51 protein-coding genes, 3 tRNA genes, 2 rRNA genes and 3 pseudogenes (2 of these 59 running past the window's edge) are annotated in these 57,671 nt (G+C 46.9%); 30 read left to right on the top strand and 29 right to left on the bottom strand.

Features of this window, described 5'->3' with window-relative positions; genetic code table 11:
• The 7 genes from NQ565_RS15680 to NQ565_RS15650 form a co-directional block, all read right to left on the bottom strand.
• Nucleotides 1-631, bottom strand: the 5' portion of a protein-coding gene (locus NQ565_RS15680; protein WP_005656890.1) for a hypothetical protein. Its footprint begins 524 nt before the window's first position; only the first 631 of its 1,155 coding nucleotides appear in the window; its start codon is at nucleotides 629-631; the stop codon falls past the left edge of the window.
• Between the two features lie 28 nt (nucleotides 632-659).
• A complete protein-coding gene (locus tag NQ565_RS15675; protein WP_005636596.1) occupies nucleotides 660-1,541 on the bottom strand; it encodes a hypothetical protein in 882 nt (293 codons plus the stop codon).
• 12 nt (nucleotides 1,542-1,553) lie between these two features.
• Complete coding sequence (locus NQ565_RS15670) at nucleotides 1,554-2,789, bottom strand: hypothetical protein (RefSeq protein ID WP_005656889.1); 1,236 nt, start codon at nucleotides 2,787-2,789, stop codon at nucleotides 1,554-1,556.
• 32 nt (nucleotides 2,790-2,821) lie between these two features.
• Nucleotides 2,822-3,562 carry an N-6 DNA methylase gene (locus NQ565_RS15665; RefSeq protein WP_005656887.1) on the bottom strand — a complete coding sequence of 247 codons (741 nt, stop codon included), beginning with the start codon at nucleotides 3,560-3,562 and terminating at the stop codon, nucleotides 2,822-2,824.
• Nucleotides 3,549-4,370 (bottom strand): DUF4121 family protein, encoded by an 822-nt coding sequence (locus tag NQ565_RS15660; protein ID WP_005656885.1) that lies wholly within the window; start codon nucleotides 4,368-4,370, stop codon nucleotides 3,549-3,551. The genes NQ565_RS15665 and NQ565_RS15660 overlap by 14 nt, the downstream gene beginning before the upstream one ends.
• Complete coding sequence (locus NQ565_RS15655) at nucleotides 4,357-4,635, bottom strand: hypothetical protein (protein WP_005636603.1); 279 nt, start codon at nucleotides 4,633-4,635, stop codon at nucleotides 4,357-4,359. The genes NQ565_RS15660 and NQ565_RS15655 overlap by 14 nt, the downstream gene beginning before the upstream one ends.
• 281 nt (nucleotides 4,636-4,916) lie before the next feature.
• Nucleotides 4,917-5,207, bottom strand: coding sequence for a DUF4120 family protein (locus NQ565_RS15650; RefSeq protein ID WP_005942846.1), 291 nt, complete (start codon nucleotides 5,205-5,207; stop codon nucleotides 4,917-4,919).
• Nucleotides 5,208-5,537: 330 nt separating this feature from the next.
• On the opposite strand from NQ565_RS15650, the gene NQ565_RS15645 reads away from it, so the two are divergent.
• Nucleotides 5,538-5,882, top strand: a complete 345-nt coding sequence (locus NQ565_RS15645; RefSeq protein WP_005636608.1) for a hypothetical protein — start codon at nucleotides 5,538-5,540, stop codon at nucleotides 5,880-5,882.
• Between the two features lie 58 nt (nucleotides 5,883-5,940).
• On the opposite strand, the gene NQ565_RS15640 is transcribed toward NQ565_RS15645, so the two are convergent.
• From NQ565_RS15640 to NQ565_RS15590, 11 genes and pseudogenes are all read right to left on the bottom strand, one after another.
• A complete protein-coding gene (locus NQ565_RS15640; RefSeq protein ID WP_005840921.1) occupies nucleotides 5,941-6,651 on the bottom strand; it encodes a hypothetical protein in 711 nt (236 codons plus the stop codon).
• Nucleotide 6,652: 1 nt separating this feature from the next.
• Nucleotides 6,653-7,354 carry a hypothetical protein gene (locus tag NQ565_RS15635; protein WP_005656877.1) on the bottom strand — a complete coding sequence of 234 codons (702 nt, stop codon included), beginning with the start codon at nucleotides 7,352-7,354 and terminating at the stop codon, nucleotides 6,653-6,655.
• Between the two features lie 10 nt (nucleotides 7,355-7,364).
• On the bottom strand, nucleotides 7,365-8,384 hold the full coding sequence (locus tag NQ565_RS15630) for an LPD29 domain-containing protein (protein WP_008778735.1): 1,020 nt from the start codon (nucleotides 8,382-8,384) through the stop codon (nucleotides 7,365-7,367).
• A gap of 13 nt (nucleotides 8,385-8,397) precedes the next feature.
• A complete protein-coding gene (locus NQ565_RS15625; protein ID WP_005802673.1) occupies nucleotides 8,398-8,607 on the bottom strand; it encodes a hypothetical protein in 210 nt (69 codons plus the stop codon).
• Complete coding sequence (locus NQ565_RS15620; RefSeq protein WP_005637786.1) at nucleotides 8,583-8,882, bottom strand: hypothetical protein; 300 nt, start codon at nucleotides 8,880-8,882, stop codon at nucleotides 8,583-8,585. Before NQ565_RS15620 ends, NQ565_RS15625 begins: the two co-directional genes overlap by 25 nt.
• Nucleotides 8,879-9,478: a hypothetical protein gene (locus NQ565_RS15615; protein ID WP_040316230.1), complete on the bottom strand. Its 600-nt coding sequence runs from the start codon at nucleotides 9,476-9,478 to the stop codon at nucleotides 8,879-8,881. Before NQ565_RS15615 ends, NQ565_RS15620 begins: the two co-directional genes overlap by 4 nt.
• A 47-nt stretch (nucleotides 9,479-9,525) precedes the next feature.
• A pseudogene (locus tag NQ565_RS15610) lies at nucleotides 9,526-10,023 on the bottom strand (DUF4313 domain-containing protein).
• A 50-nt stretch (nucleotides 10,024-10,073) separates the two neighbouring features.
• Nucleotides 10,074-10,325, bottom strand: a complete 252-nt coding sequence (locus tag NQ565_RS15605) for a hypothetical protein (protein ID WP_005634966.1) — start codon at nucleotides 10,323-10,325, stop codon at nucleotides 10,074-10,076.
• Nucleotides 10,326-10,394: 69 nt separating this feature from the next.
• Nucleotides 10,395-11,282 carry a hypothetical protein gene (locus tag NQ565_RS15600; RefSeq protein ID WP_005656871.1) on the bottom strand — a complete coding sequence of 296 codons (888 nt, stop codon included), beginning with the start codon at nucleotides 11,280-11,282 and terminating at the stop codon, nucleotides 10,395-10,397.
• Nucleotides 11,283-11,285: 3 nt separating this feature from the next.
• Nucleotides 11,286-12,428, bottom strand: coding sequence for a hypothetical protein (locus NQ565_RS15595; RefSeq protein ID WP_040316148.1), 1,143 nt, complete (start codon nucleotides 12,426-12,428; stop codon nucleotides 11,286-11,288).
• Nucleotides 12,413-12,709: a hypothetical protein gene (locus NQ565_RS15590; RefSeq protein WP_005864593.1), complete on the bottom strand. Its 297-nt coding sequence runs from the start codon at nucleotides 12,707-12,709 to the stop codon at nucleotides 12,413-12,415. Before NQ565_RS15590 ends, NQ565_RS15595 begins: the two co-directional genes overlap by 16 nt.
• Before the next feature lie 27 nt (nucleotides 12,710-12,736).
• Between NQ565_RS15590 and NQ565_RS17050 the strand changes: the two genes are divergently transcribed.
• Nucleotides 12,737-12,931: a hypothetical protein gene (locus tag NQ565_RS17050; RefSeq protein WP_005634939.1), complete on the top strand. Its 195-nt coding sequence runs from the start codon at nucleotides 12,737-12,739 to the stop codon at nucleotides 12,929-12,931.
• An 80-nt stretch (nucleotides 12,932-13,011) separates the two neighbouring features.
• Here NQ565_RS17050 and NQ565_RS15585 read toward each other — a convergent pair.
• The 10 genes and pseudogenes from NQ565_RS15585 to NQ565_RS15540 form a co-directional block, all read right to left on the bottom strand.
• Nucleotides 13,012-13,242: pseudogene (locus tag NQ565_RS15585) on the bottom strand (tyrosine-type recombinase/integrase); the annotation flags it as partial.
• A gap of 109 nt (nucleotides 13,243-13,351) precedes the next feature.
• A complete protein-coding gene (locus tag NQ565_RS15580) occupies nucleotides 13,352-15,169 on the bottom strand; it encodes a reverse transcriptase/maturase family protein (RefSeq protein WP_005656863.1) in 1,818 nt (605 codons plus the stop codon).
• A 565-nt stretch (nucleotides 15,170-15,734) separates the two neighbouring features.
• Nucleotides 15,735-16,745, bottom strand: a pseudogene (locus tag NQ565_RS15575) (phage integrase SAM-like domain-containing protein); the annotation flags it as partial.
• A gap of 460 nt (nucleotides 16,746-17,205) precedes the next feature.
• A tRNA-Phe gene (locus tag NQ565_RS15570) sits at nucleotides 17,206-17,281 on the bottom strand.
• Between the two features lie 235 nt (nucleotides 17,282-17,516).
• A complete protein-coding gene (gene thiL / locus NQ565_RS15565) occupies nucleotides 17,517-18,578 on the bottom strand; it encodes a thiamine-phosphate kinase (protein ID WP_005656857.1) in 1,062 nt (353 codons plus the stop codon).
• 111 nt (nucleotides 18,579-18,689) lie between these two features.
• Nucleotides 18,690-19,499 carry a purine-nucleoside phosphorylase gene (locus tag NQ565_RS15560; protein ID WP_005656855.1) on the bottom strand — a complete coding sequence of 270 codons (810 nt, stop codon included), beginning with the start codon at nucleotides 19,497-19,499 and terminating at the stop codon, nucleotides 18,690-18,692.
• Nucleotides 19,456-20,559, bottom strand: a complete 1,104-nt coding sequence (gene lpxK, locus NQ565_RS15555; protein ID WP_005656854.1) for a tetraacyldisaccharide 4'-kinase — start codon at nucleotides 20,557-20,559, stop codon at nucleotides 19,456-19,458. The genes NQ565_RS15560 and lpxK overlap by 44 nt, the downstream gene beginning before the upstream one ends.
• 6 nt (nucleotides 20,560-20,565) lie before the next feature.
• The gene (sppA, locus tag NQ565_RS15550; RefSeq protein ID WP_022103675.1) at nucleotides 20,566-22,332 is read right to left on the bottom strand and encodes a signal peptide peptidase SppA; all 1,767 of its coding nucleotides are present in this window, start codon (nucleotides 22,330-22,332) and stop codon (nucleotides 20,566-20,568) included.
• Between the two features lie 220 nt (nucleotides 22,333-22,552).
• On the bottom strand, nucleotides 22,553-23,800 hold the full coding sequence (locus tag NQ565_RS15545) for a DUF6575 domain-containing protein (protein ID WP_005656847.1): 1,248 nt from the start codon (nucleotides 23,798-23,800) through the stop codon (nucleotides 22,553-22,555).
• Nucleotides 23,797-24,237, bottom strand: a complete 441-nt coding sequence (locus tag NQ565_RS15540; RefSeq protein WP_005656845.1) for a hypothetical protein — start codon at nucleotides 24,235-24,237, stop codon at nucleotides 23,797-23,799. The genes NQ565_RS15545 and NQ565_RS15540 overlap by 4 nt, the downstream gene beginning before the upstream one ends.
• Before the next feature lie 273 nt (nucleotides 24,238-24,510).
• Here NQ565_RS15540 and NQ565_RS15535 point away from each other — a divergent pair, with 273 nt between their 5' ends.
• Nucleotides 24,511-25,806: a tyrosine-type recombinase/integrase gene (locus tag NQ565_RS15535; RefSeq protein WP_040316146.1), complete on the top strand. Its 1,296-nt coding sequence runs from the start codon at nucleotides 24,511-24,513 to the stop codon at nucleotides 25,804-25,806.
• A gap of 172 nt (nucleotides 25,807-25,978) precedes the next feature.
• Here NQ565_RS15535 and NQ565_RS15530 read toward each other — a convergent pair whose 3' ends face one another.
• Nucleotides 25,979-26,854 (bottom strand): AraC family transcriptional regulator, encoded by an 876-nt coding sequence (locus NQ565_RS15530; protein WP_040316143.1) that lies wholly within the window; start codon nucleotides 26,852-26,854, stop codon nucleotides 25,979-25,981.
• A gap of 416 nt (nucleotides 26,855-27,270) precedes the next feature.
• On the opposite strand from NQ565_RS15530, the gene NQ565_RS15525 reads away from it, so the two are divergent.
• The 27 genes from NQ565_RS15525 to NQ565_RS15395 all read left to right on the top strand — a co-directional run.
• Nucleotides 27,271-27,855, top strand: coding sequence for a DUF3575 domain-containing protein (locus tag NQ565_RS15525; protein WP_005656831.1), 585 nt, complete (start codon nucleotides 27,271-27,273; stop codon nucleotides 27,853-27,855).
• Between the two features lie 20 nt (nucleotides 27,856-27,875).
• The gene (locus NQ565_RS15520) at nucleotides 27,876-29,222 is read left to right on the top strand and encodes an OmpA family protein (RefSeq protein ID WP_081448474.1); all 1,347 of its coding nucleotides are present in this window, start codon (nucleotides 27,876-27,878) and stop codon (nucleotides 29,220-29,222) included.
• A 62-nt stretch (nucleotides 29,223-29,284) separates the two neighbouring features.
• Nucleotides 29,285-30,376 (top strand): fimbrial protein, encoded by a 1,092-nt coding sequence (locus NQ565_RS15515; RefSeq protein ID WP_005656828.1) that lies wholly within the window; start codon nucleotides 29,285-29,287, stop codon nucleotides 30,374-30,376.
• Between the two features lie 141 nt (nucleotides 30,377-30,517).
• Nucleotides 30,518-31,414, top strand: coding sequence for a FimB/Mfa2 family fimbrial subunit (locus NQ565_RS15510; RefSeq protein WP_005656826.1), 897 nt, complete (start codon nucleotides 30,518-30,520; stop codon nucleotides 31,412-31,414).
• A gap of 34 nt (nucleotides 31,415-31,448) precedes the next feature.
• Nucleotides 31,449-33,857 (top strand): DUF4906 domain-containing protein, encoded by a 2,409-nt coding sequence (locus tag NQ565_RS15505; RefSeq protein WP_005656824.1) that lies wholly within the window; start codon nucleotides 31,449-31,451, stop codon nucleotides 33,855-33,857.
• A gap of 47 nt (nucleotides 33,858-33,904) precedes the next feature.
• The gene (locus tag NQ565_RS15500) at nucleotides 33,905-34,456 is read left to right on the top strand and encodes a DUF1566 domain-containing protein (RefSeq protein WP_231292992.1); all 552 of its coding nucleotides are present in this window, start codon (nucleotides 33,905-33,907) and stop codon (nucleotides 34,454-34,456) included.
• Between the two features lie 65 nt (nucleotides 34,457-34,521).
• Nucleotides 34,522-36,966 (top strand): DUF4906 domain-containing protein, encoded by a 2,445-nt coding sequence (locus NQ565_RS15495; protein WP_005656821.1) that lies wholly within the window; start codon nucleotides 34,522-34,524, stop codon nucleotides 36,964-36,966.
• 65 nt (nucleotides 36,967-37,031) lie between these two features.
• Nucleotides 37,032-37,556 carry a hypothetical protein gene (locus NQ565_RS15490; RefSeq protein ID WP_229087196.1) on the top strand — a complete coding sequence of 175 codons (525 nt, stop codon included), beginning with the start codon at nucleotides 37,032-37,034 and terminating at the stop codon, nucleotides 37,554-37,556.
• Between the two features lie 445 nt (nucleotides 37,557-38,001).
• Nucleotides 38,002-38,352 carry a hypothetical protein gene (locus NQ565_RS15485; protein WP_005656814.1) on the top strand — a complete coding sequence of 117 codons (351 nt, stop codon included), beginning with the start codon at nucleotides 38,002-38,004 and terminating at the stop codon, nucleotides 38,350-38,352.
• Nucleotides 38,353-38,421: 69 nt separating this feature from the next.
• Nucleotides 38,422-40,230 (top strand): hypothetical protein, encoded by a 1,809-nt coding sequence (locus NQ565_RS15480; RefSeq protein ID WP_005656812.1) that lies wholly within the window; start codon nucleotides 38,422-38,424, stop codon nucleotides 40,228-40,230.
• A gap of 5 nt (nucleotides 40,231-40,235) precedes the next feature.
• Nucleotides 40,236-42,470, top strand: a complete 2,235-nt coding sequence (locus tag NQ565_RS15475; protein ID WP_005656810.1) for a hypothetical protein — start codon at nucleotides 40,236-40,238, stop codon at nucleotides 42,468-42,470.
• A gap of 521 nt (nucleotides 42,471-42,991) precedes the next feature.
• Nucleotides 42,992-43,279, top strand: a complete 288-nt coding sequence (locus tag NQ565_RS15470; protein WP_005656806.1) for a helix-turn-helix domain-containing protein — start codon at nucleotides 42,992-42,994, stop codon at nucleotides 43,277-43,279.
• A gap of 1 nt (nucleotide 43,280) precedes the next feature.
• On the top strand, nucleotides 43,281-45,851 hold the full coding sequence (dcm, locus tag NQ565_RS15465) for a DNA (cytosine-5-)-methyltransferase (RefSeq protein WP_005656804.1): 2,571 nt from the start codon (nucleotides 43,281-43,283) through the stop codon (nucleotides 45,849-45,851).
• A complete protein-coding gene (locus NQ565_RS15460; protein ID WP_005656802.1) occupies nucleotides 45,848-47,020 on the top strand; it encodes a protein kinase family protein in 1,173 nt (390 codons plus the stop codon). Before dcm ends, NQ565_RS15460 begins: the two co-directional genes overlap by 4 nt.
• Nucleotides 47,021-47,025: 5 nt before the next feature.
• Nucleotides 47,026-47,397, top strand: coding sequence for a hypothetical protein (locus tag NQ565_RS15455; RefSeq protein WP_005656800.1), 372 nt, complete (start codon nucleotides 47,026-47,028; stop codon nucleotides 47,395-47,397).
• A 271-nt stretch (nucleotides 47,398-47,668) separates the two neighbouring features.
• Entirely contained in the window at nucleotides 47,669-47,803 is a 135-nt protein-coding gene (locus tag NQ565_RS15450) for a hypothetical protein (protein WP_259830367.1), read from the top strand.
• A 170-nt stretch (nucleotides 47,804-47,973) separates the two neighbouring features.
• Nucleotides 47,974-48,642 carry a hypothetical protein gene (locus tag NQ565_RS15445; protein WP_005656796.1) on the top strand — a complete coding sequence of 223 codons (669 nt, stop codon included), beginning with the start codon at nucleotides 47,974-47,976 and terminating at the stop codon, nucleotides 48,640-48,642.
• A 16-nt stretch (nucleotides 48,643-48,658) separates the two neighbouring features.
• Nucleotides 48,659-50,044: a replicative DNA helicase gene (dnaB, locus tag NQ565_RS15440; RefSeq protein WP_005656794.1), complete on the top strand. Its 1,386-nt coding sequence runs from the start codon at nucleotides 48,659-48,661 to the stop codon at nucleotides 50,042-50,044.
• 202 nt (nucleotides 50,045-50,246) lie between these two features.
• Entirely contained in the window at nucleotides 50,247-50,732 is a 486-nt protein-coding gene (locus NQ565_RS15435; RefSeq protein ID WP_016661692.1) for an HU family DNA-binding protein, read from the top strand.
• Between the two features lie 115 nt (nucleotides 50,733-50,847).
• Nucleotides 50,848-50,949 carry a smalltalk protein gene (locus NQ565_RS15430; RefSeq protein WP_016661691.1) on the top strand — a complete coding sequence of 34 codons (102 nt, stop codon included), beginning with the start codon at nucleotides 50,848-50,850 and terminating at the stop codon, nucleotides 50,947-50,949.
• A 63-nt stretch (nucleotides 50,950-51,012) separates the two neighbouring features.
• Nucleotides 51,013-51,489: an N-acetylmuramoyl-L-alanine amidase gene (locus NQ565_RS15425; protein WP_040316137.1), complete on the top strand. Its 477-nt coding sequence runs from the start codon at nucleotides 51,013-51,015 to the stop codon at nucleotides 51,487-51,489.
• Nucleotides 51,490-51,627: 138 nt separating this feature from the next.
• Nucleotides 51,628-52,905: a PepSY-like domain-containing protein gene (locus tag NQ565_RS15420; protein ID WP_050759565.1), complete on the top strand. Its 1,278-nt coding sequence runs from the start codon at nucleotides 51,628-51,630 to the stop codon at nucleotides 52,903-52,905.
• A 532-nt stretch (nucleotides 52,906-53,437) separates the two neighbouring features.
• On the top strand, nucleotides 53,438-53,641 hold the full coding sequence (locus NQ565_RS15415) for a hypothetical protein (RefSeq protein WP_005656778.1): 204 nt from the start codon (nucleotides 53,438-53,440) through the stop codon (nucleotides 53,639-53,641).
• An 82-nt stretch (nucleotides 53,642-53,723) separates the two neighbouring features.
• Nucleotides 53,724-55,250 (top strand): 16S ribosomal RNA (locus NQ565_RS15410).
• 141 nt (nucleotides 55,251-55,391) lie between these two features.
• Nucleotides 55,392-55,465, top strand: a tRNA-Ile gene (locus tag NQ565_RS15405).
• 94 nt (nucleotides 55,466-55,559) lie between these two features.
• Nucleotides 55,560-55,633, top strand: a tRNA-Ala gene (locus NQ565_RS15400).
• A gap of 112 nt (nucleotides 55,634-55,745) precedes the next feature.
• Nucleotides 55,746-57,671, top strand: a 23S ribosomal RNA gene (locus NQ565_RS15395); it runs 955 nt beyond the window's last position.
• Together the 16S and 23S rRNA genes with 2 tRNA genes alongside form the textbook arrangement of a ribosomal RNA operon.

Here is a 57,671-nt window from a genome sequence, read left to right as displayed (position 1 = left end):
AGATGATGACCGTCCCGTTCTTACGGGTGGGTATCTCTATCGGAGTGGGCAGGATCGTTTCGCACCATACTTTCGTGTCGTTCATATAGGCGTCGGACACGACCGCCCCCTGTCCTCCCGCCTCACGGATGAAAGCGGTCAGGATGTCCACTGAGTTGAGCCGGCGGTAGGAGTCCGACAACACGCCCCGGACCTCCATGCCCACCGCACGTATCAGTACCTGTGTGCGCTCGGTCCATCCCGAATGTTCGTTCAGGATGGTGGCACACAACTGTTTCTGCCAGGCATCTCCGGCGGAAAGCTCGCGCAGGTATTTGGCGGGAATGCCCATCTTCTCCGAAATCTGGCTTATGGCGTTGCCGTGCAGGTTGAAGTTCCCTTCGGGCATTGCCATCTGTACCCTTCCTTCCGCTTTGAAAGAGATAACGGGGCGTTCCTTGCTACGTTGGCTTACCCCGATGGGAGCGATGAAATCCTGCGCGATCCGTCCCTCACTGAGCAGACGGTTGATGGTGTCCATGACATCCCCCTGCCTGCCTTCTATCATTCGCCGTACCTTGTTGATGACTACCTGGTTGAGTCCCTGCTGTTTCTGTACCGGTGCAGTGGCCGGCATGACTGTTGCTTCCATATTTCTTGTTTTTAAAGTCGTTGATAAATTACAATCTGTTCTTATGGCTTGTCCTGCTTGTTTTAGTAAATTCAGATCTGTACTCTTCTGACAGACGGATATAATCCTTTTCGCTATATCCGGCCGTTCCGAACAGTTCATAATATCCGGGGAAGGGTTTTCTTTCCGTTTCCGGTATATGCGTGCTGGTTTCCTTATGGCAACAGATGATGTGCCGGACAAACCGGTAGCACTTGCAAAGATCCGCCAGGATGGTGTACTCGTTGTCCGTATGAGGTTCATAATATCCGCAGGAGAGATTGACGCAGGATACTTCCAGCCCGTTCCTTTTCAATGCCGCCACATCCGTAGCCAGCCCCTGTGCAGGCTTGTAACCGTACCTCCGGGGATCTACCGCTGAAATGAACTCATTGGAGCAGAGCCTCATTCCGTTGATTTGTGTCACCATGTCCCCATTCCCTTTCCGGTCGCACTGGATGACGAAACGGCAGTCGGAAAAGAAGGACATGTCGGCATGGCCGCTGCCTATGCATCCTATCTCCTCCTGTACGAAGAAGGCGCATTTCACCGCCTTGAAATCCTCCAGGCATTTCAGGCAGATCCAGATGCCGTTCTTGTCATCCGCGCCGATTCCGGCCATCCGTTTACGCTTGCGGTCATAGCCGACAATCATCGAGTCCGCCACAAGATGGGCCGCATAGGTGCCTGTCTTGCGCCGGTGTACCTCGTCCATGTGCGCCACGACACAGGGGTAGCTTTTCCGGTTGCCTTTGACCGCATAGATGTTTCCGTGCCTGTCTTGCCGGAAAGGAATACCCATCCGCCTGAGTTCCCCGATGATGAACCCGGCCATCTTCCCCTCCTTGCCGGAGGGGGAGGAGATGTTGTAAAGAGCCATTAATTTTTCCATGATGCTGACTTTTTAGGAGATGAACAACTTTTCGATTTGCAGGTACCGTCTGAACTCCGGTACGGGACGTCCCTTCTTGAAGAGGAAGGACGGATATTTCTTTCCCTTGTATTCCGCCGACGTGCCTTTCAGTACTTGTCCGAATACGGTGGATATATAGAACATGTCCTGACAATTCTTGCAGAATGCCGTATCCGGAAAGGAATGTATCTTTCCGCATTTGGGACATACATATTTTCTCCTGTTTGCGCGCCCTTCCGTGCTCCGGCAGGTGGCTATGCTCGTGTCGCCCTCCGTATTTCTCAGTTCCAGGTTACCGTCCGTCAGATGGAGGCTGTAGAACGTGTCGAGGTAAGGCACCCCTTTCTTGTGCCACCTGCAGGCGGGCACTTTCACCGTCAATGAAACCTGTATATTGTCTCCGGCCGCCCATTCCTGCCCCTCAATGGGATTCAGTACGGTGAAATCCGTTGTATGTGTATAATCGTTGTATCTGCGTCGCAACAGGATGCCCGCCTCCTGCGCCTGCTTGCGGATCAGTTCGGCGACGAATGCGTGTGAGGAATAGATGCGGTCCAGCAGGGAGGCGGCAATCGGTGTGTTTATTGATTTCCACAATGTTACCTCGTTCCATACGACAGCCCGTCCGAGTATGTTGTTGCTCTCGTCCCTTGCCACAAGGATTTTAGCGCCGGCGAAGTTGGTATAGAAGTCAGCGGCGTTGCGTGCCTTGTCCTCATACCGCATACAGGAACTGTGCAGGCTGGATGTGTCACTGTCGGAGATGGGGCTGTAGTTGCTTTCCAGATAGGCTTCCATGAAGTCGTTCATGCTTTCATGCAGCCTGACCGTGACTTTGCTGTCCAATGAGAGGGCGCTACAGAAATAATTGATTTCGTCGGGTGAGTACTTGGGCAGGTTCTTGAACAGTTCCACAAACGTGGAGGGTTCCAGGTCTGTCCGGTTCTCCGGGAACCAGGGTGCCTGCGGGTTGTTCCGGTCCGGGAAACTGGGATGGGCCAGATCCTTGCTGCAGGCCGTGAACACGATCCGGATTTTCTTGAACGTGCCCGCTTCCGTCCGCTTGCGCTTGGTGGAGAAGCAGTTGTAGGTACCGCGTATGATCTCTTCCACCGGTACGTTCTTTTTTACTTCCGAAAGGATGCCTTTGGCTATCACACTTCCGTTTTCCGCCGCATGCACCAGGCGGGATTTCAATTCATTGCTAACATTCAGTTTCATAATCATTCGTTTTATTGTTTATAAATTCTGCCATGTTTTTATGGCAATTGTTTCTTGTCCGGCTGCATTTGGCGCAATTTCTCTTTCCGCTTTCTGAGCAGGTCAACGGACATGTTCCTGCTTGTCCGATATTCCTCCTCGCTCATCCGGCGAATGGAAGGAATGCCCGTCTGGGTCAGTGTATGGTTTACCATCCAGCCGTCCATGAAGTTTTCGGGGCAGAGGCTGTCATGGTGGATGACTTCCCCCACGCAGCCGTGAATGAGCATATTGCATATGGTCATCAGGCAACAGGTACGGTTGACATCTTCCGCGACAAGATAATTACCCAGGTGGCGTACATGATATGCCAGCAGGAGACGCCCACTTCCGCAGGTAGGGTCGTTTATCCTCTGCCCGGTCTTTTTTCCGTCCGTTTCCGTACACATTACCATCAGGTCGCAGATATGTACGGGAGTGAAGAACTGCCCTTGCGCCTGTTGTCCCTTTCTGGAACTGAGCGCCATGAAAAGGTCTCCTAACGCGTCATACCAGGATGCGGCCTCCAGCTGCTTCTGCATGAGCCGCACCCATTCCGCAAACATTTTCATGAATGCGGCATTCTGCTGCCGCTTGTACCTCCAGTCTTTCAGCGGAGGAGCGCCCGGTGAGAATCCGTGTATGACGTAACGCAGGAAATCTGTGAACACGTTCATCGGATCGTACCCGTTCAAGCCTGCAAACTCACAGATTGTCTTTTCAAGTGGCCGGACTTCTGGGGATGTCTCATAGCGTGTCATATTGTTCTGTTTTTTTATAGAAGGTTACTGTATGTCCGTTATGGTCTGTCCGTATCTTGACGGGGGAGACGCCAAGGAAAAAGAGGTGCGTTTCCGCTTTCAGCATGTTCCATTCCCATGTGGGAAGTTCCTTCCATTCCATACGGTATGCCCAGAGTATGAACAGACCGGGACGGAATCCGTTGAAAAGTTCTCCGTGCAGAATCCCGACCAGCCGCTCCAGTTCTTCCCGCGAGTAAAGGGTGAATGACTCATTCCGATAGATAAAGGCATCAGCCGGTTCAATATCCGGCTGACACTCGATGATGTATCTCGTCCATTCTTTTGTGGTGTACTTTCCGTACAGAGGATCGGGTTCCGTGTATTTCCATGCCCTGACGAATGTGTGGAAGAGGACGGCACCGTTCCTGTGCCTTCCGGTATGCCCCCACATCCGGAACTGTTTGCTGCGTATGCCATCGGGAAGCAGCAATTCCGGACCGGTTATAACCCAAGGGCCTCCTTCCGTATTGTAACCGGTACACTTTTCATTTTCATGGCAGAAAGGTGTCTGTGGGAGAAGGCAAATATGGACTTCCCGGTCATCGCCCCTTTCAATGTGTGCCTGCGGATAATAGTCACCGCCACGGGTAGTATAAGTGACGACATCCCCTGCGGTCGGTAAACTGACTCTTTTCCTGTCCTCCCGCATCCTTGAAATCAGCCGGTTCACCTTCTCCACGTCGCACTCCTTTATGGAACAGGCACACCCTTCATGCCTGTTGAGCAGAGTCAGGCTTTCCAAATCATAAAAATTACCGTACTTCATATTGAGAGCGTTTTTGTTGGTACAATTTGACCTGGCGGGCAACCATATCACAGAACTTCTGTCCGTTCTCCTTCTCGCTTCTGAAATAGGCAATCATGTCCCAGAGATTCTGATTGAAGTAGCCGGTCCATTTTTCGTAGCAGTGACTTCCATAGACCTTTCCGAACGTTTCCTCGAAAAGTGCGGGAGTCAGCCCTTCATCCCCATGGTGGTTGTATTGCCACAGAGAGACAAGCAGCAGCCGGTTATAATCCAGTGTTTCCATATCCGTTCTTTTTTAAGTAAAACATCGGCCTACATGGGTAGGCATTTTTATTTCTTGGTGTCTTTCCGGCCTGTTTGCCGGGGATTGCGACAAGGCTTGGCGAAAGAAAATACCGCAGCGAAGCGAGGATGATTTTCTTTCAGCCAACCCAGCCCCTGAAAGGGGCCGCCTTGCGCAATCAGCCCGGGAAACGGCTATCTTTACAGCAAGAAATGAAAAAGCAGACCTCGGATTCTCTGTTCTGAAGTCTGCTTTTCGGTCATTGTCGAGTCTCATGTTTTTCAGGTATGTATCTGCCATCCGTGGAACGGCTGCAATGTTACGGCAAACGATCTGTCAGGTATTCCATGATAGAGCAGACCTCCCACGATACCTGTCCTTCCGTCGGGATAGCGCTGTGTAAAGCCGAACGAGTACGGGGCATGGTCGTAGTAGAGTGAGATTTCGCAGGGACAGTCAGGGTTTTCTTCCCAGCTTTTCAACCGTTCCAGACATTTTTGGAGCGAGGTGTCACCGATGGATTCGGCATAGCGCCTTACATTCTCGAAATGTTCTTCATTCAGGATTTTCATGACTTTTGTATTTTTATCTGTTAAACACGTCCGGCTCCGGGAGCCGGTATTTTTATTTCTCGCCTGCCTGACAGTCCCGTGGCCGTACCCGCAAGGTTTGGCGAAAGAAAATACCGCAGCGAAGCGAGGATGATTTTCTTTCAGCCAACCCCGCAGGGGCCTGACCTTGTACGGGTACACAGGACACGGGACTACCTTTGCAGGGTGGGAAATAAAATATGCGGTTGTTCCTTGTTGCGGGATCTTGTATGGCTTCCGGAGATAATCTTCCTGATTTGTTCGCCATTGCCGGACAAATGGTGTATTTTTGCAGTTTCTAATTTCAGGATCATGGAAAACTATATAAAGAAAGCGGCGGATGCTTTCCTTGTGGAGCGTCCGTATGGTATGCGTGTGGATTACAGGAAGAAAGGATTCGTGCTGTTTAACCGCAACCTGAACGTATTGGGCAATGCGGAGCATGCCCGTCTGGAAGAGCTGCCTCTGGAGCGGTTCAATGTGGAGGAGATTCCGTTGGATGGTGAAATTGTGGAGGAACACGCGGGATTTACCGATGTATTCTTCTATACCGATCTGACCAGCCCCTATGCCGGATATGCGCTGAATTTGCAAAAGCTCAAGGCCTATAACCGGTTTATGTTTCCGTTGGCGATGGCGCTGAACCGTAAGTTGTGAGTCCGGAAGCCGGCAACGGTAACAGCCGCATGGAGCACGCCGTTACCGCCAGGTTTTATTATTTGCCCTTTCTTGTTGTTATAAATGCAAGATAATCGCCCACGGCCTTATGGCATCCGGTAAAGTCCGGAGTCCGGAGACCTTTGATTTTCCGGTAACTGACGGTTCCGTTCCTGTCAATGCCTCTTACATGCCTGTTGAATGTCCCTTTGGTTCTGATATGGATGTCAAAACCGTCCCTTCCGGTGATTTCAAGGAACATTCCTCCCGTGATCCGTTCCCCGTCCAGGAATTTCTGTTTCTGTTCATCGAGCAGCCGCTGATATTGCTCTTCCCGCGCTCTGCGCTCTTCCGCCTCTTTCTCCTCCTGTTCCCTGCGTTTCTGTTCCTGCCTCCTTTTGTATGCCTCACGGGCTTGCACCAGGGGGGTGGTGTCAAGTCCGAGAGCCTCGAACACGCGGACGGAGATCAACCTGACAAAGGCTCCTCTTTCCGCGCCCTGAAGCGTATCCGCGATCCAGTTCCTGCAATAGGCGGCAGTTTCGTCCCTGCGGTTTTCTCCGTTGAGGAACCGGCGTGAATACTGCCCGCTGGAGAAATAAACGTTTTCAATCCGGCAGACCACATGGAAACAGTCATCGTCCTCATTCCCATATTCGTTCTTTCTAGACAGGGAGAGATATACATTCTCGGCGTACGGTTCCAGTTCCATATAAGGAGCCACGACGGTATTCCCGTCAGACCTGTACTTGAATACTTTTGCTTTCATACTATCGTTCAGTTTGTCGGTTGTTGCATATTTCATCTATAATCTCTTTCCCGCTTCTTTCACCCTTCAGGAAGGCAAGGAAGCGCCTCAAAAAGAGCCGGGCACAGTCAGTTCCCAGCTGGGAGCTTTCACCGTCTTTGGTAGCGCATACCGCAAAACGCCCCAGTCCGAAACTGTCCTGTTGCGGTACGATGTGGTAAGACAAGTCCTCGCTTGCGTTGATGTGCAACCCACGACGGAAAACATAGAAAGTTTTCGGGATTCTTCTGTCGGTATCGATTTCCATACGCTTGTAACCGTGATGTTCCAATAACCGGACCAGTTCCCTGTTTGTCGGAATTGTATGTCCGATCCAGTCCGGCCAGCTTATATTTTCTATTGTATGTCCGTAATTGTCATATAATATGTCGAACTGTTCCTGGTATTCATCGTAAAATTCCCCGTTCCCGTTGCACATTTTCTCCAAAGCGATGCCGTTTTTACGGACAAGGGCAAGGTCGCCCAGTCCGCACGCGATTTCATTGAGCAGCGTGCGTTCCTCATCCCTGTCCTTTGCCGTTCCGTAAATTCTAAGCCGGGAATACCGGTGTAGCGCCGAACGGGACGGCATATCCAGTTTTTCCCATATCCCATTGTTTCCTATAGCCTGTCTGGTGTTTTCCGGAAGTCCGTACCACCACTTGTCCAAATTGTTTGTATCCATAATTTCTGAATCAGATTGTTTTTAAATTCTGTTTTGAGTACCATGCCTGATACGCGGCGGCATACTCCTGACGTTCCCGTTCCAGGGAATTTCTCATCTCAGGGGTGTATCCGAGCAGGCGGATGTATCCTCCGTTATAGCCGGTGAGTTCGCACCTTATTCCGGCTTCCTCCAGTTTGTCGATGCGTTTTTGGGCCATTTTTGCGCTTGAATATTCCTTCGGCCAAAAATAGACTTCGCCCCGTGAGCCGAAACAGTCTTCCCCCAGAATTATTTCCCCGGCATACTTCCGGCTTTCGATGAAGCCGAAACGCGCTTTGCCCAATGCCCGGCGCATTGCCTCGTGTGCCGGACCTTCCGGATGCTTGAATATCTCCGGCTTGTCTTTGCTGCCGAGTTTGGGCGGTTCCACCTTGTACGGCTGTTTGTAACTTCCGATTCCGAGCGTCAGGTAAAAGTTGGTGTGAAAATAGTCCGTCATGGGGTCGCTGTCATCGAAATTGTACGACATGATGAAATCGCAGATATTCACCATTACATCCTTTGCCCTGTCCGTCAAGGATTTGTCTGAATGGATATGATGGTGGTTGACATCGCCTTGAACTTTTCCGGACTCTTTGGTGAACGCCTCGAAATCCGCTTTCATCAACCGGATATGGATGGAGTGGCAATTCTCCCGTCTGACAGAGAACTTGTATCCCGGATAGGTCTCCTTGAGCCATGCCCGTACCAGTCCCACGATTTCAGGAGCGTGCTGCCCCTTGTAATTGCGGCCTTTCCAGCGGTATTCGTTATACACATACTTGGTGTATTCCTTTGCCGTGGCTCCCGGATAGTCATATTCATATCCGGTTGAGGTCGAGGGAATATCCGGTTTTTCTTTCCAAGCCTCAAAAAGCCTTCCAAACTCGGTGTTCACCTGTTGCATGATTGCGGTGTCACCACCCTTGTCCGGGTGGTGCTCCAATGCCAGCCGGCGGTATTCTTTCTTCAAGTCCGCCAGAGAGTGTATGTTCTGAAAATAAGTCATAGCCATAAGTTTTTTATGCCCCTGCGAGGCGGTTGATAAAATATTCCCGGTAGTCAAGGTCAAGACCGAGGTTGAGACAGGCCGTTTCCATGTCATCTTCTCTCAGGTCGTCCGCCTCCTGCAATTCGCGCAGGTACCGGATTTCGGAGTCCAGGTATTCCTGTGCTTCCGTTTGACCGCAACCGCATGAGTTGCAGATCAGACTGATAATGTTTCCCTGCATGCTGTTTGATTTTTTATGTTTCTGTTCCTGTTTCTGAGGCCTCGTCCGTCGTATATCGAGACGGCCCGTTCCACCAAAAGCCTGCGGTTGTCTTCCGAAAGTTCCAGATAGAACCGTTCCGCCGCGCCGAATGTGCCCTTGTCTGTCGCCACGCACCATTTTTCCCAGAAATGCGGGTACATGCCGCCATACACGGTTTTGCATTCCTCCTCGCTCCAGGCGTTCCACATGTAGTAGAAGAAACTGGAGACGGTATTTTCCGCTTGATATTTCATGGTTCTTCTATTTGTGATTCTACATTGTTTGTTTCTCTCAGTTGATGCCACACAGCCTCATACATCTCATGAAGCCAGTCTATGTTCTTCGCGCCGAGTTCAAACGGGCTGTGACACTGCACCTCGTCACCGCTTTCTTTCTCTTCGGCAAGGACGGTCAGGCTGTCCGCCGTTACCCGGAGTCCTGTCACCCTGCATTCATATGGTTCTCCGTTCTTGCCAAACCATATCACCCAGACCGGATCATAATCCTCTTCCGGAAGACGAATTTCTTTCACGCAGTGAGCATGGAGCAACTGCCGTATCGCGTCGATGATGTCCCCCCGCAGTTCCTTGATCCTGCCGCTGAAATCAACGGCTTCTGACGGTAAACTTCCTTTTCCGCCTCTTTCCTGCAAGGAGAGAATCCGCGTGTCGGGATGGATACAGAAATCCCAGTCCAACACTTCATCGTCATCGCGTGTCGTGTGGATATCGCCGCCCAAAACAAGACCGCAATCGTCATTTACCATTCTTTTTGCTTCATCGCGGTCTTCTGCCGCTACCGTGTAAGTGCCCTCGAAGGAACACCTTACTCTTATGTCATATCTTTTCATGATTCTTTCCATTTGATTGTTGATACCAGATTCATTGCCCGGAAGGATTACCGGATATTCAATATTGCGCTAAAGGCATGTGGGTCAAGCCTGTAAAACGTCGGAAGGTTAAGTGTGACCATCGGGTAGCTTACTCAGCCGCTCTGACGTCTATAACCTGTATCCTCAGCCAATTTGTTAGACAGAAGGAACTCCATGGCATCAGGATTGTTGTTGATGTCCACGAATGCCCTGTCAGGCAGTGAGAATGCCGCCTTATCTTCTAAGTTGACCGTCAGGACCGTGTATATCTCATGGGTCACGGGATCTTTCAGAGACAATGCCGGCCAGCCGTTATGGTACATTTCAATCACGATTGAGAGACGGCTTTCCTGATACAGGAAAGTCTCTTCCATGGACGGATGGTCGCATTTGGCAATTTCAAAATCATCCTCCCCTTTGGTAAATGTCACCATCGGATAGGATACATCGACAAAACATTCCTCTTCCCGGTAGCAGAGATGTTCTTTTCCCTCTGAACGGATTATAGCCAATCGGGTGTTCATATTCGTAACTGGTTTTAAAATTATTGACTTGCAAGTTAATTGGCCGGCATTCACCTGCCTGTTTCTTTAAACGTGTGATTGTCACCGCCTGCGGACATTTGGGAGAGTTGCTGTCTCACCGCCTTGATTTTCCCAATCAGTTCGTCCTCCCTTCGGAATGAGGGGGTACATTTGGTACGCCTCATCCCGGCTCCCCAGGGGATGCCGCCGCATACTTTTCTCAGGCGTGCCTTTTCGCTTTCCAGGGCCGACTCCAGACGGGCCAGCCTGCGTCGCAACGATTCTTCGGTCACAGTTCTCATGATTTCATTGTTTTTTTAGTATGGTGACGGGTCGGAAAGACAGTCACCATACCGTCGTTATGTGTCACGTTATATTTTAGCTTTTTCCCTTTTGATGCCTCTCAGGACGTACAACAGGTGCAGGAACAGCTCCCTGTCGTAAATCCGGAAGAAGAACGGCTTGCCTGTTTCCCTGACCGTTCCGGTAAAAGACACGGACTCCCGGTTCACGGGATATTGGAGGAAGTTGCCGTTTGCCAGCAGGGTGTGCTTTTTCTTCATCACTTCGCCTAGGAACTTGTCCATATCGTCGTTTCCCTCATAGCCGGAGAAGTAGAGGAAATGATGACGGCGCAGGCTTCGCAGGATTTTGGCGGTTTCCAGCCTTACATCCCTGCCTGACGATTCGTCCGTTCCTCTCATCAGGTTGCAGATGAACTTCTTCTCGCCATTTATGTCAAGAAACAGATAAGGAACTATAATTATAGAGGCATGCCGTGCGTGGTCAGAGATGACCATCGGCTTTTCTTTCAGGATGTCTCCTTTGAAGGTAATGTTCCGGTAATGGTTGTCCATCTGCCGTTCCAGTTCCTTTCTTGGCGTGGTAACGGAGCGGAGTCCCGTGAAGTAGCGTCCGCCCGCCCGGAAGCAGAACCGGTAGATGTCCGCATGATAAGGCTCTCCCAGGAAAAAGAAATTCCGGGTATGGCGGATGGGGGGCAAGACATCCATGTAGTCGAAATATCTTTCTTCCGTAATCTCACTGAACGGGGCGCAGAGGGATTGCAGGTGGATGCGTATCATCTTGCGGACGGTATTTCCGGACACGGCTGTGAGGTACGGGTTCTTTTCCCTGTCCCTCAGTTCCTCCAGTGTCTCATGATGGTAGTCGCCGTGTATTCCGTCAGACATGGTGGTCACGCAGCTGCCGTCAAAACTGCGTGAATCGACTACGAATTTCAGTTTGTCGTTATTCATGGTTCAGATGTTTTGAAGGTTCAACACTCTCTTGGCGGCACTGAGGGCATTGGAGGTGAGCTGCCGTTGCCATGCCTTGTTTCTGGGTGACCAGCGGAATCCGGAGGATTTCAGTTCCTTGCGTCTGTTGTCTTCGGGAATCCTGTCAAACAGGATCTGAAGGCGGTCTTCCCCATAGTTCCATACAAGTGTCCCGCCCTCGAACGGCACTTCCTTGTTTTCCCGTCTTTGCACCGCTTTCAGCCTTTCGCGCATCCGTTCCGCAAGTTCCGGCAATTGGAAGAATTTGTTTCTCGGGGTGATGACGGGTTTCCTTACCCTTGCATTATATTCGGAAATGAAGTCCACGGCCCTGCGGACGATTTCCACTTCCCCGTGATTGGCGAAGGTGGATACCTTGTTCAGGATGCTGCTGACGAACAGGGCACGGCTATAACCCCGGCATTGTCCGGTATCAATCCCGTGGATGGTATCGGCGCTGCTCCTGATGTCGCGTTTGAGCGTCTGCCATGCCTTTTCCAGTTTTTCTTCCTCCGGTCGTGCGGCTTCCTTTTTCCGTCTGACGGCTTCAAGAACCTTTTGCCGCCAATTGCGGAACTCCTCGTAGCGGTTCCGGTAGCTTCTGTTCGTATTCTCCTGCCTGTGGTAATCGAATCCGCCCCGTCCCGTCACCATCGGGTTGGCGCAGCGTGAGAGGGCCGAGAGCTGGGCGGACAGCTTTTGCCGGTAGGCGGCGATGTATGTATCCCGTTCCTCTTCCTGCATGAGTTGCAGGTCGTTGTGCAGCTCCTCCCCGTAGATCATGATGTCCGTCTCGCCACGAATCTCCGGGTCGAAGGAACTCCATGCGTATGCGTCGCAAGCCTGTTTCCACATATCCTCCAGATAGCCCGGATGTTTGAACGCTACGGCTTCCCAGTCTTTGAAGTCCCTGGAATGCAATTCATTGCGGTCTTCCGGATTTCCGTACAGGTGTACGTAGTTGCCCGTTCCATGATACTCCTTTCTGAAATGGAACGGTACGGGAGGATGGTCCGTACCCTTTTCCCGGATCATCGTGACCCGGTGTGCATTCTCTGCGGTAAGGCCCGTTACTTGTTCTTCCCGGACCTTTGCTGTTGTTGTTTCAGTCATAACCGTTGCCATTCATAAATTATTTCTACCAGTTCTTCGTCCGCCAGTTTTTGGATTTCCTCGTCCGAGCAATAGCAGGCGATTTCCTCGTCCAGCTTGAAAGCTGCCGGATCATGGCTTCCGATGCCGTCCAGCAGTTCCGGCACCAGGCTGTCTGCGGCAACCGTATAGCTTCCGTCCCTGCCTTGCACCTCCCGTGCGGGATAGCTCCTTTCCCGATAAACCAACATTCTCATTTTCGGATTGGCACCCTGCTGTCCTTTGTGGACTTTGCTTGTCGTTTCTCTGTTCATACCTTCATTTTTTTTAGTTTGTTTGACATTATCGGCTCCGTGGAGCCGGTTTTTCGGTTTCTTACTTGCCGGACTGTCCTTTGCCGGGGATTGCGCAAGGCTTGGCAAAAGAAAATACCGCAGCGAAGCGAGGATGATTTTCTTTTAGCCAACCAGCCCCTGAAAGGGGCCGCCTTGCGCAATCAACCCGGCAAAGGGCTATATTTGCAGGTAAGAAATTGAAAGAATGGCAGTTATTCCTGAACTGTCCTGATACAAAAAAAGCCATCCTCCGGGGACGGCTTTAATGGTGTGTCGTACGTCTATTGCGCCAGACGTTCCTTCACATTGTTCATCGCCTCTTTCAGGCTGCTGTTCATGACCCGCGCATAATGCTGCGTCATGCGTGTGGAGGCATGTCCGAGCATGACGGACACGTCCTGCAAGGGTACATTGTTGGCGAGCGTGACGGTCGTCCCGAAAGTGTGCCTGGCCACGTGCGTGGTCAGGTTTTTCTTTATGCCGCAGAAATCGGCGATTTCCTTGAGTAGGCTAGGCCAACAGCGCTTTTCCACCTTGCGGTGGTAAGTTTCCACTAACCTGCCCCCGAACCGTACGTACATGTCTCCATGTATACGGCTCTCCATTGTCAACATAACTTTATTAATCATAGCTTTTGTGGATTAATGCATCACAGTCGTGACAGACCGCGAGTGTTTTACGATGTCGTTTAATCATCATGGTATTCCATCTTGTACCAGCTTTCAGTTGATTGATGTTACGTACATGATGCATCACAAGGTCTCCCATTTTTCCACATAGTTCACATCTTCTCTCTTTAAGCCTTTCCACAAGTGTGGGGGCAGGAAGATACATCGTGTTCGGTATATTGTCGTAATGGTTATCCTCATAGATGTCTGTGAAACGTTTGCATCTGAACCCACCGTTATACCATACTCTTTGTTTCTCGTTTCCTTTATTATCCTTATAAGGGATAACCACATCCGTCCCGTCCCTATACTTTTCGAGTATTTGTCCGACAGTTCTTTTGTGTTTTCGACCGAGCGTTTTAAGCATGCTGTACTTCATGAAATAATTGAACTTCCACCCCCAATAACTGATATTGTCCGCAATGGAATAGTAGTTGTAGAATCCCCGCAATTCAAGATTGTATTGCGCCAGAATATCTGCGTCTTGTCTATTTACCATATACTTACGAGACGAAGGCTTAAGAGTCTCTTTCCTATTAACTTGTGTGATACGCACAGCATCATAGGATTGAAGGCGCTTAAGTACGGTTTCGTAAGATACATTCAACACAATTGTTCCCAGCCACGGACGGCGTTGTAACCCACTCCGTGTGCGTGTATGATCCATAGAACGACGTGCCATGATTTCATATCCAAGGAATTTTGCAGGCTCTTGTGCATTGGTGATTAAAGTCTTCTCCTGCGACATCTCCAGTTTGAGCTTTTCTCTCATGAAAGTCGTAATGTCGGCTTTGACAATCTTGCATTCCTCCTTGCTGCCAATCATTCCAATAAGGAAGTCATCAGCATACCTTACATACTTCAATCTTTTGAATGTATCATCCATGTCCCTTGTTGCAGGAATATCCAACATCTGCTTGCGCAGCCGGGCAATTTTTGATTTCAGTTCAGCTTTACGGTTTTCATCCGTTTCGTCTTCCAGTTTCCATCGTAATGCATTTCTCTGATTCCGATTACGTTGATATTCACAGGTTAGCCTCCGTCCTTTGCCTTTATTGAAATTTTCGGCATACTCCTTTATGTACTTGTCGAACTTATCAAGGTAGATATTAGCCAATATAGGGCTGATGATACCACCTTGTGGTGTTCCCGAGTAAGTATTGTTGTATGTCCATTTCTCCATATAGCCTGCATTTAAGAATTTGCGGATTAAACGCAGGAACCGTTCATCGGAGATGCGTTCTCTGAGGATATCGATCATAATATTATGGTCAATATTATCAAAGAAGCCTTTGATGTCACCTTCAATAAACCATCGTGTTCCTTTGAATGTCACCCTTATATCTCTTAATGCTGTGTGACAACTTCTATTGGGGCGGAATCCATGTGAGGTATCCTCAAAGTGTCCTTCGTAAATGGCTTCCAGAATCATATGTACCACTTCCTGCACGAGTTTATCCTCAAAAGAGGGAATACCCAACGGGCGTTTCTTTCCATTCTTTTTAGGAATGTATACTCGACGGGCAGGATAGGGCTGATAAGATTCATCCCTCAGACTTGCCACTATTTTCCGTATGCGGTCAATGCTCATTCGGTCGATGGTTCTACCATCGCTGCCGGGCGTCATATTACCTTGATTGGCATATGTACGCTGATAGGCTATGAAGAACATTTCCTCATTAAACAGAATTCGGTAGAGCCTTTCGTATCGGTAATCCGAATCTTTACTATGTTCGCATAAAGCGTTTAATACTTGCTGTGGATCTCTCATACGTCTCACACGTTTTCCTTAGTTTGTATTAAGTTGACAACTGCTTCCCTTCGCCATGTGCAAGGCGTTATCTTGCTCGGACTACTACGGAAGCTCCGTTTCCATATCGGGTATTCAGTATCTTTATACATAGCCCCTGTTTCCATAGGCATCCCGATTTAGGAAATCCCCGTTTAGTTTCGTAATGACTATTAGCGCGACAGACTGTCGGATGCGACTTTCGTTCTTTTCTCCGCTTATTGCGGTTGTGCCGTAGCTATATTCTATGCTCTCAAAGGCTACCTGACAAATGAGAGAGCCACGGTGTGACAATACAACTGCCTTTCGTCACAAGTCCAACATGCCTCACTGAACTATCGTTCAACCAGTATAGGCTTCATCCTCGTGTCTGTCTTTCTCCCCAGCGATGCACTCGCCCTTGGCAATTAGGGCGGCCATGCTGCAACCGACATGCGACACTCCCCATTGGGTTTCCCCGCCGGATAAGTCGGTTGGAAGTAGACTTAGAATCTAGTCTAGTCTCTTGCTAAAGAGACATTCATTACGCTACCTTTACGGGCGCACGGTAGCTGTTCATTTTCTGGTTGCACATGACAGGCAGGCAGCATCCTTTCTTTATGCAGACCGGATGTTCCCTGTATTTCTCCAATATGGCCAGTGGAACGGGCAGCAGCGGGATGTTGCTGATGGAAGACGCTTTTCTGCGGTGTTCCAACTTGATCCTTCCCTTCCTTATCCACCAGTCCCCGAGATTGTCCTGTACCAGGTTTTCACCACTCAGAGTGGCGACATCGGAGAACGCCAGACCGGTGAAACATGCGAAGACAAATATGTCCCTGACCAGCTCGAGCCGTGGGATGGTGAATTTCTTTTTCATGAGGGTCTGCAACTCGTCGTAGGTCAGGAATACCGGATCGGTCTCGTCCTGCTCCATCTTGTAACCGTAAAAGGGATTCTTGCGCATCCATTCCTTTGCCAATGCCATGTTGGTAAATTTCTTGAAACATTTCATATAACGGACTATCGTGTTACGGCACAGTCCCCCCTCCGTTTTCAGGTAAATGTCAAACGCACGGATGAACTCCGGTGTCAGCTCATGGAAGGTGATATCCTCCTTGCCATAATAAGAGGGGATAAGCCGCTGCAATTTCTTCACCACGTTCTTGTACCGGTTGATCGTGACGGGAGAGTAGTCTATGCCTGCCAGTGTTTCCATTTCCCCGATGCCTTCCATCATGGTACCGAGCAGTGTACGCATTCCGGTGTCTTTCCCGAAGACACGTTTCAGGATCAGTTTCGGGGTAATCAGGGCCTGTTCCAATACCAGCTCCTTGTGTTTTTCCAAGGCGCGTGCGTGCAGTTCGGCAATATAGGCGTTCAGTGCCACTGATGCCCTGTCCCTGCCTTTACTGCATCCTTTGGCGGCGTTCCATAAGTTCAGGGGCACGCTTCTTTGGATACGTACATCGTCATAGTCTCCATTGATGGTTATCCGCATCAATACCGGTGCCTCACCGTTTTTCAACAATTTCGTTTTAAGCACGAAAAACAGAATGTTCATTGTTCCCTGTTTCATCACTTTTGTTTTTTGAGGTTTACATTCAATTGTTTCGTCAAAACCGGATGGCATGAGGACGTGGAGCGAAGTGTTAAATTCGGTGGCTTTTTTGAGGGACTTGTGGAAAAGCCATAAAAATCCCATTTTTCTCAGGTTCGAATTGCCTTTTGTATCCCGGGTTCGATTCCTTTTTTTTATCCCGATGGGGAATACCGAATTTTTAAATTTCTTTCACATTTTCAACTCCATCCGGTCATGTGTGCAAAATTACTTTTTCACACCGGAGATTGGAATTGTCAAATAGTTGAAAAACAATGAAGTATGATACATATTTATGGCTTTTTCAAAAGCCTTAAAAAAAGCCACTGAATTGGCGAAATCCAACTTCACAAATATGTAATGAAATGCGTAGCGAGGGTAAAAAAAGAACCCTTGAACTATCTCTAATTCAAGGGTTTTCTAAAATTGAAAAGCTTTTTGGTGGTGCCACCAGGAATCGAACCGGGGACACAAGGATTTTCAGTCCTTTGCTCTACCAACTGAGCTATGGCACCATTTTTATCTCTTTTGCGGTTGCAAAGGTAGTGAAAGTTTTGGACTATGCAAGAGGTTAGGAAATAAAAAACGCTGATAATTCTCTATATGGTTAATTATCAGCGTATATTTTTTTTAGAGGAGTATGGAATAAATCCGTTATTTATGCCTTCTTCTTTTATTTTATTCTTGAGGTTTTGTCATTTTCGGATTTCTATTTGATATCCTCTTTTCCCCGGTTTTGAGGCATTTTGTCTATTCAACCTCTTCCTGTTGAGCGGCAGATTCCTCTTTAAGCGGATTCCAGCCTTGTGCCTTCAGTTCAAATTCCTGTCCGTCGCGGCTGATGAGGGCACAACCCAGTTCCGGCTTAGTGATATGGCCTATCAGCTTAATGCCTTCCATTTCGGAAACCTTTTCATGGTCGGCAATGGGCACGGTGAACAGCAGTTCGTAATCCTCGCCGCCGTTGAGGGCGCAAGTCGTCAGGTTCATGTTGAACTCCTCTGCCATGACGGCCGTTTGGTAGTCGATGGGAATATGCTCCTCATAGATGCGGCAACCGACCTTGCTTTGCGTGCAGATATGCAGTAATTCCGAGGATAGGCCGTCGGAAACATCCATCATGGAAGTAGGCTGAATACCTTCTTTAGCCAACTTCTGAATAATGTCGCGGCGGGCTTCCGGTTTCAGTTGCCGTTCCAGCAGATACTCTTTGCCAGCGAAATCAGGTTGTAAATCTTTGTCACCCCCTTTAAGGACGCTCTTCTCACGTTCCAGCAGTTGCAAGCCCATATAGGCTGCACCTAAGTCGCCGGAAACACAGATAAGGTCGGTCTCTTTGGCGCCGTTGCGATAAACGACCTTTCCTTTCTCACCTTCACCGATACAAGTGATGCTGATTGTGAGTCCCGTATAGGAAGAAGAGGTATCACCGCCTACAATATCCACTCCGTATTCCTCACAGGCAAGGCGGATGCCGGCATACAACTCCTCCATATCCTCTACGCTGAAACGTTTGGACAGTCCCAGCGAAACAGTGATTTGCCGGGGTGTACCGTTCATGGCATATATATCGGAAAAATTTACTACGGCCGATTTATATCCCAAATGTTTCAAAGGTACATACGTCAAATCGAAATGTACGCCTTCCAGTAACAAATCGGTGGTTACCAGCACTTCTTTGTCCGCCGGGTAGGAGAGGACGGCGGCATCATCCCCGATGCCGTACCGGCTTGATTCGTTTTTTAATTCGATACTCTCGGTTAGGTGGCGGATGAGGCCGAACTCACCGAGAGTTGCTATTTCTGTTCTCATCTTAATTAGTTGAAAGGTTAAAGTTGATAGTTAAAAGCGAATAGTTACCGCGTACTTACACTGCACGGCAACTTTCAACTCCCGACTATCAACTTTCAACCATTTATTTACTTACGCTCTGTTAATCAACTCCCTCATAATCTCCGTCATCTTCGGCTGTGCGGCATCCGCAGCTTTCTGCACTTCTTCGTGGGAAACCTCTACAATCTTGCCTTCCACGCCTAAGTCCGTGATAACCGATACGCCGAACACTTTGATACCGCAGTGGTTCGCTACGATTACTTCGGGAACGGTAGACATACCTACCGCATCCGCACCCAGGATACGGAACATCTTGTATTCCGCCGGAGTTTCAAACGTAGGCCCTTGCGTGCCGATGTACACACCGTGTTGCACCTTGATACCCTTTTCAGCGGCAATTGCATCCGCCTTGCGGATAAGCTCTTTATCGTACGCCTCGCTCATGTCCGGGAAGCGCGGGCCATACGGAATATTCCTGCCGTGCAGCGGATGTTCGGGGAAGAAATTGATGTGATCGGTGATAATCATCAGGTCGCCGATTTCAAAATCGGGATTCGTACCGCCGCTGGCATTAGAAACAAACAAGGTCTTGATACCCAGTTCCCGCATTACACGTACCGGGAAGGTCACTTCCTTCATGGAATATCCCTCATAGAAGTGGAAGCGTCCTTGCATGGCCATAATATCCTTATTACCCAGCTTGCCGAAAATCAGTTTGCCGCTGTGTCCCTCTACCGTAGAAACGGGGAAGTTGGGAATATCCTCATACTTTATTTCATACTTCTCGGTAATCTCACCTGCAAGGCTGCCAAGTCCGGTTCCGAGGATAATTGCTGTCTCAGGATGCGTGTGCATCTTACCTTTCAGATAAGCTGCGGTTTCTTGAATACGTTCTAACATAGCCAATAATGTTTTGGTTAAATATATATTGTTGATTTTGTAAAAACTCTATTTCGATGGGAAGCACATAAATGTACGGCTTCAGTGTTTCGTTCAGGTTGGGATGGTTCTTCAGTCGGGTAGCATCTTTCTCTGTCGTGATAATCAGCCTGTTGTTTCCCTTCAACAGGTTAAATTGTTTCTCGATGACCTGCAAGTCTTTCTCGCCGAAGTCATGGTGGTCGCCGAACTCCAGCAGATTGACGCTGGGGGTGTAGGATTTCACTTCTTCCACCAGTGGGGCGGGAGAGGCGATGCCCGTAACGAGTAGCACCTGTTCGTCTCCGGTGCAGGTAATTCTGCCTTTTGCCTTTTCGGGGAACAGTGGCATCAGCGAGCCATAGCGGAACCTGGAGAAATACAATTGCTGGTACGGATACAGATTCAACCTCTTGGTGATGATGTTGAAATCTATCGGCTTGATATCATCCGGACACTTCGTTACAATGACTATCTGGGCGCGGTTTTTCCCGCAGGCGGGTTCGCGCAGTCTTCCGGCAGGCAACAGGGCGTCGTCACACAGCAACCGGTGATAGTCGGTCAGCAGGATATTCATTCCTGCCTTTACATGGCGATGCTGGAAGGCATCGTCCAGTAACACTGCATCCACGGCAGGACTCTTCAATGTAAGCAACTGCTCGATGCCGTGACAGCGGTTTTCATCTACCGCTACCCGTATATCTGGAAACTTGCTCTTTATCTGATAGGGTTCATCGCCGATTTTCTGTACGCTGCTTTCGGCGGTTGCCAGTATGTAACCTTTGCTCTTCCGTTTGTATCCGCGGCTCAGTGTGGCTACGTTTATGCCCTCATTCTGCAATAACTTTATCAGATACTCCGTATGCGGCGTTTTGCCCGTTCCACCTACGGCGATGTTGCCTACACATATCACAGGAACGTCAAAACTCCTTGACCGGAGCCAGCCCCAGTCAAAGAGTTTGTTTCGCAAGCACACCCCTGCCCCGTAGAGCCAGGCCAAGGGATATAGCCAATGATGTATTTTTACGGATGCATCTTTCATTTAAATTTATTGTATGTTCAGTTCAAACGGTACGCGTGCCTGTATGCGGTCTATCTTGTCGAAGTTCTCGATGATGCTGAACTGACGGTACATATCGCTCATTTTGCCGTTCAGCATGCGACCCTTGATATAATTTCCGGGATTCGTATTCATCAGGCTTTCCAAGAAACCCTCTTTCTTCGGATAACTCATTACGGTGTAAGCGTCTACACCTGCTTTTGCAATGGCAATCTCCAACGCCTTGTCCAGGCCGCCCAATTCGTCCACCAGTCCCAGTTCTTTGGCGGTGCTTCCGGTCCATACACGGCCTTGCGCTATCTTGTCCAATTCTTCCATACTGATGCCGCGTCCGTCGGAGCAGCGGGTCAGGAAGAGTTCGTAGCCGTTGTTGACATACATCTGCATCAATCCCTTTTCACCGTCGTTCATGGGGCGGGTCAGGTTGCCGAAGTCGGCATACGGGTTGGTCTTTACTACGTCGAAGTTCACACCCAGTTTCTCCGTCAGCCCTTTGGCGTTGGGCATCATTCCGAAGATGCCGATAGAGCCGGTCAGTGTGGTAGGTTCGGCAACGATGGTATCGGCGTTGCAGGAGATGTAGTAACCGCCCGATGCGGCATAATCGCCCATGGATACGATTACCGGTTTCTCCTTTTTCAGTTGGTTTACGGCGTACCATATCTGTTCGGAACCGTATGCGCTGCCGCCCGGAGAGTTCACACGCAGCACTACGGCTTTTACATTTTCATTATCTTTCAGCTTACGCAGGTCTTTGATAACCTTTTCGGAGTTGATACCCTCGTCGGTAGAGGCGGACGAACCGCCGTCAATCTCACCATACGCATAATATACGGCAATTACGTTTCCGCTCTTGTCTCTGGGCACGTTCTTTTTCACGTTTATCATGTCCTGAATGCCCAGTATCGGCATGTTGTCGTCCTTGTCGATGCCTGCCAGGTTTTTCAGGTAGTCGCGTACATCATTCTTATATATTAAGGTGTCCACCAACCCGTTCTTCACGCTTTCCTCTGCGGGGTAAAACATCAGCATGCGGTCGGCTTCCTTGTTCAATGCCTCTACGGACAGGTTGCGCGATTCGGCAACGGCGCTCGTAATCTGTCCCCAAATGGACGACAGGTATACATTTATCTGCTCGCGGTTGGCTGCACTCATTTCGGTGGAGATAAACGGTTCTACTGCCGATTTGTATGTACCCACCTTAAACACCTGCATCTCCACGCCCACTTTCTCTAATAAATCCTTGAAGAACATAGGAGTAGCTGCCAGTCCCCGCCATTCGAGCATACCTTGCGGGTTCAGCAGAACTTTATCGGCCACGCTGGACAGGTAGTATAACCCCTGCGTATAGGCATCACCGTAGGCCACGACAAACTTACCCGATTCCTTGAAGTCTTTCAGAGCATTGCGAATCTCTTCCAGCGAGGCGAACCCCGCTCCCAGTGAAGTAGCCTGAATATAAATACCTTTGATATCCTCGTTCTCTTTCGCTTTCTTAATGGAAGAGAGGATATCGTCCAGTCCGTATGTCTTGTAATCATCCTTCATAATAAGGTCCAGTGGGTTTTCCTGGCTGCGTTCGGCCAGTGTACCGTTCAAGTCCAGCATCATGACGGAGTTCTTACGTACTTGCGTTTCCGATTCCGAGGATGAAACCATACTGAAAACTACGAGAATACTGATGAAAAACAACACAACGCTCGATATAACAATACCGGTTACGGTGGCGAGCGTAAATTTCAAGAAATCTTTCATTGTCTTATTGTTTTTGGGTATGCTAACTTTTCAAGCTAACAAAGATAAATAATTAGGTTGATATTTTCCCTATCTGTCGCATGAATTTTCAGTTTGTCACATGGGGGGCTTTTATTCTGCATTTTTACCGGGGGATATAAATAAAAAGAGCCTGCCGCTTTTTTTGTGCGACAGCCCCCTTTATGCAGAGAATGCTGTGAAGAATTCTTTCTCCTTATATTTAAGAGAGGGAATTCTTTGTTATAGGTTTCTCGCTTTCCGCTTCAACAAATGAGATAAGAATATCTTTTATTTTTTCTTTTCCCCCGATAGGTTCTATTGTCTTTCTTTCTATAACGACCTGATACGTTTTATTAAATGCAATATTATAAGCCATTTGTCGCCTTGTTTCATCCAAAAAACCGATAGATTTAAAATCATCTCCTTCGGCCGATTCAAAGGCATAGTTTCCTGTTCTGATATTGATTGAATAGAATCTGCCGCACAGTCTGATTTCTTCCTTATTATCAAATTCAAAATCGGATAGGTTAGCTAATATTTTTTTTGTATCATGGGTGCTGATATCCTGTTTGTATGAAGTCTTAGAGTTGGCATTGTACCATTTGATTCCTACTGCCAGACTTTCTTCGTTTAAGAAAGAAACAAAGTCATTGTACTTTTTCAGAATATTTTTGTCGTATAATCCGGAAAAGTCCAGGATGCTCTTCTTATCATATCCTGCTTTGAATAATTGTATTAAATCTTGTGCGAAATCATCAGAATATGTCGTACTGAAAGATGTTTGCTGATTAATCGGTTTCAATATGATTCTGATAGAGCCGGCAAGCGAGTACATATATTCATATTGTGTATCTAAACGTAATTCTCTGTCTATATTTTGCTTGGCATTTCTCTCTAAATAGGTATTTGAGTGTTTTACTCTTTTAATAAACTTGGACGACATCGACTTTCTGATATCCTCTATTTTGGGTATTATCGGAGCAAACTTGTTCAAGGGGATGCTGCCGTATTTCACATCTTTCCCGCTGATATGTATTTCTAATATTCCGGAAGAGTATTTCTGGGAAATAGCAGCTAAATCAATATTGTCTTCGATTTCAAAGGCATAGTAAGAATTTTCCGTTGGAGTGTATTCTTCTGGCAAGTTGGCAATCGGCACAAGTTTAATGTTATGATAATGTATCTTATCATCAATATCTACGGTGTATACAAATCCGTCATTAGGTTGTGTTATTATGGAATGTAGCGTACTTTTCTTTTCTAAATACTGTTGTATTGAAAAAATATCGGTTCTGATAACGACCCACCTGTTATATTCATTATCTACATCCACCCAGTAGAATAAGTAGTTTTCTCCCTTGTTGCTTACGTAATGAGACAATAAAGGCCCATCATAGTAAATCAAGTCAGCAACTTTAATAAGTTTACTGAAATCAAAATTGATACTGAAACCGTTTATTGTCTTCATATTAGTATTTTTATAATCTTAAATTTATCGGATAAATCACATTCGCAATATTCGTATAAGTCAAAATGGCTTTCATTATTGGCTTGCGTAATTAAACCGTCTTCTTTGTTTAGCGTTCCGTTGCATAAAGCATCTCCCATAGTGCGGGCTATATTCCTCATATTGGCTTTTAGTGCATTGTACTTTTGAATGGCTTTATCCTTTTGTTCAAAACAGGATAATGCATATCCTGACGTATTTATTCTTTTCTTGTCCGTATCTGAAATTATCCGTTGCGGGTTTTGTATATATACCGGTTTGTGGTTATTGGGATTTATCTCTCTAAAAACGTATCTGTAGGCATCTTTGTTTTGGGGTTCGGATAAAGGCGGAAGTTTGGCTCCTTCATTGATTAAGACATCTATTTCCGACTGATATTTGAAAGCTGCATTCGCCATGTTTAACACATTTTTAGTGTCGCAAAGATAGGGAATATTTTTTAGCAGAAGGGTTTATCGGATATTTTCTTTTCCAAACATGTTTTTTATCATAAGAATAAAGAGATCGGGTCCTTTAATAAAATAATAAGCTGTATACTTCCTTGGCATTTAAAACAATCCCCCCTCTCATTTGTTGCTAAAACAATTTTTTTATTCATTATTTTAGTAACAAGTTCTGTGTTTAGGTGCAAAATGTGTACTTTTACGCAGGCAGTAATGCTTAATTGGTAAATGAACTTACAAAACAAGAAGAAAAAGTTGAGTATTCGTGTTGTCATACATCCTTGTAAAGCGAGCGCGGCGGGAGTTTACTCCCTTGCGATTCGCGTGCTGTACTGCCGTAAGAAGAAAGAATACTCTTTGGGGTGGCGGGTCCACGAGTCGAATTACCGGCGGGATGCCGACCGGGTGGTTTATTCGTCCGAGGGTATCCTCACCCGTAGGGAAGTGAGCCTCGTCAACCGTCTTATCAGGAACGAGAAAGAAGACCTTGTCAGGAACTACCGTCTGCTGGAGAGAACCGATCCCGGCTTTACGCTGGAGCGCCTCATGCTGAAACACCGGAAGGAGCAGTACGACCAGAGTGTGGATAAATTCATCCTGCAATACATCGATACCCTGCTCGAAGAGGGGAAGCAAAGCACTGCCGCTTCCTACACAAGCGGGCTGTACTCGCTGTTGCGTTTTTGCAGTTTGAGGAAAATCAACTTCAAAGACATCGATTATGTGTTCGTCACGGACTATATACACTACCTGCGCATGCGCGGCATTTCGGAGAACAGCATCCACATGTACCTCAGCAATTTCCGGGCGGTGTACAATAAGGCACGCAAGCAAGGCATCAGGGTATGTGGCGAAAATCCCTTTGCCGGGCTGAACGTGCGCAGGCAGGAAACGGTGAAACGGGCGTTGAGCAAGGAAGAGATAGCGCTCATCGCTTCGGCCGACCTGCGGCGGTATCCCCAGTTGGAAGCGGCGCGCGACCTGTTCATGTTCAGTTTCTACTGCCGGGGCATGTCCTTCGTCGATGTAATCCGCCTCAAGCACGATGGCATTGTGCGCGATACGATATTCTACACCCGCAGCAAAACCGGGCAACGGTTGCAGATAGGACTGCTGCCCGCCATGAAGGAGATTATTGAAAAATACAGGACATCCGGCCCGTACATTTTTCCTTATATCCACGGGCAGTCACCGCGAGATGCCTACACGCAATACCGCTACTCTTTGGGCACGGTCAACCGTTACCTCAAACGCTTGGGCACATTGCTCAACATAGGCATTCCGCTCACCACTTATGTGGCGCGGCACTCGTGGGCCACCATAGCCAAGAATGAAGGTATCCCGATATCCTTAATCAGTGAGGGACTGGGACATACGTCCGAAAAGACAACCCAAATCTACCTGAATTCCTTTGCGGTCGATACCCTGAACAAGGTCAATGAAAACGTGGCGGATGCCGTATCGGATTGTATTAAAAATGCAGGTGAAAAATTCATCTGTCTACATAACACAGATAAAACCTAAGAAACGACTCAAATAAACCGAACTTTTCTACTTGCTTTCGCTATATATACTTTGTCCCTGTTCTTTGATGTTGCAAAGGTAAAGGATATTTTTGGATATTGCGTTATCCAAATCCATCAATCAGTTATCCAAATTAACCAATCTGTTATCCAAAATTACAAAACGCTGAATATCAGTGTTTATTTTTGCTGCTTTTTTTAATTTCCTGCCTTAATTCGCTGGGTGAGCAGCCGAAATTGTTCTTGCAATACTTGTTGAAACCGGCTGCGGAGGTGAAGCCCAACTCGTATGCCACCTCTTTTATAGAGATGAAATCGTAATTGAGTCGGGATAGTATTTCCTTGTTTTTTTGTTTCTGAAGCCAGGATTGAACGGTTTCTCCAAACTCTTGCGTGAACTTGCGGTGAAGCTCGGAACCGCTCATGCCCAACAATTCTGCCAGCTCTTGTTTGCTGCGCACCCGGTCTTTGTGTTTGAGAACGGCTGCCTTGAAGTCTATCTCAATTCCCATTATAGGGTAGAGGAGTTGGATTATTTCGCTCTTTGTGTAGGCTGTGCGGAAGATGATGAACAACTCGCGCTCTTTGAGTTCGTGCAGGTGCTTGCAGTTGACGCCCGCCTGGAGATAGGACTCCAGCAGATGCAGGAACGTGTCCAAAGGGGCACGCACGGAAAGCGGTTCGAAGCATAGGGGTGTGTTCTGGACTTCATCTAAATAGCTGCTAAGCATGTGCTTGTCGCACAATGAGATTGCATCGTGAAAGAATGACAGACTGATGTATGTGCCCGGCTGGATAACCGTGCCCGTGTAATGGGATGAAAGGGGAATGAAGATGAATTCGCCCGCACGGACTCTTGTTTCTTCCTTGCTGTCTTTGGTGATGCTGACTTCGCCTGACAAAATAAATATCAGGTGGTTGGCCTTAATCTTTTGTTGCCGGTTGTCGAAATGTTCTCCCGAAGCAGCTTCTTTCAGTGCGAAACCGGCGTCTTCCTCGGTCTTGTAGTTCACGCATGAGGTGTGTTCTTTAATGTAGTTCAGCTTCATTTTATGTACTCGATTTAAAGTTAATAATTTCGTTGTTTTATCGCCATGTTTCATTATTTGTTTCAGAAAAACGGATGTATCGAAGCAAAGGCTTGATTGTCATTTTGTCATTTACAACGGCATGTTGAGTTTCTTTTGTTGGTGTTTAAAGGGGAAACTCTTCATTACTGCGTGTATTTTAAGGACAGAATGGTATCAGACCGAAGTCCCGATACATCCTCGTTTTTCTTTTTGTTTCAGGAAAATCGTTCATGCCGGATAGCATTGAAACGGTTTTCCCTTTTTAATTACTTGATTATTAATAAAATGCAAATTAATAATCTGTGTTATGTAAACAGATGAAATTTCTAAAAGCAGCAAAAGGAAAATTAACCTCTATAAACAGGTAAAAGATTACGAATAAAACGAAAGAGAATATGCGAAAGAATTTTACGATTTTCATGATTACCCTACTTGTTTCGCTTCTATCCGGAACGGCTTCGGCGCAGCGTCTTGCAGTGAAAAGTAATTTGCTGTACGACATCACCTCTACCATTAATCTCGGAGTAGAGTATGAGGTAGCTCCCCGTTGGACGCTCGAAATGTCTGCCAACTACAACCCGTGGAGCTTCTCGGACAATAAGAAGATGAAGCTTTGGATGCTCCAGCCCGAAGCGCGCTATTGGCTGTGCAGCGGTTTCTCCGGTCACTTCTTCGGAGCACACCTGCTGGGCGGGGAGTTCAACTACGGCGGTATGCTTCCTTTCGGCATCACCCCTTCATCATCCGGGTTGGGCAGCAAGCGCTACCAGGGTTGGATGGCGGGAGTCGGAATAGGCTACGGATACAACTGGGTGCTGGGCAAGCGCTGGAATCTGGAAGCCACGTTAGGAGTGGGGTACATTCATTTCGGATACGACCGCTTCGAGTGCAAGACCTGCGGCGACAAGCTGGGCAGCGGCAGCAAGAACTACTTGGGTCCCACCAAGGCAGGCATCTCCCTTATCTATATAATAAAGTAACGAACCAAGAAGCGAAGATTATGAAATATTGTGTGCTATTATGTGGACTGCTGCTGATGCAGGCAGTCGGTTTATCGGCTAAGGAACGGGCACGGTTGCAGGCAGATGATGTGAACATCAGCCGCAGCGGCGACAGCGTGCACGTATCCTTCAGGCTGAAGGTAGAAAGATTGGCTAAGGATTACATTTTGAGAGTAACCCCGTTATTGTACGGGAAAGACGGGCAGCAGGCTGTGCTTCCGCCATTGGAGTACGGCAGCCGCACGGCACAGATTGTTGAGTGGAGAGAAAAAAGAGTGGAAGAAAAGTGGAAGTCTGCCTCTGCATACCACAAGGCGGGAGAAGCGGTTGCCTATACCTTCGTCCTTCCCTACGGGGAATGGATGAATGGCGCTTCCCTGCGTTTGGATGCAAAGAGCAAAGGGTGTTGCAGCGAAGAAATGCTGCCGCCCGTGCTCTTGGCAGAAGATGTGGCGCTTGCCACTCCTGCCGAGCTGTTTGTGCCGGTGATACCCGAGGCGAAACTCGTGACGGAAACGGTTGCCGACAAGCTGGCGCAGGAAAACGGTTTCCTCGCGCCGTGGACAGGTAGTATAGGCAGTAAAGAAGATATTGCCCGCTACAAGGATGAGGCCACGCTCATTGTCTATTTCCCGGTGGGCAAATGGGCTATACAGCCCGATTACGAAAACAATCTCAGCAGGTTGGATCATTTGTTGTCTGTTCTGAATAAGATTGCCGAATCGGACAATTCCCGCATAGCCAAGATACTCGTAGTAGGTTCGGCTTCGCCCGACGGTCCGTTAGACCTGAACAATCGCATTGCAGGTAAGCGTGCGCAGGCATTGGCGGATTACATTACGAACCGCACTTTACTTTCGGCTTCTTTCTTTGAAGTGAGCAATCACAGTGTGGCATGGGATTTCCTGCGCAGGTTGGTTGCAGACAGCGAAATGCCCGAGAAGCAGCAGATATTGGATATCATAGATACCACTCCTGTGTGGGATGCAGCTAAGAAGGTAGGCCGCCTGAGCCTGCTTATGAGGTTGAATCAGGGCAGGCCCTACAACTATATGAAACGGCATTTCTTCCCGAAACTTCGTAATGCGGGTTATATCAAAGTATTCTTTGAGGCACAGCCCGACCCCGAACTTGTAGGACTGAACACCGCTATCGACCTGCTCAACGGGAAACGCTACTCCGAAGCCTTGCATGTCCTTCAAGGAAATACGCATCCCAAGGCGGACAATCTTCGTGGAGTGTGCTATATGCTGACGGGCGACACCGAAAAAGCGCGTGCCTTGTTCCAAAAAGCTGCTGCCGCCGGTGTGTCCGAGGCGGAGAGCAATCTAAAGCAATTCCAATAAACAGCACAAATTATAACTAAACGATTAAATATCATTTTATTAACTATTTATTTAAAACAACAATGAAGAAGATTAATTTATTAGCAGTGGCTCTTGCAGCCTTCACTATGTTTTCATGCTCCAACGAGGAGATTGCCGATTTGGGCAGCAATGCTCCGGGCGAAAAGGCTACTCTTACTATCAAGGTAGAGGGAGCAGGTAATAACGTTGCGCAGTCGAGAGCGGCAGGTAGCGCCGGTACTACAACCGATGTTGTAATTAACGACTACATCGTATTCATTTTCCGTGACGGCGGTGCTTTGGACTGTCCGGCGTATTACAGTTCTTCCAATGCGGCGGCTACGATAACCAACGGTACAACTGCTGCTAAGACGGCTTATGTAATAGCCAATACCGGTGTACTTGCCAACGGTCCTTTTGCTAATGTAACAACGGAAGCTGACCTTAAGGCTGCTACCGGTGATTTGATATCCGGTAACGCGGCTACCCAAACGAAAAATAACCTCTGGATGTCCGGTACAGATGATATCACTTTCTCCGGTACAGACGGTTCGGTCACTGTACAATTAGGTTTCGTTGCAGCCAAGATTGAACTTATCGTTAAGGACAACCGTACCAATCTCACCGGTGGCACTATTGAGATTACAGACGAAAACGTTGTATTGCTGTATGCAGGTAAAAGCGGAAAATTCTTTGGAACAACTGCTGACAAGGCAGCTCAAACTGCTTTCTATTCGGGCGATGTCTCTTATCCGGATTTTCAAACTGGTGCTGCCACGGAGTCCGCAGTTTTGAAAGATGCGGTAGGCGCAGCTTTCACAGCTAACGCTAATGGAGATGTATTCAATCACTTCTACACCTTTGGTAACGACGGTACGTCCAAACCGACAATTCTTGCCATTCAGTCTAAAAGAACGGTAGGTGGCGCTGATGAAACCATTTACTACCCGATTCAGTTCACCGTAGCCGATGCCGGAAACACTATCGAACCGGGTAATGCATACACGGTAACCCTTACCCTGAACGGTGATGTAAGTGCCGGTGGTGGCGGTGGTACTACCAATCCGGAGCAGCCGTTGGTTAAATCACAAATAACAGTTACTGTTACGGCAGCAACATGGCTTGCCAAGACCGTAAGCAAGGATTTTAATTAATATGATTGCAGACGTTCATCTTATTCTTTAAAGCTGCACCGAAAGGCGGGTATGTTTCCCGTGCCCGCCTTTCTTTTCACTCATGCCATTGATAAAATTCAATAACTAAAAACAATACTAACCATCAACTAAAAACAATCCATGCAGAATAACAAATTCCATTATTGCCTGCACATACTGCCTATCTTGTTCTTTATGGCATTTGTGTCTGCAAGTTGCATCAAGGACGACCTTAGCGATTGTCCTGCTCCCCGCACTTCCGGATTTTCCTTGCAGGTAAAGGCTTTTGATGCCGACGGTGGAAGTCTCGGCAGTGAAACGATAAAAGACATCACACTCTATATATTCGATGCCGATAAGGCATTGCTCGATACCCGCAACATTCTCCTGTCGGAAATCGTATTCCTGGACTATCCCGGACACGACAACCTGAAGCTGGTGGCGTGGGGCAATGGCAAACAAGGCGCCCAGTCGATGCCCGCATTGAAAGAGGGCGACCACTTAGAGACGGCATTCGTGTCGCTCATCCAAACCCGGACAACCTTACCCGTGGCAGGCTCGCCCGACGACCTGTTCTACGGCACTATAGATATAACCCCCGATGCCGACGCTTCTGCCAAGGAACTCCCCCTGCGCCGCAAAGTCTCCGGGGTAGCCATTACGGCACGCTACCTCAGAGAGTACGTAGGCAGCACCGAAGGCGAGTACCACTACATCGTGCGCAAAACCACCGACAAGCTCGACTTCTACGGCAAGCCCAACGGCACGGAAGTAAACTACCGCCCCCAGGCGGCATTCAATGACAACGGCGAATTCGTATCCTCTGCTTTCAATATATTCCCCACCGAAGCGGACATCAAGATAGACATCTACCACCGCGACGTGCTGAAAACCACCGTAATTGCCGACAGTAACGGTAACCCCCTGCGTGTGGCGGAAGGCAGGCTGCTCAATGTGCTGGTAGACTTCCGGGGAGTTGTAAGCGTAGACGTCAAAGTCACCGACTGGGGCAAGCTGGAGATATGGAAAGAATTTTAATACCTGATAAAATTAAAAATAAAAGTCGATTTAGATGAGAAAGATAGCAATACTGTATCTGCTTGGAGCATTACTTGTTTCGGGTTGTGTACGCGATGAGTTCGATACCACGCGTGTGGTGGAAGGCGCAGCGGCGCGTATCAGTCTGAAGATAACATTGCCCGTTATGGGTGGTGGCACCGACACACGTGCAGTATCTGCCGATGTGGAAAAACGTCTGGACAACCTGTTCGTACTGGTATTCGACGGTGGGGGCAAAATAGTGACCAGACATAGATACACGGCACAAACCGGTGCTTCGCTTTCATCTTTGCTGATAGACACCCGTTCCGGTAAGGGCCATACGCTCTGCTTTGTAGCCAACGTCAAGGACGGTATGGACAGTCAGTTAATGGCGCTTACCTCTTACAATGCCCTCAAAGGACTTTTGGTGACGGCTACCGAATTAAATCTTGGTCAGAGTACCGATGTTCCACTCATAATGACGGCAATTATGGAGAATGTAAATGTGCAAGAGGGAGCAAACTCTATCAGCAACCCCGTACAGCTTCAATTCCTGGCGGCAAAAGTCACACTGACTCTTGTCGACAATACCCCCGACACTCAGGAAGTAACCATTATCGGTTGGGATGTGCAGGATGCTCCCACACGCAGCTACCTTTTCCCCGACGATAGTAAAGACGCCAATCCCAATCCGGAAACAGCAGGTGCCGATAAGGACGAATACTGGCTGACAACCGGAGTGGACTATCCTTTTGAGGAGGAAGACAAGCAGGCAGGAACTGCTACCCAAACGCTCTATGTCTTTGAAAACCGCCGTGGTGGGCGTATAGCCAGAGCACTGCCAGCCGATCCGGATGAACAATACAGTAATATGGGGCTAAATGATAAAGACTCCCGCGGCAAGGCGTGGTATAAACCCAAGCGTGCCACTGCCATTGTTGTTACAGCCATGCACAAGGCAGATTTGGCAACAAGACAGATAAAGGCATTTATCTATTTAGGTCAGGACAACCACAGCGATTACAATATTCGGCGTGGGCATCATTATACCTTTACTGTAACGGTGAACGGTCTCAATGAGATTAAGATAGATTCGAATGTAGATTTTCTTGTGGGCGATTTTTTGGTGGATCATGGTGATAATCTGACAATGGATGCCCATCCGGATTTCCGCCCTATGCGTATTCAGGCTCCCAAAGGAACGGCAACCATGGAAATCCTGGATTCGCAGGGCAGGACTTACGACGACCCGTCGGGATTTGACGCTACCTGGCTCAAAATCTCTCCATTGAATTTGATGTATCATCAAGTGAAGCAACCCGGCAATATATGGCAGCAGGACGCAGACCCCGACAGCAAATTTGTGCGTCCTAAGTATATTCCGCACAAGAGTGTCAGAGCTAAGCTGGCAAGTAAAGGCGGATGGAATGCCATCCCTGCTGGAAAGGATAACGATGATGAAATGACCTTTGCCGATGCCACCCACCGCATGTGTTACAAGATTACCGACATACCGTTTACCGAGGTTACGGTTACACCGCAAACCTTGTACGTCTATGCTGACGACTTCCCTGTAAGAGACGGAACCCGTAATGCACGGGTACGCTTCACATATCATAAAGACGGAGATGCTCCGGATAAGTTGGGAGTCATGATTTTTGATATTACTCAAAGGGGATATATCTCTTTTTATCTGGACGACAGCCATCCGGATGCCGGACTGTATATTTTAAATGAAGACGGGACGCCGAGCAATGTAAAGCGGAAAACAGTAATCGAGAGATTTCAAGAATATAGAATAATGATGAATCCGGGCATTCCATCCAGTGTACAGTGGACAGGCGGGGTGAGGTGGGGATTCTCCAGGACCCGTTTGTATAACAAGCCGGATTTTTTCCGTAATGGTAAATATATGACAGCAAACGCCGTTTATAATGATGTAGTCCGTAATGGTAATGAGCCGACGGAATTCGGGAAGAGGACAGACTCTTATCGCGAGATGTATGGTAATAGCAATACCGACCAAGGGTCGAATGTTAATACAAAAGATCCGATTCCACCCTATACGGGAAGCAATAGCGGAGCGCCTTACTATTATCCTGATCCGGAAGAAAAGGAGATTTATCATCCGATTTATAGAACCTCTGCTGCACGGTATTGTCACGAGAAGAATCGCGACCTGAATGGAGACGGTATCATTGATGATTCTGAAACCTATTGGTATCTGCCTTCAGCACATGAATTAATAATGTGGGGCATTGCCGGAGCAATGGGGGATAGGAATGCTAACCTCTCTTCTTCAGAGTCTAATAATGCTACTGCACAGATTCGTTCTGTTTATATGACTGCATACGATGAACCTGTTATAGCTTATCATAATAAATATAGTCAGGCTTTTGTTCGCTGTTTCAGAGAATTAGAGAAAACCATAACTAAATAGTGTAATAATTATATTGAATTGGAGTTACGATAGGGATGAGAAAGTCAGTGAAAATATTATTCGGATTATTTGTCTGCCTGGCGGCAACGACCGGTCATGCTCAGAAGATAGCGAGTGAAAATGGGAAAGTTTTTATAGACTCTTCGGCAATACCGCATGTGACAACTAAAAAAGCACGGACTACTACCGCTACATCCGATTTGAAAGGGTCGAACACAGCCGATGATATAGCGTCTGTGGCAAGTAATAGCTTGGTATATTATAAGTTTGAAGTCGGGCAGGCATCCACGGACAAGCTTTCGTGGAGCGATGCTATACTTGCATGCGCAAATAAGACGGATACAGGTGGCGGTTGGCGTCTTCCTACCCAAAGGGAGTTGCAGTTAATAGGTGTACTGTCTCCGGAGCTGGAACAGCTTGGACTTTTTAAAGCAGGTGAATTTTGGTCTGCTACAGAATTGAGGAATCAAACTGGAAATGTAGGAACTCAAGCATATCGTGCTAAAGTGGAAACGAGGGCAAAAGGTTATGACCATGTATTGAGTTCGACCGCGAAATATACTCTATCCTTTTATCGCTGTATCCGCGACCTCGACTGAAAGTGTTTATTTCACACCTTAGACCTGTAATGTCTTGATAATTAGAAACGAAAACAATAGTCAATATGAAAAAGATAATAATCCTGTATTTTTTCGGTGCACTGCTCCTGTCCGGGTGCATGCGCGATGAGTTCGATACCACACGTGTGGAAGAAGGCATCGCTGCGTGTGTTAGCCTGAGAATGCTGTTGCCCGATATGACCGGTGCTGTCAGTGCAGGCGGCAGTACAGGCAATACACGCGGTGCACTCGGTTCCGGTTCCGACACCCGCACCGTTCCTTCCGATGTGGAGAATCGGCTGGACAACCTGCGTGTACTGATATTCAACGGTAGCGGCGAGGTCGTGACCAACCGCAAATACACGGCACAGCCCGATGGCCCATCGCTCTCGTCTCTTCAGATAGACACGTGGTCGGGCAGTAACCATACATTCTGCTTTGTGGCAAACAGTAAGGACGATATGGACAGTAGGCTGGCTGCCGTTACCTCTTACGACGCTCTCCGTGAATTCATGGTAACGGCGTCCGGTTTGGACTTCGGTCTGAACTCCACCGAGCCTCTTGTAATGACGGCAATCCGGGAACATGTAGACGTGCAGCCGGGCACCCATACCATCACAACCCCCGTACAGCTTCAATACCTGGCGGCAAAGCTCACGCTCACCGTCACCGACGCAACTCCCGCGGGGCAGGAAGTAACCATCATCGGCTGGGATGTGCAGGATGTTCCGGTGCGCAGCTACCTCTTTGAGGGCAATACCGACATTAATCCCAACCCGGATACCACTGCCGACGACAAAGATGAATACTGGCTGACAAGTGCCGTAGACTACCCCTTCGAAACGGAAGACAAACAGGCAAAGACCGTTTCCCAAACACTCTATCTCTTTGAGAACCGCCGGGGCGGACGTATAGCCAAAGCATTGCCCGGTGACCCCGGCAAGCAATATCCGGGCATGAAGCAAGACGATACCGACTCACGTGGCAAGGCATGGTTCAAACCCGGGCGCGCCACCGCCGTTGTCATTACTGCCATGCACACAACCGATGTCGAAGTGAAGCGGGTAAAGGCATATATCTACTTGGGCGAAGACAACCACAGCGATTACAACATTCGTCGCGGCCATCACTACACCTTTAACATTACAGTGCGTGGCGTTGACGATATCAAGGTAGATACGAATGTAGACTCTTCCGTAGGCGATTTCCTCATAGACTACGGCAGTAACCTGACCATGGACGCGCACCCCGATTTTCGTCCCATGCGCATGCACGCCGCAAACGGTACGGCCGTTGTAGAGATACTCGATTCGCAAGAACGGACCTGCAATGAATCGGGTTTTGATGCCGACTGGCTGAAAATCTCTCCCTTGAATCTGATGTATCACCAGGTGAAGCAGGCATCGCCCGACGATGTGTGGCAGCAGGCAGCCAACCCCGAAAGCAAGTTTGTGCGTCCCAAATATATTCCGCACAAAAGCATCCGGGCAAAGCTGGAAGCTGAAGGCAAGAGCGGCTGGCCTGCCGTTCCCTCAAATCAGGACGATGACGATAGCCTGCCCTTTACCGATGCTACCCACCGCATGTGCTACCGGATTACGGATATACCGTTTGCCGGGTCGTCCATAATCGACCGGACTTTCTACGTCTATGCCGACGAATTTTTGCAGAACGGCGGCAACCGTACCGCACGGGTGCGTTTCTCGTTCTATAAGGATGGGGGAAATGCGGATAAACCGGAAATACGGATTTTCATTATCAATCAGTCGGGTTATCTCTCTTTTTATACGGATGATAATCATAAGGGTGCAGGGCTGAATCTTTTGAATGAGGACGGAACGCCGGGCAGTGTGAAAAGGAAAATGGTCGTGGAAAGGTATCCGGAGTTCAACATGGTGATGAATCCGGGAATCGACCCATCGCTGCAGAACATAAGCACGATGCAATGGGGATTCTCCGACGATTATGTTTACAACAGTCCGGACAAATTCCGCAATGGCAAGTTCCTGACGGCAAATATGGTGTATACGGATGTGCAGCGTACGGATAACGAGGCAACCGGATTCGGAATGGCATCCGGTTCTTACCGGGAAATGTACGGAAGCGAGGTACGCAATACTAAAATCGGCGCTTATACCGGTACTGTTACCGGACCCTATTATTATCCGGACCCTGCCGCAGACATTTATCACCCGATATACAAGAGCTCCGCCGGACGGTATTGCCACGAGAAGAACCGCGACCTGAACGGTGACGGCATTATCGACGCATCCGAAACCAACTGGTATCTGCCTGCGCAGCAGGAGTTGCTTCTGATGCTTATTGCCCTGCCGCAAGACGAACGTAGCTTTGCAGGCAGCAGTTTTATCTCTTCTACCGAAACGGGGCCTCGTAATTATGGTTACGCAGCGGTTGGCATGAGGCAGGGTTATCCTTTTATATTCAGCAATACACAGGGTAAAATGGCGTCGGTGACTTATACCGTCCGTTGCGGCAGGGAACTGAGGTGATGTTGCACGTGAATGAATGTACGGTTATACGCAAATGAAACAGCAATGAGGATATGAGAAAAAGCATGAGAACATTATGGGTTGTGCTGTGCTGCCTGACGGTAGCGGCAGGTTATGCCCAGGAAGTGGTGAAAGAGAACGGAAAAATCATTATAGACGCTTCTGCCATACGGCACACCAAGGTTAAGAAAGCGCGTGCCACGGACGGCACAAATGCCAGGCTCGGTACGGATGATGAAACCAATATCGGTTCGGCAGCGAGTGACGAGCAGGTGTATTACAGGTTTGAACTGTCTGCTGCCAGATTTTCCGCTACCTGGATTAATGCCGTAAACAGGTGCAGGAATCTTGCCGATGATGGCGGCGGCTGGCGCTTGCCCACACTAAAGGAAGCGATACTGATTTACATCCTGTGGCCGGAGCTACAGCAGGCAGGGCTGACGGGAGTGGCAGGAGGAACGGCTACCGAAGCGGGTGGGGGCGGAAACTCATACCCGTATGTACGTTATAATGATACGGGAGCCATTGTGCTGGACGCGAAGAATGTTAGTACGGACAGATATTTTCGCTGCATCCGCGACCTTGATTGAAACTGTAGGTTCTGCTTTGTTGTCCGTGGCGGTTGGAAAAAGTAAAAGTATCCGGCTGGTATTGATAATAAGGCTTTTGCCTGAACTTTAGAATTGGAATTAGAATGATAACGAAATTAATAGAACCCGAAAACAGTCCCAATGTTATGAATAAAAAAGGTTTGTCCCGACTTTGTTCGTGTTTTTGTTTGTTTGCACACAGAGGGATATGCTACGGAATCGCTTGCGGAGGCGTCCTGTTTTTAGCGATTTTCGTAGCCGTTTTCGGTTTTCCTGTATGGGTGGCGGAGCTTTTCGAGAAGCGGATGGAGGCACGTAGGAAAAATAGAGTGGTGAACGCCGGCAGATGAATGATAATCGGTAAATGAATATTGAGTGAGAGCCGGTAGATAGATGAATGACAGATAACAGAAATATTGATAATCTTAACAATTGATAACCCGTAATGAAGAATCCTAAGAAAGAAACTCGTGATGTCATAGCCAAGCACGTCCGTTGGACCGAAGCATTGCGCGTAGTGCGCGCTTACCACCCCGAAGTAACCATTATCCTGCCCCAGGAAAAAACTCAGATTTATCCCGGCGATGATGTGCGGGGCATGATTGCCCCTGCCGTCGGTGTCATTCGCCATGCACTTGATGCAGGAGTGTGGCAGTGGCACGGATACACTGCCGAGTCGCGTGTGAAGCAGGTACGCACCCTGCTCAGCCATTACTTCCATTATCACGAGGACAGCATCCATCCGGCAGAACTCGACCTGATGATTGAAGATTTGCTGTTTGTGCATAAAGTCTGAGGGGAATTTCATGAATTAAAGTTGCTTCAATATTATTACTAAGTAAAACGTAATTTAACCGAATTATTTATGCGTATCTCAAAAGTGATTTTTATTTGCTGTTTTCTTCTGCCGTTCTTGGCTTCTTGCACCCGGGACGAAATAGAAGACAATAGTTATCCGTTAGCCGAATATGACGGCACGGGTGTTTTGTTTCGCTTAAAGGCAGAGGCTTTTGACGATACGGGTTCCGCTACCCGCACCGTGGATTTGACCGCACCTTTCGATACTCTTTGTGCCTATGTTCTCAAAGAGGGCCAAATTGACATCGACCGTGAAGTTAAATTCCCCGATCCTGCAACAGTGATGGTGGAAGGGCTCGAAACCGGCACCTACAACCTTCTTATATTAGCCATGAAAGGTAACTATAAAGAGGATGGAGCCCGGATACATAAAATAGAGAAAAGTTCCTCACCGTGGCTGTCTTTTCCTGAAAATACGCCGGCGAAGCCTCTGAAAGCCCAATATTATTATACGAATCACAAGTTCTCGGTAATAAACGGAAAAATCAAGATAGAGGAAATACGCATTCCCCAAGCTGTAGGGCTGGTTTCTTTTGATATACAATACAAAAGCGATTATGTGCGCAAATCGGTTCACGACTGTCATTTTATTCCTTCGGAAGACAGCAGGAGCTATTCTGCCCTGCATGCAGACGGCAGCCATTCGGGGCAGCGAAGCATAGCATCCTTCTCGTTATCGGAACAAAAACAGTGCTTATTTTTCCCTACCATAAAGGATGGTTTTTCCGGTCAAGTAGTAGTAAATACAATGAATCACCGAAAGGAAAGTTTTGACACGGAGTATGATGCAAAGGCAACCTTAGATGCCGCCAGGCATTCTACCATACATGTGCAGGCTGTACATCCGGAAGACAATGTGGGTACTAACCTTGCCGATGAGCTCACTCCTCTAAATTATTATACGATTCTAAGTGATGAAGAACCTGCTTCAGTCTATACCAATGCAAATCTACGGTCATTTCGTATAACCCAACCTTTGCAGATAAATATGGAGAACGATAGTTTGCACATGAGATTTTATTCTCCCGTAGGCATAAAAGAGGTTACAGTCATGGCAAAAAGTCCGACTATGGATGAATATGTGGAGTTCGTTTACATTGATAACATTCCGGCATTTGCCGATATTAAGACATCGATAAAGGTACTGGAGAAAGGATTATACCGCACTGAATCAGGTAAAGTTCTACAATTTTCAGCAGAAGAGATGAATCCGGCTTCCTTGAGTCTTAAGATAGCTTGCAACGACCCGTATTGGACTAAGATTTCCCAGATAAAAGCGAAATGGTACATCAAATTCGTACTTAATGGAGGAAATCCCGTAACAGGAACTCCCAACAAGAACTGGTGGGGAATACGCCCTGTACATTGCAGGGAAGCTGTTGCACTCTTTTTGAATATCGGATATATGTGTACGCTGGAAAAGTTCCAGCAGCGGGTTTCGACGTTCCAAGGAACCTTTCTTGACAATAACAGGTATCCAGTTGACACATCAACGCTTATATCCAGACTGGAAAACCTTTCCGGATTCGACATCGGACTTGTATATAGTGGCAATGGTGTATCAGGATTAGGTGGGGGCAGAACCTGGGGAGTCTATCAGAAATCTTTCCTTTATCATTACGAAAACAGTGGCGGATGTTGTTCCACTATTTTTCACGAATTAGGTCATTGTTTAGGGTACAACCATAATAGCACTATGACATACGGAAAGTGGGCTTCGGGATGCGCTGATGTGTTCTACAAGAATAACATAAAAGATTTTCCTGTCAATTCCCACACAATATTAAAATCAAGAAGTAATCCCAATATCTACTAATAATTATGAAACATTTGTCTGTTATTATATCTGTATTATTTTCAATACTTTGCATCGGATGCTCTAAGGAGGATTTTGATACTGGAAAAACAAATGATATTCAGAATGAGCATTCGCTCCGGCTTTTGGTCTATACACCGACTTCGGAAACTGTTTATAGTACGGAACTGCCAGGAAACATAGAGGCTTATCTGTTCAAAGAGGGAGTTCTGTCCGACGTTTACAAAAATCTGACAGTGGATAAGAACGGATACACTACAATCAGCTCGTTAGCCGAAGGAGAGCAAATCTATTTCTTTGTAAACACCGGTAATCTGCTGAATGGGATTACACAGGAAATAGGCCAATTGAAAGAGGCCGAACTGCTTGCCACTACAATATCCTCTTCCTCTCCTCAAGCAAATGGAGAGAAACCGGTGATGACTGGAAAGGCAGACTTAACCGGAAGCCAAGAAAGTACCACCCAAGTATTGCTTACACGGGCCATTGCCAGAATAGACTTAAACATAGTTGACGATGCCGACATACAAATCAATAGGATAAGTATGGATAACATACATTGTGAAGCATTCCTGCTTCCGCAAAACCCGGTCAGTTCGCCGTCCGGTGCAGCATTGGCAAAAATAGATACTACATTCAATACTCCATTGGAGCCGGGTGAATATGCCGGATTAGTCTACCTGTATGAACAAGTGGGGGACGGTATTCCTGTGGAGCTGCATGGCACCCTTGAAGGAGATCCTGTCACACTTTCACTGGCACTGCCTAACACAATCCATAGAAACCACATTTATAAAATAAAGTTATTTAGCGGAGACAGTGCTAATTTGCAGGCAAGCATATCCGTGGAAAATGAAAGTTGGGAAGTCGAAGAAACTATCACGGCAAAACCTTCTACCAATATTTTGGTTAATAGTGAACTTTCTACTTTGTCTGACGGGGCATATGTAAGTGCAACAAAAGATACGGTTTACCTCCCGAGCAAGGAGTCAACGTCGATACTTGTACTGGATAAGATACCGGAAGATGCAGAATTCACAATTGATGGGACAACAGCCTCCATTACTCCGTATACAGAAACTCGTGCCGACCTTCAAGGGAAAAAGTTCTTGGTACGCACTTCTTGGAAAAAACCGGGTACTGAGGCAGAATATGTGTACCTGAATATGCACAGCAAGAAGCACCCGGGGCACTACAGTGGCCGGCTGGTAATTGTCCAGTCCAATGCCACGACCTTCAAGGGAGAATTGTATAATCATCTTACAAACACTCCTCCCTATAACATTCATTTCAATAAATATGTCGACAGTGCTTTAGGCCAGATAGAGGTACCTAAGAACTGTGAGGTTATTGTCAGTGGTGGCAGTTGGCTAAGGGCGATACCCCAAGGAGACGGAGTTTATGAAATTCAGGCAGGCTACAAGCCTAACGATCCGGAGGCCAATGGTAGCACTCAGGAGGGTTTGCTCACTGTAAGCGGTCCGAATGGCATACATGAAACATACACCGTTACCCGGCTGAATCACGGCTTGCCTGTTGTCCTTATGGGTGACACTTACTGGTGTCGTTTCAACTTACAAGGAAATTCAAAGAGTTTCGATGACCAGATAACCGTCAGTGAATCTGAAACAATAGGTGATCTGTCTGCCTATTTTGCCTCTTGTTCTGACGAGGAATTTGTACGTTTAACCGGCAGTCAGTATAAAGGGCGTTATACGCAGGGAATGAATTTAAAGTATGACGCATCCGTCCCGCGTTTCTATTTCGATTCGTATGGGGCGCTCCAGAATCCGGCAATCATAGGAAATGGACCGGTAAACAGCCATTGTCCGGACGGATACCAGCTTCCTGCTTCGAAAGATTTTGAGCATTTGCTAAAATCGGGGGCTGTTAACTACACGCTTAATGGCGCACCGGTAAATTACACTACAGGTAGTGGAAGACCGGCCGTTATTTCAGCCCATAGCCGAGGAAATGTAGCGTGGGAAGGAGGCCTCCTTGCAACAGCCACTTACATTCAAATCGCTTTTGACGAAAACAATCTGGTCTTGGGAGCATTAGGCCATCAATTTGATTCTTCAAAATCAATTGTTTCAAAGGTATTGTGGGCAACCATAAGTGGAGGACACCAAAGCTGGACTCATACAGAAACTACAGCCAAGGCGGAAGACCATAATGCAAACAAATCCCGTACGGTTCGCTGCATTAAGACGCCACCGGCCTTTATAATAGAAGAATAATTCGGTGTTAATTCTTGGTGGCTTTTTCTTAGTATGATTGGGGAATTTGAGCAGAGTGACGCTGTGCTGCCTGGCGGTAGCAGCAGGTTATGCCTAGGAAGTGGTGAGAACGGATACACTGCCGAGTCGCGTGTGAAGCAGGTATGTATCCTGCTCAGCCATTTTCCACTATCAAGAGGATAGCATCCATCTATATTGCCTTACAGTGTGAATCCTTGTTAAGCAGTAGGGTATATAAATTATAATCCCCCTATAAATCTTATAATCGTTTATAGGGGGATTTGCTGTAAGATAATATGTAGTTACCCTCAAGAAATAGTTTGAGGAGTAAAGGTAGAACATATGGCAGTCCATGCAATAGTAAAGGAAAGTAGGGGTATTTAAAGAAAATAGATGAATAATTAGCTGTACCACAATCACTAAATTTAAGCCAATCAAATTATTGGCTCAAATTTAGTGCATAAACAAAATAAAAGTCGTAATTTTGCCAAATAATGTCAAGACGCTAAAGGGTAAAATAAATGTTTTCAGAACGTATAAAAGAACTTCGTATTCAAAATCAGATACCGCAGCGGCAAATTGCTGCAGCTTTAGATATCGATACAGCTACATATTGCAAAATAGAGAAAGGCGAAAGAAAAGCAAAAAAAGAACAAATTACTATTTTGTCAAAAATGCTTCATGTCAATGCCGAACATTTATTAACTTTATGGCTTGCAGACAAAGTGTCAGCTGTGGTATCTAATGACCAAAAAGTAGCATCTAAAGCATTGCTGTTAGTAGTTGAAACATTGAAACAAGATATATAATATGGCTAAAGTAAAATATGATATGATGGATTCAGATTTAGCTTCGGCTGTATTATCTGAAGCTAAATCAGTTTATGGTCTTAAAACCTATATCAGCCTATTTAGTAGTGCAGGGGTTGGCTGTTATGGATTCAAAGAAGAGGGGTTCTACTGTATTGCAACAGTAGAATTGTTAGAGCGACGATTAAAAATACAATCATATAATCACAAGTGTGCGTATAAGAGTGGTTATATTTGTGGTGATATGACCTTACAGGAAACCAAAGATAAAGTTTTTAATGAACTTACTCTTTGGAAAAGCGCACTTAATGTTACAGATCTTGATGTGCTTATTGCCACTCCACCGTGTCAAGGCATGTCTGTAGCCAACCATAAAAAGAAAGACGAGCTAAAACGTAACTCATTGGTTGTAGAGTCAATAAAAATGACACAACAAATCAAACCTAAATTTTTTATTTATGAGAATGTTCGTGCGTTTTTAAGTTCGGTTTGTACTGATATTGATGGTCAAGACAAGTCGATAAAAGAGGCCATAAACAGTAATTTATCAGGAATTTATAATATTTCGTATCAAGTTCTTAATTTTAAGGATTATGGCAATCCATCCAGTCGTACACGAACTCTTGTAGTCGGAGTTAGGAAAGATTTGAAAGAGATTACACCTTTTGATTTATATCCAAATAAACAACCTGAAAGAACATTGCGTCAGGTTATAGGACATCTTCCGTCTTTAACAAAAATGGGAGAAATATCACCTGATGATATATACCATAATTTCCGACGATACTCTTCGCATATGGAAGCATGGATTGCCGATATTAAGGAAGGGCAATCTGCTTTTGACAATACCGATATATCAAAAATTCCGCATACAGTTAAAGATGGTGTTGTTGTATATAATGCCCGGAAAAATGGAGATAAATATACTCGGCAATGTTGGGATAAGGTAGCTCCTTGTATTCACACGCGTAATGATATTATGGCGAGCCAGAATACAGTACATCCTACTGACAATCGTGTTTTCAGTATTAGGGAAATAATGCTTATGATGTCGGTTCCCTCGTCTTTTGCATGGTCTGATATATCATTTAAAGATTTGAATGCTTTATCCGAGAAACAAAAACGAGAGTTTTTGAAGAAAGAAGAAATAAATATTCGCCAAAACTTAGGAGAAGCTGTTCCAACTGTTATATTTCGACAAATTGCACATAAAATACGGAAAGTTTTATGTAAACCGATCTTGTCAGAACAGGACATTAAAGTACTGATCGAAAAAAAACAATTAACAAATCCGTCATATTTGCTGGACTATATTAAAACTTCCAATTATCATAGCTTTGCGGATTTATCAAAAATTGCAGAATTGGCAAATGCACAAAGAGAGGATAATGCAGCATATTACACAAGACAAGACATTTGTTTCTCTATTGTTAAGAATCTGCCCGAAGCAAAGGATTATACGGAATTAAATATCTTGGAACCGTCCATTGGCGTGGGCAATTTTTTGCCGACATTAATACAAAAGTATTCAAATATTCCTATTGTAAATATTGACGTGGTTGATATTGATTCTGTAAGCATTGAAATTCTGAAAGAATTGGTAGGCAAGATAAATATACCATCTAACGTACATATAAATTACATACATGCAGATTTTTTGTTGTATCAATTTAATAAGAAGTATGACATTGTTGTAGGTAATCCGCCATATAAAAAGCTGACAAAAGAAAAAGAATTGCTTTCTCTTTACAAATCAGAATCTTACAATAAGGATACTAATAATATATTTTCATTTTTCATAGAGAAAGCTATGAGAATAGGTAATATTGTATCATTGGTTGTGCCTAAAAGTCTTATAAATGCTCCCGAATTTAATACGACACGTTTATTAATGAAAGAAAAGAGATTGTCGCATATCATAGATTTCGGAGAAAAGGGATTTAAGGGGGTGAAAATTGAAACAATTTGCTTTATTCTTGATACTCGGAAAAAACCGAAAAATACAATTGTTGAATCTTATATTACGAATAGTGTAGATGAACACCAGCAAACATATTTGATGGATGATAAATTTCCCTATTGGTTGATTTATCGTAATGATGAATTTGATAAGGTCGCAAATAAGATGGATTTTAATGTCTTTAAGGCATATAGAGATAGGGTTATAACAAAATCCATAACGAAGAGCAATGGGAAAATTCGTGTTCTCAAATCACGTAATATTGGAGATAACGAGATAATCAATATCCCCGAATATGATAGTTATATTGATGACATAGAAGGTTTGGATGTTGCAAAGTATTTGAATCAGGCGAATTGTATCTTATTACCTAATCTTACATATAATCCACGTGCTTGTTTCTTGCCGAAAGGGTGCATAGCTGATGGTTCTGTAGCAATTCTCACGCTTGCAAATGCTGGTGATTCAATCACTAAAACAGATTTGGCATTTTACGCAACGGATAGTTTTACCAAATTTTATGCGATTGCGCGTAATTTAGGAACACGTTCACTTAATATTGACAATAATTCCGTTTTCTTTTTTGGAAAACTTAAATCTCAACGAGTATGAGAGAAGTTATAAATGAATATCTTAGCCAATTCGATTTGGATGTACGAAAATCTCATAATGCGAGGTATGTAGATCAAAAGTGTACTCCAGATATTGTATGCTTTATGGCTGATTGCGTAATGAATATGATTGCCACTAAGCCAGTGTTTGTTATTAATGATGTATGGGAAACCGAATACTTTATTCAAAATTCAAGAGTGATATTTAATAAACCTTGGGCTAATGATAAGAAAGCTTATAATGAATACAACAAAGTTCTTTCACAGCCATTAAAGCTTTTGGCATATGCGCATGTTCTGAATGTTGAAAAGATCAATAGTGCACTTACTTTTTCTGTTGCCAATGAAGATTTGTTGGATTACATTTCAAGAAAAGACCGTAACGCATATAACTTCCTATATTGTTATTTCATGAAAGTTATGTCAGATAGTGGATTCAGTAAATTCTTCGATGAGTATACGAAAGAAAGTGTTTCTAATCCTATTGCAGCTAGAGAGGTGTTGTATGACCGTTATTATAGGTTTATAAATGGTAATACTCCGACACATTCACGGTTAGATATAAGACGTATGTTTCATAAAGTAGTAAATGTGTTTGCTGTAGAACATCATCTTCGTGGTAGTAGTGGAAAATTGACATATTACTCTGATTTAATGTACAACAAAAAGAATTGGAGAGATATAGACAAAGATAAAACTGTAACACGGCAGGAGGCATTGAATCCAGAAATTAAAGAAAGGCAAGAAGCTATTAATACATATTATGTCCAAAAGGCAATAGCTCTGATTCGCAAAATTCATTCAGATAGCGAGGTTAAAGATAGTTGGGGAAATGGTGAAGCTACGCAAGTACATCATATATTTCCTAAAGCGCAATTTCCTCAGATTGCTCATTATGTCGAAAATCTGATATTATTGACTGCAACCCAACACAATACAAAGGCTCACCCAAATAATAAAACTCAACAGATAAACAAGGACTATCAATTGGTTTGTCTATTAGCAAAAGCCGATACTATTGAGAACTCATTGCAACTTGTTGGTGATAAGTATTATCGAAAAGAATCATTTGTATATGTTATCAATACAGGATTGGCAACTGATTTAAGTACAAACCTGACTTTTGTAGAGATAAAAAAGAAATTAGTTCAATTTTATAATGCAGCGTAAATATTATGTATAAACAAAGTTTTGGATCAATTGGACAAATGCAATTTGCTAATGAACAGGAATATTACAGATTGCTTGGTTATCTTGCTAAATCAAATGGAAGTACCGAGTTGGTATGGGAAAGGAATGAAGAGCAAGGAGCTTGGGAGAGTGAAGGTAGAATTAAGTTTTTATCTCCTAAACCTAATAATATAGGAATATTAAAACTAACAGCAGGAGTAGGTAAAATATTATATCGGGTGAATTGCAATGAGTTTGTAAAAAATATATATGAAAATCACAATTTTGTACAGGGTAAAGTGCAAAATATAGAACGGATTAGAGAAACAATTCCAATAGAATTTATGAATAATTTCAATGAGGGGCTTAATTTGTAAATAAAAACTATTTCCAGCAAACTGGGTATCTTTAATTCTATGTATTTTTCTCACCACCGGAGTCTCTGTTTCACAACCATTAATTCAGTGAAATAAAATACGTACTTTCCTTTCTAATTGTTTGTAAAGTAAATATTTACATGATTTTACGTGTAAATATTTACTTTTCATGCCTCTTCGTTATTTGATATTTTTGTGTATTCATCGTGCATTGGGGCAGTGAAACGCTTCCGGGCGGTGTGGTATAAATTTTAAACAATTAGAAAGAATAATGAAATCAATGAAAACACATCGTCTGTCAGGGGCGGACACATCGTCTGTTACACTCGTATACATCATCCGTAGGGGTGGAACGCATCATCGGTTCTGCCGCTCTGCGTCGCTGTTCCGTACCGCTACGCCGTAGATATACGATAGTATATCTTATCTTCTATTGAATTATATTGTGTACGCTGCGTGGCCGGAAGCATGGCTGCCGCACGTGCATAACCGGTTGACGTAAAGGCATGTGCCGTGACCGCCGGAGCGGTCGTTTTCCGGTTTCGACATTTATCAATATTTATCTGTAACTTTAGTATGAAAAACAATTTGCTTAGAATGGGCTATGTCATGGTTTCGCGTGCATTGCTACAAGAGATTTGCGAGAAAAAAGGTGCGGCATGCTGCGAGGAAGAAGCCTTCCTGCGGGTGCTGACAAACGTCAACTTCAAGCCTGCCGTAGTATTCTGCAACGGAGCCGGGGTGCAGTGTGCCCGTGGAGAGTCCGTCATCACTTTTATGGGCTGGGCGGACATATTCGGCTGGACAAGGGCGCGTACCCGGCGCTTTTTCGACCGGTGCTTCGCTGCAGGACTTATCGAGCGCGTGCCGGGCTGTTGCCCCAGCCACATCCATGTGCCCGGCTATGATGCCTGGACGGGACAGCCGGTATCCATTGGGAAGGTTATGAACGCTGCCGGTAGCTTTTCCGCTGCTGCCGCCCCCGTTGCCGCCAAGTCGAAATCCTCCGCCGCTTTCGAAGAGTCGTTGAGGGAGTTTCTTGCCTATTACGGCCGCACCACCCACCTGCCGGTGGAGAACGGCAGCTATGTCCGCGCCCTTTGGAAAAAACTCTCCACCCGCGAGCGCGAACTTGCCTACCGGAAAGTGGAAGATTATTATTTCAGCCTGAACAATACGCATTTCTGCTACCAGGCTGCCAAGTATCTGGAATATAGAATCTTTGAAAACGAATTTGTCAATTAATCGCCCTTTTACCTTTATGGCAGAAATCTTCAATCCTCATGATGCCGACCTGGAGTCGGTAATCTTAGGCGCTTGTCTCGCCGAAAGTACCGCTATGGTGCTTGTAAGTGGGAAGCTGTGCCCCGAAATGTTTTACGAAGCGAAGTATGGCGAAATCTTTGCCGCCCTGCTTGCCATGCACCGCGCGGGCAAGGCGATAGACATCATTACGGTGCGTGCCGAGCTTGCCGCCCGTGGCAAACTGGAGTTCGTGGGCGGCGCCTTCGAACTGGCGCGTCTGTTGGGCAGGGTGGCATCGTCCGCCCACCTGGAGTATCATGCGCTTATCTTGCGCGGCATGTATATCCGGCGCGAGATGATTAGCGGCCTGCATCGTCTGCTTGCCGTAGCCGCCGATGAGTCGGTGGATTTGGGCGATGCCCTGGCCGGACTGCATCAGCTTATCGACCACCTGGAAGGTAAAACCGACTTTGCCGGCTGCCTGCGCGACATGGACCGCCTGATGCTGGATACCCTTAGGCAAATGGACGGCAGGGTGGCGAACAACCGCGACGGCATCACCGGCATCCCCACCGGCCTGCGCGACCTCGACAGGCTCACTGCCGGCTGGCAGCGGGGCGATCTGCACATCATAGCCGCCCGTCCTTCGGTGGGCAAGACCGCCTTTGCCCTGCATCTGGCACTGGTGGCGGGACGTGCCGGGAAGCAGGTGTTGGTGAACAGCCTCGAAATGCAGGGCGAAAGGCTGGGCGACCGCTGGCTCTGCGCACAGGCTGCCTCGCTGGATGCCGGACACCTCAAAAGCGGGCAACTCAGCGCCGACGAGCAGCAACAGGCTCTGGAAGCCGCCCGGCAACTGTCGTGCCTGCCTGTGTATGTGGACGACAACCCGAAGGCGAGCATGGATCATATCCGCTCGTCGGCTCTGCTGCAAAAGAGCAAGGGGCATTGCGACCTGCTGATTATCGACTATCTGCAACTCTGCGATATGAAGTCGGAACAGAAGAACCGCAACCGTGAACAGGAAGTGGCGGAAGCGAGCCGCAAGGCAAAGCTGATAGCCAAGGAGCTGGATATTCCCGTTATCCTGCTCTGCCAGTTGAACCGTGAGTGCGAGATGCGTGCCGACAAGCGGCCTGCACTGAGCGACCTCAGAGAGAGCGGCGCCATCGAGCAGGATGCCGATGTGGTGATGTTGCTCTATCGTCCCGCACTGTACGGACTGACGTCCGAGCGCAAGAGCAAATTCCCTTCCGAAGGGTTGGGCATGGTGATTCTTGCCAAGCACCGCAACGGCGAGACGGGAGATGTATATTTCGGGCATAACCCCACGCTGACGAAGATTGGCGAGTACGAACCCACACTGGAGTGGATGGCGAGAAACGCACGCTCTTCCTGTTAGAAAAAAACTTCGCTTTTACCGGAAAATAAATGGCAAAATACTTGACTTTGCCTCTCTGATTTCGTATCTTTGTGATGTGCTCGAGAAGGGAAGTAATTATTGGATAAGGCGCCTTAAATCTTTTGTTTGTTGTGTGGCCCGGGCTTTTTCTTTTAAGAATTTTATTTACTGTTTTTTTAATCTAAACCTAAACTTTATTTTTATGGATGTACTTGTAGAACGCTTTCAGCGTCGTAGAATCGTGAGCGATAAAAGCTCTCCCATGTTGTATTATCTCCGTCAGAAACCCAAAACGTGCGGAACGGTGGATATCGATGTCCTCGCCGCCAGTATTCAGAAGAACTGCGCCATGACAAAAGGCGATGTGAAGCACGTGATAGAGGCTCTTGTGGAAGAGATTCAGGCGAACCTTGCCAACGGCGACAAGGTGAAGCTGAACCAGCTCGGCACGCTTCACATGACGTTCCGCTGTCCGGGTGTGGAGAAGTCGGAAGACTGCACGGTGAGGAATATCTCCAAAGTGAATATCCGCTTTGTGCCCGACAAGGAGCTGAAGCTTGTGAACGGCAGTACGGCTGCCACCCGCAGCCCGGCAAACGTGGCTTTCTCGCTGGACAAGCCTGCGGACGGCAGTTCTTCCGGTGGTAGCGGCGGCAATAGCGGCGAAGAGGAGAATCCGCTCGGATAGTCGGTTTCCTGCTGATTTTCGGATTTTTTTTTCATCCCGTTTTCCTTTTTTATGCGGAACAGCATTCGGGCACGCCCTTATCATAGTTTTTAACCTAACCCTTAATTTAAATCTTATGGCAACAAAATCAAACTGGTGGGACAAGCTCCTTAAAATCGTAATCGCCGTAGCTTCGGCTGTTTTAGGCGCTTTAGGCATGAACGCAATGCCCGCCTGATTGTACTTCATACGTAAATTACGTACTTAATTCTTAAGTTACTTAACTTTATACTTAATAAAAGTGAGATTTATCAACCTCATCGTCATTCACTGTTCCGCTACCCGCTGTGACCGTAGCTACACCGAACATGACTTGACAACAGACCACCTGCGCCGGGGCTTCTCCGACGCAGGTTATCACTATTACATCCGCAGGAACGGCGATATAAAGACGCTCCGTCCCATGACACAGCCCGGTGCGCATGTCCGCGGCCACAACGCCCACAGTTTGGGCATCTGCTACGAAGGCGGACTCGATGCGCACGGACATCCAGCCGATACCCGCACCGATTTTCAGAAACACTCCCTGCGGGTGCTCGTAATGCTGTTGCTGCGCGATTATCCCGGCAGCCGCCTCTGCGGTCACCGCGACCTCAGTCCCGACCTGAACGGCAACGGCGAGATAGAACCCGAAGAGTGGATAAAGGAGTGTCCCTGCTTCGATGCGGCTGCGATTGTGCGGGAAGCAGCGCCGCCTAATCCGGGGTGTGCGGGGTGAGGGGAGATGTTTTTTCAGTCTTTCCAGTTTCTTTCCAGATTTGCCCCATACTTTTGTGGCATGAGAAGAGGTTGTATCAATGAAGCCTCTTATGATAAAGAGAAAAACAGTGTCTTGAATTTGTAAATGAAAAAAAGAATGATTATGAAAAAACATTTGTTTGCCATGGTTTGTATGGCTGTGAGTTTGTGGAGTTGCAGTAACGACGATGCACCTGGTGTCGGTGGTCCGGAAAACGGTAAGGTGAGTGCCGAGGCGCAGGCTGCTTTGTTTCAGCTCTATCCGAATGCTACCGATGTGAACTGGTCGGTGAAAGGCGAGTATGTGGTGGCGGATTTCAATATGGCGGCTACCCGTGCGGCAGCAGGCGAATATGCGGCCTGGTTCGACAATGCCGGCCGGTGGTACATGACGACGGACAGTGAAATCCTCTTCGACCAGTTACCCGCAGAAGTGAAAACCGCTTTCGGCGAGAGCGAGTACTCCGCATGGACCGTCGACGAGGTGGAACGGATTCAGCGCAATGGCTTGGAAGATGTCTATGTGATTGAAGTGAAGAATACGGTAGACGGCGTGGCAACGGAAATCGACCTTTATTATTCGAAGGACGGCGTACTGGTGAAAAAGCTGGTCGACATGGACGAAGATTATGATTACAGCGATTACATCCCCGTAGCTCCGGCCGCAGGTGTGGACGCGTTCCTGAAAGCGAATTTCCCCAATGCCCGCATTTTGGACATCGACCGTGAAGATAACATGACGGAAGTGGAAATTCTGGATGGAAAGGTAGTGCGCGAACTGCTGTTTGACGGGACGGGCAACTGGCTGTTTACCAAGACCGAAATGAGCTATGCCGCATTGCCCGCTGTGGTGAAACAGGCGTTGGACGCTTCTGAATATGCCGGTTACCGGGTGGACGATGTAGACCATTATGTAACTTCGGCAGAGGAATATTACCGCCTCGAACTGGAGTCTGTCATGGGTGACGTGAAAGTAAAGATTACCGCCACCGGCGAATTGTCGCCGATGGAGCAGAACCCTGCCGGACCCGGAAATAACGCCGGCGGCATACTGACCGACAAAATCAAGGAGTTCATCACTCAGAAATATGCGGGAGCGCGTATCATCGAATCCGATATGGAGAAAGGCATGACGGAAGTGGAAATTTTTCACGAAGGACGTGAGAAAGATGTGTACTTCAACGGTGCGCAGGATTGGGTGAGAACCGAATGGGGCGTGCGGGTGAATGAACTTCCCGCGGCTGTGCTCGATGTTATCAGAAAAACGTATGCGGATTATAGGATAGATGATGCGGATTATGTGGAAACACGTACCGAATCGTATTATCTGGTGGAATTGGAACGGGGAGAAAACGAAGTCGATCTGCGTATTCTTCCAAACGGAACGATTCTTTAACGGAGTGATTCTTTAAACGAAAATGGCTTTGACAGCCTCTGATATGTGCGCGCGTACGGGCGCGCATATATTATATTGTGTACCTCTTTTCATCCCTTTCTCCTTTCTGCTGGCATTCAAAAAAAACATGTTCTTCAACATGTTTATCAATCAGCGTGTTACGAAAAAGTTTTCATATTCCGTGTAAAAAATCTCCTTATATATTTGGCTTGTATGTTATAAAGTCCTACTTTTGCACCCGCTTTCGAGAACGGGAGCAGCGATGTTTTGACATTCTGACAGGAACGGCGTAGGAACTCTTACCTATTTCTTCTGCTTGGGGCTTGTTTCTTTCTGAAATCCCTCCTTTGAAAAAGCAGAATGAAAAAAAACTTCCGAAAACATTTGGAAGATATGAAATAAAATTCTTATCTTTGCACCCGCTTTCAAAAAGTAAGCAGCGTTGGTTGACACTTTTTCTTGAATCCGGGTCGGTAAAACAATCTTTCTTTTGTTCTCCCTTTCGCAAGAGAGATGACGGGAAAAAGGAAAGATGAAAAAAAACTTCCGAAAATATTTGGAAGATATACTTAAAAGTTTTTACCTTTGCATCCGCTTTCCTGAAAAGAAAGCCGACATAAAAGAAGCGATCTTTGAAGAGATTTACATAAACAATACAAGTAGTACAAGAGCAAGACTTGTTCCTGAAAAAGAAACGGTCTTGGGTAAAATAAAAAGAACCGTCATTACTTATTAAATAGGTAATAGATACTTTTTAAATTCGAGCGTCCTGAACAGAGCAACAACCATTCCTATATGGAATGATTAACAATACTTTTACAATGAAGAGTTTGATCCTGGCTCAGGATGAACGCTAGCTACAGGCTTAACACATGCAAGTCGAGGGGCAGCATCATCAAAGCTTGCTTTGATGGATGGCGACCGGCGCACGGGTGAGTAACACGTATCCAACCTGCCGACAACACTGGGATAGCCTTTCGAAAGAAAGATTAATACCGGATGGCATAGTTTTCCCGCATGGGATAATTATTAAAGAATTTCGGTTGTCGATGGGGATGCGTTCCATTAGGCAGTTGGCGGGGTAACGGCCCACCAAACCAACGATGGATAGGGGTTCTGAGAGGAAGGTCCCCCACATTGGAACTGAGACACGGTCCAAACTCCTACGGGAGGCAGCAGTGAGGAATATTGGTCAATGGACGAGAGTCTGAACCAGCCAAGTAGCGTGAAGGATGACTGCCCTATGGGTTGTAAACTTCTTTTATACGGGAATAAAGTGAGCCACGTGTGGCTTTTTGTATGTACCGTATGAATAAGGATCGGCTAACTCCGTGCCAGCAGCCGCGGTAATACGGAGGATCCGAGCGTTATCCGGATTTATTGGGTTTAAAGGGAGCGTAGGCGGGTTGTTAAGTCAGTTGTGAAAGTTTGCGGCTCAACCGTAAAATTGCAGTTGATACTGGCGACCTTGAGTGCAACAGAGGTAGGCGGAATTCGTGGTGTAGCGGTGAAATGCTTAGATATCACGAAGAACTCCGATTGCGAAGGCAGCTTACTGGATTGTAACTGACGCTGATGCTCGAAAGTGTGGGTATCAAACAGGATTAGATACCCTGGTAGTCCACACAGTAAACGATGAATACTCGCTGTTGGCGATATACAGTCAGCGGCCAAGCGAAAGCATTAAGTATTCCACCTGGGGAGTACGCCGGCAACGGTGAAACTCAAAGGAATTGACGGGGGCCCGCACAAGCGGAGGAACATGTGGTTTAATTCGATGATACGCGAGGAACCTTACCCGGGCTTAAATTGCAACTGACTGAATCGGAAACGGTTCTTTCTTCGGACAGTTGTGAAGGTGCTGCATGGTTGTCGTCAGCTCGTGCCGTGAGGTGTCGGCTTAAGTGCCATAACGAGCGCAACCCTTACGGGTAGTTACCATCAGGTTATGCTGGGGACTCTACCCGGACTGCCGTCGTAAGATGTGAGGAAGGTGGGGATGACGTCAAATCAGCACGGCCCTTACGTCCGGGGCTACACACGTGTTACAATGGGGGGTACAGAAGGCAGCTACACGGCGACGTGGTGCTAATCCCGAAAGCCTCTCTCAGTTCGGATTGGAGTCTGCAACCCGACTCCATGAAGCTGGATTCGCTAGTAATCGCGCATCAGCCACGGCGCGGTGAATACGTTCCCGGGCCTTGTACACACCGCCCGTCAAGCCATGAAAGCCGGGGGTACCTGAAGTACGTAACCGCGAGGAGCGTCCTAGGGTAAAACTGGTGATTGGGGCTAAGTCGTAACAAGGTAGCCGTACCGGAAGGTGCGGCTGGAACACCTCCTTTCTGGAGCGACGCTCAGAAAAAAGACGAAAAGTAGGTTCTAAAGAGATTACCTCCATAAGAACCTCTTGTACTGCGAAGATTGTTTATTAATAATATAAAGAGAAAGTAGAAGCCGAGCCTTCGGGCTAGGGTTTGACTGACAGTCCTATAGCTCAGTTGGTTAGAGCGCTACACTGATAATGTAGAGGTCGGCAGTTCAACTCTGCCTGGGACTACGACATAGTCTTGGTGAGAGACACAGACGATTTTAATTACTAATTCTAATTACTAATTACCAATCACTGACCGTCTATTACTAACCACTATCTCGGGGGATTAGCTCAGCTGGCTAGAGCACCTGCTTTGCACGCAGGGGGTCAACGGTTCGAATCCGTTATTCTCCACTCTTGAGATTCCGTTAAATCGGAATATTCTCAAACGATCTTTGACATGATGTAACAGAAAAAAGTAAAGTTAAAGCTGAAAGTATATATCGACCATACGTTGTCGGTAAGACTAAAAGTAAGCAAGGGCGCATGGCGGATGCCTTGGCTCTCGGAGGCGATGAAGGACGTGATAAGCTGCGATAAGCTTCGGGTAGGTGCAAATAACCTTTGATCCGGAGATTTCCGAATGGGACAACCCGATTGGTTGAAGACCAATCATCCAACCAAGTTGGAGGCTAACGCAGGGAACTGAAACATCTTAGTACCTGCAGGAAAAGAAAATAAATAATGATTCCCCTAGTAGTGGCGAGCGAACGGGGACCAGCCCAAACCACCTATGTTACGGCATATGTGGGGTTGTAGGACCACGTTGTGGCAAGAAAACTGGTGAGTAGAATGTTCTGGAAAGTTCAACCATAGAGCATGATAGTTGCGTATACGAAGCCAGTCGAAGCCTAGTGGTATCCTGAGTAGCGCGGAGCACGAGGAATTCTGCGTGAATCAGCCGGGACCATCCGGTAAGGCTAAATACTCCCGAGAGACCGATAGTGAACCAGTACTGTGAAGGAAAGGTGAAAAGCACTTCGAACAGAAGAGTGAAATAGTTCCTGAAACCATGCGCCTACAAGCGGTCGGAGCTCTTACGAGTGACGGCGTGCCTTTTGCATAATGAACCTACGAGTTACTTTTTCCGGCAAGGTTAAGGGTCTTGAGACCTGCAGCCGAAGCGAAAGCGAGTCTTAACAGGGCGTTCAGTCGGAAGGAGTAGACGCGAAACCAAGTGATCTACCCTTGGGCAGGTTGAAGGATGGGTAACACCATCTGGAGGACCGAACCAATAAGCGTTGAAAAGCTTCTGGATGACCTGAGGGTGGGGGTGAAAGGCTAATCAAACTTGGAGATAGCTCGTACTCCCCGAAATGCATTTAGGTGCAGCCTTGACTTATACTGGCATGAGGTAGAGCGACTGATAAGATGCGAGGGCTTCACCGCCTATCAAGTCTTGACAAACTCCGAATGCGTGTCAGTTCTATGTCAGGAGTGAGGGCATGGGTGCTAAGGTCCATGTCCTAAAGGAGAACAATCCGGACCAACAGCTAAGGTCCCTAAATGAATACTAAGTTGAACTAACGAAGTCAGATTGCTAAGACAGCTAGGATGTTGGCTTGGAAGCAGCCATTCATTTAAAGAGTGCGTAACAGCTCACTAGTCGAGGAGTTTGGCGTGGATAATAATCGGGCATTAAGTATTCTACCGAAGCTTTGGGATGTGTAAACATCGGTAGGGGAGCATTCCACTCAGCGTTGAAGGCGAGGCGTGAGCCTTTCTGGAGCGTGTGGAAAAGCAAATGTAGGTATAAGTAACGATAAAGGGGGTGAGAAACCCCCTCGCCGAAAGACTAAGGTTTCCTGATCAACGCTAATCGGATCAGGGTTAGTCGGGTCCTAAGGCTCAGCCGAACGGCGAGGCCGATGGCAGAACCGGTTAATATTCCGGTACTACCTCAAGGAGTGACGTGGAGACGGAGCAGTGACAGTGCCGCGGACTGACGGAATAGTCCGTTAAAGGGTGTAGATGTTGATTCCTGCAGGCAAATCCGCAGGAAGAGTCGAACCTGATAGTATGGAGCGTCCTTCGGGACAATCCAATAGTGCATGTAAGCATACTCCCGAGAAAATCCGCTAAACTTAATCCTTGTGGTACCCGTACCGCAAACGGACACACGTAGTCGGGTTGAATATACTAAGGCGCTTGAGTGATTCACGGTTAAGGAACTAGGCAAACTGACCCTGTAACTTCGGGATAAAGGGTCCTCAGGGTGACTTGAGGCGCAGAGAATCGGTCCAGGCAACTGTTTAACAAAAACACAGGGCTGTGCAAAATAGAAATATGAAGTATACAGCCTGACACCTGCCCGGTGCTGGAAGGTTAAGAGGAGATGTCATCGCAAGAGAAGCATTGAATTGAAGCCCCAGTAAACGGCGGCCGTAACTAT

The organism is Bacteroides stercoris ATCC 43183, assembly GCF_025147325.1.
Taxonomy (GTDB): Bacteria; Bacteroidota; Bacteroidia; order Bacteroidales; family Bacteroidaceae; genus Bacteroides; species Bacteroides stercoris.
The sequence above is the reverse complement of the archived record's forward strand: the minus strand, read 5'-3'. Positions and strand labels throughout refer to the sequence as shown.

Excerpts from the sequence above, each read along its gene's own strand:
- NQ565_RS15675 (WP_005636596.1), bottom strand. The coding sequence starts at position 1,541 with ATGGAAAAATTAATGGCTCTTTACAACATCTCCTCCCCCTCCGGCAAG.
- NQ565_RS15670 (WP_005656889.1), bottom strand. The coding sequence starts at position 2,789 with ATGATTATGAAACTGAATGTTAGCAATGAATTGAAATCCCGCCTGGTG.
- NQ565_RS15665 (WP_005656887.1), bottom strand. The coding sequence starts at position 3,562 with ATGACACGCTATGAGACATCCCCAGAAGTCCGGCCACTTGAAAAGACA.
- NQ565_RS15660 (WP_005656885.1), bottom strand. The coding sequence starts at position 4,370 with ATGAAGTACGGTAATTTTTATGATTTGGAAAGCCTGACTCTGCTCAAC.
- NQ565_RS15655 (WP_005636603.1), bottom strand. The coding sequence starts at position 4,635 with ATGGAAACACTGGATTATAACCGGCTGCTGCTTGTCTCTCTGTGGCAA.
- NQ565_RS15650 (WP_005942846.1), bottom strand. The coding sequence starts at position 5,207 with ATGAAAATCCTGAATGAAGAACATTTCGAGAATGTAAGGCGCTATGCC.
- NQ565_RS15645 (WP_005636608.1), top strand. The coding sequence starts at position 5,538 with ATGGAAAACTATATAAAGAAAGCGGCGGATGCTTTCCTTGTGGAGCGT.
- NQ565_RS15640 (WP_005840921.1), bottom strand. The coding sequence starts at position 6,651 with ATGAAAGCAAAAGTATTCAAGTACAGGTCTGACGGGAATACCGTCGTG.
- NQ565_RS15635 (WP_005656877.1), bottom strand. The coding sequence starts at position 7,354 with ATGGATACAAACAATTTGGACAAGTGGTGGTACGGACTTCCGGAAAAC.
- NQ565_RS15630 (WP_008778735.1), bottom strand. The coding sequence starts at position 8,384 with ATGACTTATTTTCAGAACATACACTCTCTGGCGGACTTGAAGAAAGAA.
- NQ565_RS15625 (WP_005802673.1), bottom strand. The coding sequence starts at position 8,607 with ATGCAGGGAAACATTATCAGTCTGATCTGCAACTCATGCGGTTGCGGT.
- NQ565_RS15620 (WP_005637786.1), bottom strand. The coding sequence starts at position 8,882 with ATGAAATATCAAGCGGAAAATACCGTCTCCAGTTTCTTCTACTACATG.
- NQ565_RS15615 (WP_040316230.1), bottom strand. The coding sequence starts at position 9,478 with ATGAAAAGATATGACATAAGAGTAAGGTGTTCCTTCGAGGGCACTTAC.
- NQ565_RS15605 (WP_005634966.1), bottom strand. The coding sequence starts at position 10,325 with ATGAGAACTGTGACCGAAGAATCGTTGCGACGCAGGCTGGCCCGTCTG.
- NQ565_RS15600 (WP_005656871.1), bottom strand. The coding sequence starts at position 11,282 with ATGAATAACGACAAACTGAAATTCGTAGTCGATTCACGCAGTTTTGAC.
- NQ565_RS15595 (WP_040316148.1), bottom strand. The coding sequence starts at position 12,428 with ATGGCAACGGTTATGACTGAAACAACAACAGCAAAGGTCCGGGAAGAA.
- NQ565_RS15590 (WP_005864593.1), bottom strand. The coding sequence starts at position 12,709 with ATGAACAGAGAAACGACAAGCAAAGTCCACAAAGGACAGCAGGGTGCC.
- NQ565_RS15580 (WP_005656863.1), bottom strand. The coding sequence starts at position 15,169 with ATGAGAGATCCACAGCAAGTATTAAACGCTTTATGCGAACATAGTAAA.
- thiL (WP_005656857.1), bottom strand. The coding sequence starts at position 18,578 with ATGAGAACAGAAATAGCAACTCTCGGTGAGTTCGGCCTCATCCGCCAC.
- NQ565_RS15560 (WP_005656855.1), bottom strand. The coding sequence starts at position 19,499 with ATGTTAGAACGTATTCAAGAAACCGCAGCTTATCTGAAAGGTAAGATG.
- lpxK (WP_005656854.1), bottom strand. The coding sequence starts at position 20,559 with ATGAAAGATGCATCCGTAAAAATACATCATTGGCTATATCCCTTGGCC.
- sppA (WP_022103675.1), bottom strand. The coding sequence starts at position 22,332 with ATGAAAGATTTCTTGAAATTTACGCTCGCCACCGTAACCGGTATTGTT.
- NQ565_RS15545 (WP_005656847.1), bottom strand. The coding sequence starts at position 23,800 with ATGAAGACAATAAACGGTTTCAGTATCAATTTTGATTTCAGTAAACTT.
- NQ565_RS15540 (WP_005656845.1), bottom strand. The coding sequence starts at position 24,237 with ATGGCGAATGCAGCTTTCAAATATCAGTCGGAAATAGATGTCTTAATC.
- NQ565_RS15535 (WP_040316146.1), top strand. The coding sequence starts at position 24,511 with ATGAACTTACAAAACAAGAAGAAAAAGTTGAGTATTCGTGTTGTCATA.
- NQ565_RS15530 (WP_040316143.1), bottom strand. The coding sequence starts at position 26,854 with ATGAAGCTGAACTACATTAAAGAACACACCTCATGCGTGAACTACAAG.
- NQ565_RS15525 (WP_005656831.1), top strand. The coding sequence starts at position 27,271 with ATGCGAAAGAATTTTACGATTTTCATGATTACCCTACTTGTTTCGCTT.
- NQ565_RS15520 (WP_081448474.1), top strand. The coding sequence starts at position 27,876 with ATGAAATATTGTGTGCTATTATGTGGACTGCTGCTGATGCAGGCAGTC.
- NQ565_RS15515 (WP_005656828.1), top strand. The coding sequence starts at position 29,285 with ATGAAGAAGATTAATTTATTAGCAGTGGCTCTTGCAGCCTTCACTATG.
- NQ565_RS15510 (WP_005656826.1), top strand. The coding sequence starts at position 30,518 with ATGCAGAATAACAAATTCCATTATTGCCTGCACATACTGCCTATCTTG.
- NQ565_RS15505 (WP_005656824.1), top strand. The coding sequence starts at position 31,449 with ATGAGAAAGATAGCAATACTGTATCTGCTTGGAGCATTACTTGTTTCG.
- NQ565_RS15495 (WP_005656821.1), top strand. The coding sequence starts at position 34,522 with ATGAAAAAGATAATAATCCTGTATTTTTTCGGTGCACTGCTCCTGTCC.
- NQ565_RS15490 (WP_229087196.1), top strand. The coding sequence starts at position 37,032 with ATGAGAACATTATGGGTTGTGCTGTGCTGCCTGACGGTAGCGGCAGGT.
- NQ565_RS15485 (WP_005656814.1), top strand. The coding sequence starts at position 38,002 with ATGAAGAATCCTAAGAAAGAAACTCGTGATGTCATAGCCAAGCACGTC.
- NQ565_RS15480 (WP_005656812.1), top strand. The coding sequence starts at position 38,422 with ATGCGTATCTCAAAAGTGATTTTTATTTGCTGTTTTCTTCTGCCGTTC.
- NQ565_RS15475 (WP_005656810.1), top strand. The coding sequence starts at position 40,236 with ATGAAACATTTGTCTGTTATTATATCTGTATTATTTTCAATACTTTGC.
- NQ565_RS15470 (WP_005656806.1), top strand. The coding sequence starts at position 42,992 with ATGTTTTCAGAACGTATAAAAGAACTTCGTATTCAAAATCAGATACCG.
- dcm (WP_005656804.1), top strand. The coding sequence starts at position 43,281 with ATGGCTAAAGTAAAATATGATATGATGGATTCAGATTTAGCTTCGGCT.
- NQ565_RS15460 (WP_005656802.1), top strand. The coding sequence starts at position 45,848 with ATGAGAGAAGTTATAAATGAATATCTTAGCCAATTCGATTTGGATGTA.
- NQ565_RS15455 (WP_005656800.1), top strand. The coding sequence starts at position 47,026 with ATGTATAAACAAAGTTTTGGATCAATTGGACAAATGCAATTTGCTAAT.
- NQ565_RS15450 (WP_259830367.1), top strand. The coding sequence starts at position 47,669 with ATGAAATCAATGAAAACACATCGTCTGTCAGGGGCGGACACATCGTCT.
- NQ565_RS15445 (WP_005656796.1), top strand. The coding sequence starts at position 47,974 with ATGAAAAACAATTTGCTTAGAATGGGCTATGTCATGGTTTCGCGTGCA.
- dnaB (WP_005656794.1), top strand. The coding sequence starts at position 48,659 with ATGGCAGAAATCTTCAATCCTCATGATGCCGACCTGGAGTCGGTAATC.
- NQ565_RS15435 (WP_016661692.1), top strand. The coding sequence starts at position 50,247 with ATGGATGTACTTGTAGAACGCTTTCAGCGTCGTAGAATCGTGAGCGAT.
- NQ565_RS15430 (WP_016661691.1), top strand. The coding sequence starts at position 50,848 with ATGGCAACAAAATCAAACTGGTGGGACAAGCTCCTTAAAATCGTAATC.
- NQ565_RS15420 (WP_050759565.1), top strand. The coding sequence starts at position 51,628 with ATGATTATGAAAAAACATTTGTTTGCCATGGTTTGTATGGCTGTGAGT.
- NQ565_RS15415 (WP_005656778.1), top strand. The coding sequence starts at position 53,438 with ATGAAAAAAAACTTCCGAAAATATTTGGAAGATATACTTAAAAGTTTT.